This is a genomic window from Pontibacter akesuensis (assembly GCF_001611675.1).
Classification (GTDB): Bacteria; Bacteroidota; Bacteroidia; order Cytophagales; family Hymenobacteraceae; genus Pontibacter; species Pontibacter akesuensis.
Window position 1 is genome coordinate 4,148,392 of sequence record NZ_CP014766.1, and the last position, 57,671, is coordinate 4,206,062.

At 49.3% G+C, this 57,671-nt stretch carries 53 protein-coding genes (1 of these 53 running past the window's edge); 33 read left to right on the plus strand and 20 right to left on the minus strand.

Annotated features, from left to right (window positions below):
- Positions 1–240: 240 nt before the first annotated feature.
- From A0W33_RS17540 to A0W33_RS17560, 5 genes are all read left to right on the plus strand, one after another.
- Positions 241–1,626 carry a sigma-54-dependent transcriptional regulator gene (locus tag A0W33_RS17540; RefSeq protein WP_068839402.1) on the plus strand — a complete coding sequence of 462 codons (1,386 nt, stop codon included), beginning with the start codon at positions 241–243 and terminating at the stop codon, positions 1,624–1,626.
- The gene (locus tag A0W33_RS17545) at positions 1,616–2,971 is read left to right on the plus strand and encodes a sensor histidine kinase (RefSeq protein ID WP_068839403.1); all 1,356 of its coding nucleotides are present in this window, start codon (positions 1,616–1,618) and stop codon (positions 2,969–2,971) included. The genes A0W33_RS17540 and A0W33_RS17545 overlap by 11 nt, the downstream gene beginning before the upstream one ends.
- A gap of 72 nt (positions 2,972–3,043) precedes the next feature.
- Positions 3,044–3,493, plus strand: coding sequence for an OsmC family protein (locus A0W33_RS17550; RefSeq protein ID WP_068839404.1), 450 nt, complete (start codon positions 3,044–3,046; stop codon positions 3,491–3,493).
- 305 nt (positions 3,494–3,798) lie between these two features.
- Positions 3,799–5,112, plus strand: a complete 1,314-nt coding sequence (locus tag A0W33_RS17555) for a type IX secretion system plug protein (protein WP_082815292.1) — start codon at positions 3,799–3,801, stop codon at positions 5,110–5,112.
- Positions 5,113–5,256: 144 nt separating this feature from the next.
- Positions 5,257–5,466, plus strand: a complete 210-nt coding sequence (locus A0W33_RS17560; protein WP_068839405.1) for an alkylphosphonate utilization protein — start codon at positions 5,257–5,259, stop codon at positions 5,464–5,466.
- 104 nt (positions 5,467–5,570) lie between these two features.
- Here A0W33_RS17560 and ychF read toward each other — a convergent pair whose 3' ends face one another.
- Positions 5,571–6,668 (minus strand): redox-regulated ATPase YchF, encoded by a 1,098-nt coding sequence (gene ychF, locus A0W33_RS17565; RefSeq protein WP_068839406.1) that lies wholly within the window; start codon positions 6,666–6,668, stop codon positions 5,571–5,573.
- Positions 6,669–6,852: 184 nt separating this feature from the next.
- Positions 6,853–7,200: a DUF3276 family protein gene (locus tag A0W33_RS17570; protein ID WP_068839407.1), complete on the minus strand. Its 348-nt coding sequence runs from the start codon at positions 7,198–7,200 to the stop codon at positions 6,853–6,855.
- Positions 7,201–7,333: 133 nt separating this feature from the next.
- Here A0W33_RS17570 and A0W33_RS17575 point away from each other — a divergent pair, with 133 nt between their 5' ends.
- Entirely contained in the window at positions 7,334–7,753 is a 420-nt protein-coding gene (locus A0W33_RS17575) for a septal ring lytic transglycosylase RlpA family protein (protein WP_068839408.1), read from the plus strand.
- A 2-nt stretch (positions 7,754–7,755) separates the two neighbouring features.
- Positions 7,756–8,667, plus strand: coding sequence for a DUF58 domain-containing protein (locus A0W33_RS17580; RefSeq protein WP_068839409.1), 912 nt, complete (start codon positions 7,756–7,758; stop codon positions 8,665–8,667).
- Between the two features lie 193 nt (positions 8,668–8,860).
- Here A0W33_RS17580 and A0W33_RS17585 read toward each other — a convergent pair whose 3' ends face one another.
- Entirely contained in the window at positions 8,861–10,450 is a 1,590-nt protein-coding gene (locus tag A0W33_RS17585) for a hypothetical protein (protein WP_068839410.1), read from the minus strand.
- Between the two features lie 115 nt (positions 10,451–10,565).
- Positions 10,566–12,212 (minus strand): glucose-6-phosphate isomerase, encoded by a 1,647-nt coding sequence (pgi, locus tag A0W33_RS17590; protein ID WP_068839411.1) that lies wholly within the window; start codon positions 12,210–12,212, stop codon positions 10,566–10,568.
- 362 nt (positions 12,213–12,574) lie between these two features.
- On the opposite strand from pgi, the gene A0W33_RS20990 reads away from it, so the two are divergent.
- The 3 genes from A0W33_RS20990 to otsB all read left to right on the plus strand — a co-directional run bounded on the left by A0W33_RS20990 (position 12,575) and on the right by otsB (position 15,054).
- On the plus strand, positions 12,575–12,745 hold the full coding sequence (locus A0W33_RS20990; protein WP_157578078.1) for a hypothetical protein: 171 nt from the start codon (positions 12,575–12,577) through the stop codon (positions 12,743–12,745).
- Between the two features lie 443 nt (positions 12,746–13,188).
- On the plus strand, positions 13,189–13,968 hold the full coding sequence (locus A0W33_RS17595) for an HAD-IA family hydrolase (protein ID WP_082815293.1): 780 nt from the start codon (positions 13,189–13,191) through the stop codon (positions 13,966–13,968).
- A 258-nt stretch (positions 13,969–14,226) separates the two neighbouring features.
- Positions 14,227–15,054: a trehalose-phosphatase gene (otsB, locus tag A0W33_RS17600; protein ID WP_068839412.1), complete on the plus strand. Its 828-nt coding sequence runs from the start codon at positions 14,227–14,229 to the stop codon at positions 15,052–15,054.
- A gap of 107 nt (positions 15,055–15,161) precedes the next feature.
- On the opposite strand, the gene fbaA is transcribed toward otsB, so the two are convergent.
- Entirely contained in the window at positions 15,162–16,241 is a 1,080-nt protein-coding gene (gene fbaA / locus A0W33_RS17605) for a class II fructose-bisphosphate aldolase (RefSeq protein WP_068839413.1), read from the minus strand.
- 413 nt (positions 16,242–16,654) lie between these two features.
- Here fbaA and A0W33_RS17610 point away from each other — a divergent pair, with 413 nt between their 5' ends.
- The gene (locus A0W33_RS17610; RefSeq protein ID WP_068839414.1) at positions 16,655–19,012 is read left to right on the plus strand and encodes an ABC transporter permease; all 2,358 of its coding nucleotides are present in this window, start codon (positions 16,655–16,657) and stop codon (positions 19,010–19,012) included.
- A 54-nt stretch (positions 19,013–19,066) separates the two neighbouring features.
- On the opposite strand, the gene A0W33_RS17615 is transcribed toward A0W33_RS17610, so the two are convergent.
- Both A0W33_RS17615 and A0W33_RS17620 read right to left on the minus strand, forming a co-directional pair.
- Complete coding sequence (locus A0W33_RS17615) at positions 19,067–20,482, minus strand: exonuclease domain-containing protein (protein WP_068840217.1); 1,416 nt, start codon at positions 20,480–20,482, stop codon at positions 19,067–19,069.
- Positions 20,483–20,613: 131 nt separating this feature from the next.
- Entirely contained in the window at positions 20,614–21,759 is a 1,146-nt protein-coding gene (locus A0W33_RS17620) for an AI-2E family transporter (protein ID WP_068839415.1), read from the minus strand.
- 343 nt (positions 21,760–22,102) lie between these two features.
- Between A0W33_RS17620 and A0W33_RS17625 the strand changes: the two genes are divergently transcribed.
- From A0W33_RS17625 to A0W33_RS17670, 10 genes are all read left to right on the plus strand, one after another.
- Positions 22,103–23,965, plus strand: a complete 1,863-nt coding sequence (locus A0W33_RS17625) for a DNA topoisomerase IV subunit B (RefSeq protein ID WP_068839416.1) — start codon at positions 22,103–22,105, stop codon at positions 23,963–23,965.
- Positions 23,958–26,708 carry a DNA gyrase/topoisomerase IV subunit A gene (locus A0W33_RS17630; protein WP_068839417.1) on the plus strand — a complete coding sequence of 917 codons (2,751 nt, stop codon included), beginning with the start codon at positions 23,958–23,960 and terminating at the stop codon, positions 26,706–26,708. The genes A0W33_RS17625 and A0W33_RS17630 overlap by 8 nt, the downstream gene beginning before the upstream one ends.
- A gap of 64 nt (positions 26,709–26,772) precedes the next feature.
- Positions 26,773–27,561 carry a tetratricopeptide repeat protein gene (locus tag A0W33_RS17635; protein ID WP_068839418.1) on the plus strand — a complete coding sequence of 263 codons (789 nt, stop codon included), beginning with the start codon at positions 26,773–26,775 and terminating at the stop codon, positions 27,559–27,561.
- A 157-nt stretch (positions 27,562–27,718) separates the two neighbouring features.
- Positions 27,719–28,789, plus strand: a complete 1,071-nt coding sequence (locus tag A0W33_RS17640) for a tetratricopeptide repeat protein (protein ID WP_082815295.1) — start codon at positions 27,719–27,721, stop codon at positions 28,787–28,789.
- 14 nt (positions 28,790–28,803) lie between these two features.
- Positions 28,804–30,741 (plus strand): threonine--tRNA ligase, encoded by a 1,938-nt coding sequence (gene thrS / locus A0W33_RS17645; protein ID WP_068839420.1) that lies wholly within the window; start codon positions 28,804–28,806, stop codon positions 30,739–30,741.
- Positions 30,742–30,860: 119 nt separating this feature from the next.
- Entirely contained in the window at positions 30,861–31,382 is a 522-nt protein-coding gene (gene infC / locus A0W33_RS17650; RefSeq protein WP_074937141.1) for a translation initiation factor IF-3, read from the plus strand.
- Between the two features lie 23 nt (positions 31,383–31,405).
- Positions 31,406–31,600 (plus strand): 50S ribosomal protein L35, encoded by a 195-nt coding sequence (rpmI, locus tag A0W33_RS17655; protein ID WP_068839422.1) that lies wholly within the window; start codon positions 31,406–31,408, stop codon positions 31,598–31,600.
- 99 nt (positions 31,601–31,699) lie between these two features.
- On the plus strand, positions 31,700–32,044 hold the full coding sequence (gene rplT / locus A0W33_RS17660; protein ID WP_068839423.1) for a 50S ribosomal protein L20: 345 nt from the start codon (positions 31,700–31,702) through the stop codon (positions 32,042–32,044).
- 191 nt (positions 32,045–32,235) lie between these two features.
- Complete coding sequence (locus A0W33_RS17665; protein ID WP_068840218.1) at positions 32,236–33,249, plus strand: NADP-dependent oxidoreductase; 1,014 nt, start codon at positions 32,236–32,238, stop codon at positions 33,247–33,249.
- Positions 33,250–33,323: 74 nt separating this feature from the next.
- A complete protein-coding gene (locus A0W33_RS17670; RefSeq protein WP_068839424.1) occupies positions 33,324–34,481 on the plus strand; it encodes an iron-containing alcohol dehydrogenase in 1,158 nt (385 codons plus the stop codon).
- Between the two features lie 505 nt (positions 34,482–34,986).
- Here A0W33_RS17670 and A0W33_RS17675 read toward each other — a convergent pair.
- Positions 34,987–35,589 (minus strand): TetR/AcrR family transcriptional regulator, encoded by a 603-nt coding sequence (locus tag A0W33_RS17675; RefSeq protein WP_068839425.1) that lies wholly within the window; start codon positions 35,587–35,589, stop codon positions 34,987–34,989.
- 593 nt (positions 35,590–36,182) lie between these two features.
- Between A0W33_RS17675 and A0W33_RS17680 the strand changes: the two genes are divergently transcribed.
- On the plus strand, positions 36,183–36,428 hold the full coding sequence (locus A0W33_RS17680) for a hypothetical protein (RefSeq protein ID WP_068839426.1): 246 nt from the start codon (positions 36,183–36,185) through the stop codon (positions 36,426–36,428).
- A gap of 132 nt (positions 36,429–36,560) precedes the next feature.
- Here A0W33_RS17680 and A0W33_RS17685 read toward each other — a convergent pair whose 3' ends face one another.
- Both A0W33_RS17685 and A0W33_RS17690 read right to left on the minus strand, forming a co-directional pair.
- Positions 36,561–36,803: a hypothetical protein gene (locus tag A0W33_RS17685; protein WP_068839427.1), complete on the minus strand. Its 243-nt coding sequence runs from the start codon at positions 36,801–36,803 to the stop codon at positions 36,561–36,563.
- 51 nt (positions 36,804–36,854) lie between these two features.
- Positions 36,855–37,562, minus strand: a complete 708-nt coding sequence (locus A0W33_RS17690; RefSeq protein WP_068839428.1) for a hypothetical protein — start codon at positions 37,560–37,562, stop codon at positions 36,855–36,857.
- Between the two features lie 134 nt (positions 37,563–37,696).
- On the opposite strand from A0W33_RS17690, the gene A0W33_RS17695 reads away from it, so the two are divergent.
- The 6 genes from A0W33_RS17695 (at position 37,697) to arsB (ending at position 42,355) form a co-directional block, all read left to right on the plus strand.
- A complete protein-coding gene (locus A0W33_RS17695; protein ID WP_068839429.1) occupies positions 37,697–38,389 on the plus strand; it encodes a hypothetical protein in 693 nt (230 codons plus the stop codon).
- A 70-nt stretch (positions 38,390–38,459) separates the two neighbouring features.
- Positions 38,460–39,017, plus strand: a complete 558-nt coding sequence (locus tag A0W33_RS17700) for a hypothetical protein (protein ID WP_071890975.1) — start codon at positions 38,460–38,462, stop codon at positions 39,015–39,017.
- A gap of 421 nt (positions 39,018–39,438) precedes the next feature.
- Positions 39,439–39,780, plus strand: a complete 342-nt coding sequence (locus A0W33_RS17705) for an ArsR/SmtB family transcription factor (protein WP_068839431.1) — start codon at positions 39,439–39,441, stop codon at positions 39,778–39,780.
- A gap of 28 nt (positions 39,781–39,808) precedes the next feature.
- A complete protein-coding gene (locus A0W33_RS17710; protein WP_172798136.1) occupies positions 39,809–40,339 on the plus strand; it encodes an ArsI/CadI family heavy metal resistance metalloenzyme in 531 nt (176 codons plus the stop codon).
- Positions 40,340–40,459: 120 nt separating this feature from the next.
- Positions 40,460–41,236, plus strand: a complete 777-nt coding sequence (locus A0W33_RS17715; RefSeq protein ID WP_068839433.1) for a metallophosphoesterase family protein — start codon at positions 40,460–40,462, stop codon at positions 41,234–41,236.
- A 33-nt stretch (positions 41,237–41,269) separates the two neighbouring features.
- The gene (arsB, locus tag A0W33_RS17720) at positions 41,270–42,355 is read left to right on the plus strand and encodes an ACR3 family arsenite efflux transporter (RefSeq protein ID WP_068839434.1); all 1,086 of its coding nucleotides are present in this window, start codon (positions 41,270–41,272) and stop codon (positions 42,353–42,355) included.
- Between the two features lie 168 nt (positions 42,356–42,523).
- Here the strand turns inward: arsB and A0W33_RS17725 are convergent, their stop codons facing one another.
- The 3 genes from A0W33_RS17725 to A0W33_RS17735 form a co-directional block, all read right to left on the minus strand.
- Complete coding sequence (locus A0W33_RS17725) at positions 42,524–43,633, minus strand: lysylphosphatidylglycerol synthase transmembrane domain-containing protein (protein ID WP_068839435.1); 1,110 nt, start codon at positions 43,631–43,633, stop codon at positions 42,524–42,526.
- 448 nt (positions 43,634–44,081) lie between these two features.
- Positions 44,082–45,185, minus strand: a complete 1,104-nt coding sequence (locus A0W33_RS17730) for a mechanosensitive ion channel family protein (protein WP_068839436.1) — start codon at positions 45,183–45,185, stop codon at positions 44,082–44,084.
- 208 nt (positions 45,186–45,393) lie between these two features.
- Entirely contained in the window at positions 45,394–47,250 is a 1,857-nt protein-coding gene (locus A0W33_RS17735; RefSeq protein ID WP_068839437.1) for a glycoside hydrolase family 13 protein, read from the minus strand.
- A gap of 179 nt (positions 47,251–47,429) precedes the next feature.
- Here A0W33_RS17735 and A0W33_RS17740 point away from each other — a divergent pair, with 179 nt between their 5' ends.
- Complete coding sequence (locus tag A0W33_RS17740; protein ID WP_068839438.1) at positions 47,430–48,272, plus strand: alpha/beta fold hydrolase; 843 nt, start codon at positions 47,430–47,432, stop codon at positions 48,270–48,272.
- A 75-nt stretch (positions 48,273–48,347) separates the two neighbouring features.
- On the opposite strand, the gene A0W33_RS17745 is transcribed toward A0W33_RS17740, so the two are convergent.
- Both A0W33_RS17745 and A0W33_RS17750 read right to left on the minus strand, forming a co-directional pair.
- On the minus strand, positions 48,348–48,848 hold the full coding sequence (locus A0W33_RS17745; protein WP_068839439.1) for a DUF4920 domain-containing protein: 501 nt from the start codon (positions 48,846–48,848) through the stop codon (positions 48,348–48,350).
- A gap of 78 nt (positions 48,849–48,926) precedes the next feature.
- Entirely contained in the window at positions 48,927–49,520 is a 594-nt protein-coding gene (locus tag A0W33_RS17750) for a hypothetical protein (protein WP_139237076.1), read from the minus strand.
- 251 nt (positions 49,521–49,771) lie between these two features.
- On the opposite strand from A0W33_RS17750, the gene A0W33_RS17755 reads away from it, so the two are divergent.
- Positions 49,772–50,398 carry a cytochrome c oxidase subunit 3 gene (locus A0W33_RS17755; RefSeq protein WP_068839441.1) on the plus strand — a complete coding sequence of 209 codons (627 nt, stop codon included), beginning with the start codon at positions 49,772–49,774 and terminating at the stop codon, positions 50,396–50,398.
- Positions 50,399–50,472: 74 nt separating this feature from the next.
- Here A0W33_RS17755 and A0W33_RS17760 read toward each other — a convergent pair whose 3' ends face one another.
- On the minus strand, positions 50,473–53,022 hold the full coding sequence (locus A0W33_RS17760) for a gliding motility-associated C-terminal domain-containing protein (protein WP_068839442.1): 2,550 nt from the start codon (positions 53,020–53,022) through the stop codon (positions 50,473–50,475).
- A 108-nt stretch (positions 53,023–53,130) separates the two neighbouring features.
- A complete protein-coding gene (locus tag A0W33_RS17765) occupies positions 53,131–53,751 on the minus strand; it encodes a hypothetical protein (RefSeq protein ID WP_068839443.1) in 621 nt (206 codons plus the stop codon).
- Positions 53,752–53,947: 196 nt separating this feature from the next.
- On the opposite strand from A0W33_RS17765, the gene A0W33_RS17770 reads away from it, so the two are divergent.
- A complete protein-coding gene (locus A0W33_RS17770) occupies positions 53,948–54,415 on the plus strand; it encodes a hypothetical protein (protein ID WP_068839444.1) in 468 nt (155 codons plus the stop codon).
- A 104-nt stretch (positions 54,416–54,519) separates the two neighbouring features.
- Here A0W33_RS17770 and A0W33_RS17775 read toward each other — a convergent pair whose 3' ends face one another.
- From A0W33_RS17775 to A0W33_RS17785, 3 genes are all read right to left on the minus strand, one after another.
- Positions 54,520–54,951: a DUF2147 domain-containing protein gene (locus A0W33_RS17775; RefSeq protein ID WP_068839445.1), complete on the minus strand. Its 432-nt coding sequence runs from the start codon at positions 54,949–54,951 to the stop codon at positions 54,520–54,522.
- Between the two features lie 638 nt (positions 54,952–55,589).
- On the minus strand, positions 55,590–55,964 hold the full coding sequence (locus A0W33_RS17780) for a hypothetical protein (RefSeq protein ID WP_068839446.1): 375 nt from the start codon (positions 55,962–55,964) through the stop codon (positions 55,590–55,592).
- A 78-nt stretch (positions 55,965–56,042) separates the two neighbouring features.
- The gene (locus A0W33_RS17785) at positions 56,043–56,627 is read right to left on the minus strand and encodes a C40 family peptidase (RefSeq protein ID WP_068839447.1); all 585 of its coding nucleotides are present in this window, start codon (positions 56,625–56,627) and stop codon (positions 56,043–56,045) included.
- A 258-nt stretch (positions 56,628–56,885) separates the two neighbouring features.
- Here A0W33_RS17785 and A0W33_RS17790 point away from each other — a divergent pair, with 258 nt between their 5' ends.
- Positions 56,886–57,335 carry a ubiquitin family protein gene (locus A0W33_RS17790; RefSeq protein ID WP_068839448.1) on the plus strand — a complete coding sequence of 150 codons (450 nt, stop codon included), beginning with the start codon at positions 56,886–56,888 and terminating at the stop codon, positions 57,333–57,335.
- Between the two features lie 95 nt (positions 57,336–57,430).
- On the plus strand, positions 57,431–57,671 hold the 5' end (the start) of the coding sequence (locus tag A0W33_RS17795) for a M61 family metallopeptidase (RefSeq protein WP_068839449.1). 1,568 nt of this gene lie beyond the right edge of the window; the window shows 241 of its 1,809 coding nt (coding positions 1–241); the start codon lies at positions 57,431–57,433; its stop codon lies off the right edge, out of view.

Genomic DNA, 57,671 nt, shown 5'->3' on the forward strand with positions numbered 1-57,671 from the left:
GCCACCTTATCTGGTAGCATTCTGTCTTGCATTTGCCATTGCTGTGCCAAATCCATAAAACTGCTTTAGGTGCCACTACAGTAAGGTAGACTTTGTTTGGTTGTCCACGTGCGGACATAAAGTGTCCACGTGTGGACATAGGGAAACTTCCATATCACGCTTCTTTCGCTTATATTAGGTACAGCAATTACTGGCACACTATTTCTACACCAGTATCCGAACCGCAAATAAACCTTTCCTATGGAAGAACAAAAACTGGGACGCATCCTGGTGATCGATGATAACGAGGACGTACTGTTTTCTGCCAAAATGCTTTTGCGCAAGCACGCAAAGGAAGTGGTGATGGAGAAGAACCCAAAGAAAATTCCTTTTCTGCTGTCAAACGATCAGTTCGACCTGATTTTGCTCGACATGAATTTTAGCCAGGATATTACCAGCGGCCAGGAAGGTTTTTACTGGCTGCGCGAGGTACTTGCCTATGATCCGTCGGCGGTGGTGGTGATGATTACAGCGTATGGTGATGTGGAAATGGCGGTAAAGGCGCTGAAGGAAGGGGCCACCGATTTTGTGCTGAAGCCCTGGCAAAACGAAAAACTGCTGGCTACTTTATCGGCGGCAGCCAAATTGCGCAATTCGTACCAGGAAGTAAACCGCCTGCGGGAGGTGAACCGCACGTTAAGCACCCAACTGAACACAGGAAAAAGCATCATACTGGGCGAAAGCAAACCCATGCGGCAGCTTTTTTCGGTTATAGACAAAGTAGCAAAAACAGATGCCGATATTCTGTTGCTCGGTGAAAACGGAACCGGAAAAGAAGTAATTGCCCGCACCATACATGAGCGTTCTTCCCGGGCCGATAAGGTTTTCGTGACGGTGGACATGGGGGCCGTGACAGAATCGCTGTTCGAAAGTGAGCTGTTCGGCCATAAGAAAGGCGCTTTCACGGATGCCAAAGAGGATAGAATTGGCAGGATTGAGGCAGCGAACGGAGGAACGCTTTTCTTGGACGAGATTGGTAATCTTTCCCCGGCCATGCAGGCCAAGCTGCTTACGGTGCTGCAGCGTAGGGAAGTGATTCGCGTGGGCACCAACACGCCTCTTCCGGTAAACGTGCGGCTACTTTGCGCCACCAACATGCCCCTGAAGGAGATGGTGCAACGCAATGAGTTTCGCCAGGATTTGCTGTACCGCATCAATACGGTTGAACTCAATCTGCCGCCCCTTCGCCAGCGCCTCGACGACCTGCCGCTGTTTGCCACGCATTTCCTAGAGTTGTACGCTCACAAGTATAAGCAGCCGGTAAAGCGCCTGGGCAGCACAGGACTGAAGCGCCTGGAGCAATACTCCTGGCCGGGCAATGTGCGTGAGTTGCAGCATGCCCTCGAACGTGCCTCCATCATGAGCGACAACCGGGAACTGGAAGCCGAAGATTTCTTCTTTCTACCTGCCGAATCAGCCACCCCAGCGCCAGCCGATGCGCCGCAAAGCCTGGATCTGGACAACCTGGAGCGGGAAACGGTGCAGCGTGCCCTGCAGAAGCATGACGGCAATATTTCGAAGGCCGCCAAAGAGCTTGGCCTTTCGCGTGGGGCGCTGTACCGCAGATTAGAGAAGTATGCGCTTTAAGCACTACAAGCTACAGCTGTTGCTGCGCGTCCTGCTGTTGGCGCTTACCGTTTATTTTATTGCGCGCATCGGACTAAACCAAGCCTACTACGGTACGCTGCTGGGGCTGGGGCTGCTGTTCCTGCTGCAGGTCTGGTTGTTGATCCGGTACATGGAGCACACGTCACGTTTGTACCTTCGGTTTTTGAACTCTATTAAGTACGATGATTTTACAGAGCAATTCAGCCTTTCGGGCGACGGGAAAACGATGCATGAAATTGCGCAGCGCCTGAATGAAGTGACAAACAAGTTTCGGGAGGTGCGAACCGAGAAGGAGGCGCAGCTGCATTATTACGAAATGATCTTTCAGCACATCGGCACGGGAATCCTCACATACAAACCCGACGGAAGCATACTGCTGCTGAACAATGCCGCTAAGAAACTACTGAAGATTGGGCAGCTGGCGCACGTACAGGAGCTTGAAAGCCTCAGCCCCGAACTGGCGCTGGGCCTACAGCAACTCGAGAACGGCGATAAAGTGCTGGTGCCGTTGCGGCAGTCGGGCGAGCAGGCAACCATAGCGGTACATGTTATGGAGCTTTCCGTGTTGGGCGATAAGGTGCGGCTGGCTTCGCTGCAGAACATACAGCGGGAGCTGGAGGAGAAGGAGATGGAGGCATGGAGTAACCTGATCAAAGTACTTACCCATGAGATCATGAATTCCGTAACGCCCATTTCTTCCCTGTCAGCGAGCGCGTACGAAGAAATCAGCAGCTACACCGACACGGCCCTCGAAGAAATTACCCTGCTGCGCGAAGAGCTGCAGGAGGTGGGCCAGTGCCTGCATACCATCAGCCGCCGCTCCGAGGGGCTGATCCATTTTGTGAGCGACTTCCGCAACCTCACTACTATTTCAGTACCCAAAATTACGCAGTTCAATGTGACGGAGCTGCTGCAGGAAATCAGATTACTGCTTCGGGAACAGCTGGCGCAGAAGCAGGTGCAGCTGGAGGTGCAGTATCCGCACCAGCACATGCTGCTTAGTGCCGACCGCAGTATGGTGGAGCAGGTGCTCATCAACCTAACCAAAAATGCCATGGAGGCGGTGCAGGACCAACCAAAGCCAAAAATCAGCCTAAGCGCTTCCCTCGACCAGCGCAGCCGCATCACCATTGCCGTTTCTGATAACGGGCAGGGGATGACAGAGGAGGCGATGGAGAAGATATTCATTCCATTTTACTCGACCAAAAAGTCCGGCTCTGGCATAGGGCTTAGCTTGTCGCGCCAGATGATGCGCCTCCACAAGGGCACCATCTCGGTGCAGTCGGAATTGGGGCGGGGTACTACTTTTCTGCTGAGGTTTTAGTGGCGCAAGTATAAACACAACCTTCTGGCCGTTCTGCCTTATACTATAGCAGCATCCAAAAAAGAAAAGCAGATGAGCGGAAATGAATTAGAGGGATTAGTGTCTGTCAGCGCAAACAGTGCGACACCCATGGTAGCGCGGGTGAAAGCCGGAGGCCAGGAAATGACTATTGATGAAACAGGGGTTGCGCAGGGGGTGAAACTTGGTCCCGATCCGTACGATTACATCCTGGCTTCGCTGGGTGCCTGCACTGTTATCACTTTGCACATGTATGCGCAGCGGAAGGGCTGGCCTCTGGAAAAGGCGGAGGTAAGCCTGCGGCACGACCGCGTACACCCCAACGACTGCCTGAACTGTGCTGATGAGAATGCAAAACTGGACCGCATCACCAAAAAGCTGTGGCTGATAGGCGACCTCACACCTGAACAACGGGTTCGGTTAGAGAAAATATCGAGTAAGTGCCCCATCCAAAAAACGCTGGAAGCAGGCATCTCCGTGCAAACCGTGTTGGAAGTAAGTTAAGTTGATTCTGTTAAGTGATGCATGCCTTGCCCTGGCAAGTATAAATTCGGAAAGTGGTTTATGCTGAAACCGCTTCCAATACGTATCTGATGCGCACGCTGTGCCTGCGGCTTCTTCTATCACAAGTATAGAATCATCATACATCTACTTTAAGGGAGCGCCCAGAGCAGGGGTCTCCGTCAAGCGGCCTTCGATCAGGGCAACTTAAAGCGCCTGATGCTACTTCAGCATGTAGGCAGCAGGGGAGATTTTTGTTATATTCGTTCCGTAATCAAGAAGGCATCATTCCTTTGCCTCCCAACTCCATGTTTAAAAGAAAACTTTATACTTACCTTACCGCGACTATGCTTGCCACCGGTATGGTGGCCTGCGTACCACTTGAGCAGCAGGTGCAAAGCAGCGGCGGTTCAGCCCAAACAGCCCTGCGCTACGAGGATTACGTGTACGATGAAAGCGTCAACTCGGTGCAGGCGTATGTGGCCACAGGCTTTGACGAAGAGGTGCTGGAGCCGCCGGTGGTGCCATTGAGCCAGCGTGCACCCATCATAATTGAGTTTGATAGGCTGAACACCGGCACCTCGAGGCTTATAGCCAGGATTATTCACTGCGATGCGAACTGGACCCCCTCGACTTTGAATGATACTCAGTTTCTAAATGAGTTTAACGAGTTCTTTGTAACCGATGCCCAAATTTCGGTGAACACGCGCATTCCGTACGTGCATTATACGTTCCAGGTGCCCCGCGTCAAAATCAGTGGTAACTACCTGCTGGTGGTGCAGGAAGAAGGAGGCAGGCCATTGCTGTCGCAGCGATTCCTGGTATACCAGGAACTGGTGACGGTAGTAGGAAAGTTAGGCGCGCCGCTTGGCCCACAGGGACTGGAGACGCGGCAGCCTGTAGAGTTTAACGTGTTCTATGCGGATTATGAACTGGTGAACCCGGCCATGGATGTGAAGGCGGTGCTGCGGCAAAATTTCCGCTGGGACAATGCCAAGCGCCTGGCCCGGCCCACCTACATCCACGATGCGCAGCGGCGGTTGGAGTATGTCTTTTTCGATCCGAAGGAGCTGTTCAGGGGCTACAGTGAATTTCGTGCATTTGATACGCGCAGTCTGAACTTCAACGGCATCGGCGTGCAGCGCATCGACCTGCAGCAGAACCCGGTGGAGGTAACGCTGTTTCCGGAGGTAAACCGCGCCACCCAGGCCTACAGCCAGGATCCGGACATCAACGGGAAGCGAATTTTCGGGAACAAGCAGTACGGCAACGGCGATGTGAATGGGGATTATACCTGGGTTAACTTTGAGCTGAAGGTAGCTGACAAGGCACCCGGCGACGTTTACCTGATGGGCGAGTTAACCAACTGGCGCACCCTCGAAAACGCAAAGTTGAAGTATGACGTGGCGCGTGAAGTATACGCAGGCCGTATGCTGCTGAAGCAGGGGTATTACAACTACTACTATGCCTTGCAGACTGCAGCCGGCACCGATGCCAGCTACTTTGAGGGCAGCCATTTTGAAACAGACAATTCGTACGACATCCTTATTTATTACCGCCCGCCCGGATCGCGCGCAGATCTGCTGATAGGCTATGACAGGTTCTATTTTAACAGGAAGTAGCTTGCAGCAAGTATAAGTTTTCCGCTGCAGCTATACCTGGTTTGTAGAAACATATAGTTTCAGCCGCAGAAGGTAATTCCTTAGATCTGCTAAGCACGCAGCAAAACAAGTATAAAAAGAATTTCAGTTACCAATCAAACTACAATGGAAGTAAAAGACAGCAACGGAAACGTGCTCAGTGACGGCGATTCTGTACATGTTACCAGGGACCTTAAAGTAAAAGGCATGTCCACCACACTTAAGCGGGGCAACGTTATCAAGAATATCCGCCTGACGGGCAGCGAAGAAGAGGTAGAGTGCCGTGTTGGCAAAAGCCAGGTGGTACTGAAAACCATGTACCTGAAAAAGGCTTAACTTAAATGTGGTGTTGAAAGAGCCATGAAACGCTGTGAATGGTGCTAAAAGCAGAAAAGGCAGGTATAACACCTGCCTTTTCTGCCTTTATGCTGTAACTTGTTTTACACGTTAAAGCGGAAGTGCATGATGTCGCCGTCCTGCACCACGTATTCTTTGCCTTCTACGGCCATTTTACCGGCTTCTTTTATCTTTGCCTCAGAGCCATACTGCTGATAATCCGGCAGCTTGATCACCTCAGCACGGATGAAGCCTTTCTCAAAGTCGGAGTGGATTACACCGGCGGCCTGTGGCGCACGCCAGCCTTTTTCAATCGTCCAGGCGCGTACTTCTTTCGGTCCGGCAGTAAAGTAGGTAATCAGGTTCAGCAACTGGTATGATGCGCGAATGAGCTTGTTCAGGCCCGACTCTTTCAAGCCATATTCAGAAAGGAACATTTCCTTTTCTTCCGGGTCTGTCAGCTCAGCAATCTGCGCCTCAATGGATGCGGAAATCAGTACTACCTGCGCATTCTCGTCCTTCACGTGCTCTGCAAGCGCTTTGGAAAACTGGTTACCCTCAATCATGGAGTTTTCATCTACGTTGGCCGCGTAAATTACGGGCTTGGCAGTTAGCAGCTTCAGGTCTTCCACCGCCTCCAGGTCGTCCTCAGTTACATCCAGGCTGCGGGCGTTCAGGCCAGCCTCCAGGTGAGCTTTATACTTCTCCAGGCTCGCCAACTCCTTCTTCGCTTTCGCGTCGCCGGACTTAGCAGAGCGTACCACTTTTAGTATTTTCTTATCAACAGAATCCAGGTCTTTCAGCTGCAATTCAGTGTCGATGATTTCTTTGTCGGCAATAGGGTTTACCTTCCCATCTACGTGCACGATGTTCTCATCTTCAAAGCAGCGCACTACGTGAATCACGGCGTCCACTTCGCGGATGTTTGCCAGGAACTTGTTGCCGAGGCCTTCGCCTTTGCTGGCACCTTTCACCAGACCTGCAATATCCACAAACTCGATTACCGTAGGCAGCACGCGCTCAGGGTGCACCAGCTCCTCAAGTAGCTGCAGGCGCTCGTCCGGAACGGTGATCACACCCACGTTTGGCTCTATCGTGCAGAATGGATAATTGGCAGATTCTGCCTTGGCATTAGAAATTGCGTTGAACAGGGTGGACTTTCCAACATTCGGAAGCCCAACAATACCGCATCGTAGTCCCATGTATAATAAGTTGTAAATTTCAGGCCGCAAATATACGACAATTCGCGCAGCAATGCGAAGTTAACCCGCAGGAATTACGGGAAGAGGGCAGGGGGCGCCGGTTTCGTGTAGGGCACAAAGCAATAAGGCCCCTTGCGTATGCTGGGGGCCTTATCGTCTAATTTTTATATGTAGCAGCAGCGTTTTACTCCCACTTTAACTCACCGTCAAAACCAACTTCAGAAGTAGTTACCTCAGATGGTTCTGCTATTGGTGCTTCAAGTGCGGCCAATGCCTCTTCTGTCAAAAGTTCGGATTTAACGTGGTCTACCGTTCCCTGCAGCGCCTCCAGAAACTTCGCAAAGTCCTCTTTGTAAAGAAAGATTTTGTGTTTCTCGTATGAAAAGCTGTCGTCCTGCATTTTACGCTTACTCTCAGTGATGGTCACGTAGTAATCGTTTGAACGAGTTGATTTCACATCAAAGAAATACGTTCTCTTCCCGGCTCTCACTCTCTGGGAATAAATTTCTGCTTTTTCGTTGTTCTCTTCCACCGTTTTTAAACGTTAATTTCAACTTAATGAACCTAAAATTAACATATAGATCTGATATATAAAAACTTTGGAATTTAAAATTTACATAAAATAATTAGCACTATATTTGTAGTCGGACCAACTGTGTAATACTATGAACTTATGCTCAGTAGTATTGATCTTTATCCTTTCGTTTTTTAACAACGGCGCAGCCACCTACACCGCCAGCGGCAAAGCCTCCTTCTACGCCGACCGCATGCACGGCCAACGCACTGCCAGCGGTGAGCGCTACGACAAAAAGTTGTTTACTGCCGCCCACGCCACGCTTCCATTCAATACCAAAGTGCGGGTTACCAACCTCAAAAACGGCAAATCAGTTATCGTAAAAATCAATGACCGCATGGCCCGCAGCCGCTACAAGGTAATTGATGTATCCAGGGCTGCCGCCGTTGAACTGGACATGGTGCGTGATGGCATGGTAGAAGTGCAGCTGAAAGAGGTGGAGGAGACTCAACCTGCACAACAAGAAGCACCCGTTACCGTTTCAGAAGCAGATACCAGCTCCAGCAGATAAGTATGAAAAAGCCGCTTACCCTTGCCGATGTGCAGAAGTTTGAGAACATGGAATTTCTGGCGCGGCAGCTGGTAGAGGGATTTATTACGGGCCTGCATCAATCGCCGTACCATGGTTTTTCGGTGGAGTTCTCTGAGCACCGCCTCTACAACAGCGGCGAGAGCACCCGCCATATTGATTGGAAGGTATTTGCCCGCACCGATAAGCTCTTTGTGAAGCGCTACGAGGAGGAAACCAACCTGCGCTGCCACCTGCTGCTGGATGTTTCTCCTTCTATGTACTACCCACAGGAAAATAACGGTAAAATCACCTTTTCTGCACTCTGTGCCGCGGCACTGGCTACCTTGCTTCGGCGGCAGCGCGATGCAGTTGGTTTGGTTACCTTCTCTGATAAAATAGAGATTCAAACCCCCGTACGTTCTACTGCCTCGCACCTGCATACTTTGCTGCTGTTACTGCAACAGCAGCTGGATGCCAATCCCACAGCTAAAGACACGAATGTGGCGGAGGTGGTGCACCTGATCGCCCAGCAAATCCCGAAGCGCTCGTTGGTTATTCTTTTTAGCGACATGCTAAGCCGCCACGATGAAATAGAGGATGTTTTCGCTGCGCTGCAGCACCTGAAGCACCAGAACCACGAGGTGCTTCTGTTCCATGTGATGGACCGCAAAACAGAGGAGGAGTTTGATTTTGCCGAGCGACCTTACGTGTTTGTGGATGTGGAGACAGGGCAGGAGCTAAAGCTGCAACCCTCTCAGGTGCGCGAGCATTACCGCACTGCCGTGGAGAAGTATAAAAAGGACCTTGCCCTGAAATGCGGCCAGTACAAAATCGACTTCATGCCTGTTGATATAAGAGAGCCATTTGATAAGGTGCTTTATTCATACCTGGTGAAGCGGGCAAAAGGTAGGTAAGTTTTTTATTTATCAGTTATCATTTAACAATTATCATTCTTCCCTTTCTCTGTTTATTGTGCGAGGTATGGGCAAACGATGTGTTGCTTGAAGCAAAATTCTATAATAGCTGTGCATTACTGTTCAAAGCCAAGCTAATAAATGCAGGATGTACCAGGGGGGATTATTGTTAGTTGATAATTGATTATTGTAATCAGTTTCCTTCGCGGTCGTAAGCGTGCACTCGCACGTCATCCGTAGTCATGTCGCGGGTTTCGGAGCCGAATAGAATGTCATTTCCCCTGTCTGTATCATACACCAGTGTGTAGTCTTTCAGTCCGGTTACGGTAGAAGTGTCTGTTATTTTATCCTCTCCAAGTCCGCCATAAATTTTAACAGGTATACTTTCATCCACGGCTCCAGACACTGTGAAAGTGTCTTCCCCGTCGAGCCCGTGAAGTATGATTTGCTTCGTTTCACCGCGATGAAAGGTGCGTTTGTAAAGTTGCCGCGCCGGAAGTGTGTTTGTCGCTCTTCTTTCTACCGTCACTTCCACACGGGCATTTTCCAGACGCCTTACTGTAAAGATTTCTTTCATGTCCGAGCCGACTACAGTAACCTCCGCTGCCAAAAGTTTGTACACTTCAGTGGCCGCCTTGGGCAGCAGGTCGCGCCGGCTTTTCAGGTTATGGGTAATCTCTTTTCCTGCTAATGCGTAAATGGTCGGCGGCAGGCGGCGAACGGCTTGCTCAATTTTAGTATCTGTTAGTTGCTGCTGCATCTCCCGGGCAATAGTTTGCCAGTCCTGCAGCGTCAGTTCATTTAGAAAGCGGTTGTTGATGTAGGCCCCGTTGATCATGTAAGCCTTCACATCGCTGAAGTCATCATCGAACGCGTGCAGTTTGCGGGCAAAGAGTTTGCTGTTGGCGATGGAGGGAACCAGGCCGTTCTTCATGTTAAAAAACACCTGGTCCCGGTCCTTTGGAACAGGAACGTATACTGTGTCTGCACCTTTGGCTGTCACGGCCCATTCCCACTGGCCCTTGTGCCTGTCCCAGTCGCCGATGAGCAGGTCGAGCAGGCGGGCACGCGCAAAGGCGCGCTGGTTTACATGGTGCGTGTTATAGCTGAACCTTTTGCGGAGCACATCTTCGGAATCCTGAAACGCTAACACATTTCTGAAAACCGGGGTGATGTCTGCGGGCGCCTCATACTTTTCCTGGAACAAAAACACCTTTCCCCGCACCGCTTCAGCATACGCACCAAAAGAAGTGTCGGAGGCAGGAACATAGTACAGCCTAGGGTTGGAATGGTAAACACCCACTGCCTCAGACAGGGGAGGCACCACCAGCGCGCCATAGGGGTTCGCGGCGGCCGTTTGGTCGCGCAGCACATTAGCCACAAATGTTTTGCGCCAGAACGGGCTTACCACATCCACAGGGTCTTTGTCAACGGAGCGGAAGGCATAGCGGCGGCCCGTACTATCGAGCAGATCAAAGGAGGTGGTTTGGAATCCGCCACCTTTTTCCACCACCCGCAGGCCACCGTGTAGCGAGTCTAGCTTAAAGATTGGAAGCTTGACGGGTTCAGCCCAGAGAGCCCGGTTGTGGTCGCCCCAGAAAAAACGGTGAAAGCCGCTGCGATCGTAGTGGCGCCCGGCAATAACCCAGGCACTGTCCGGACCGGCAGCGGCTTTTCCCTTTAGCTCCTGCGCGGTGGCAAGGGCATCCTCCTGAAAAAACTCATTGTCCGCGCAGCTGCTCATACTTAAGCAAACCAGCAATACCAGCAATGCGCGCATCATACTTTGGGCAGTTATAGTTTAGAGTTTCACTTGTAAAGCAGGCAGTCGGGTCTATACTTCCCGCACACTACCTATTCCATTGAAGTACCCTATACTTTTAAGCTGCCGCTTTAGTTTACTTATTGTTTCGATAGAAGGCCATCAAGCCGCTGGTGGAGCTGTCGTGTTGCTCTGTTTTACCTTGCAGCAACTCTCCCTCAATGGTGCCGGCAAGCTGCTTGCCCAGTTCCACGCCCCATTGGTCAAAGCTGTAGATGTTCCAGATCACACCCTGCACAAACGTCTTGTGTTCATACATGGCTACCAGACTGCCAAGCTCAAATGGAGTCAGCTGCTTCATCATGATAGAGGTAGTCGGCTTGTTACCGGCAAATACTTTGTGCGGCAGCAGGTTCTCCAGCTCTTCACCTGTCATTCCTTTCTGCTCCAGTTCCTGGCGCACTTCATCGGCCGTTTTGCCTTTCATCAAAGCCTCGGTCTGCGCAAAGAAGTTAGAAAGCAGCAGCGCGTGGTGGTTGCCCACAGGGTTATGGCTGATGGCAGTGGCAATAAAGTCACACGGAATAAGGACGGTGCCCTGGTGGATCAGCTGAAAAAAGGAGTGTTGGCTGTTAGTGCCCGCTGCGCCCCATACCACGGGCTGGGTCTGGTAATTAACGTTGGTGCCATTGCGGTCGGTGCTTTTGCCGTTGCTCTCCATCAGCAGTTGCTGCAGGTACTCGGGCAGCAGTCGCAGGTACTGGTCGTAGGGTAAAATAGCGTGGGTCTGGCTGCCGAAAAAATTCGTATACCAGGTACTTAGCAGGGCCATCAGCACAGGTATGTTCTGCTTCATCGGAGCCTCCCGGAAGTGCTTGTCCATAGATTCGGCGCCGCGCAGCAGCTCTTCAAATTTATCATAACCCAGGGCGCAGGCGATCGAGAAGCCAATGGCAGACCAGAGCGAGAAGCGGCCGCCCACCCAATCCCAGAAGCGGAAGGCATTTTCCTCGGCTATTCCGAATTTGGTTACGGCCTCAATGTTGGTGGAAAGTGCTACGAAATGCTTTTTGATGTGTTCCCGGTCCACGGCCTTGTTCAGGAACCAACCGCGTGCCGTCTCGGCGTTTGTGATGGTTTCTTTGGTGGTAAACGTTTTGGAGGCGATGATGAAAAGCGTTGTCTCCGGGTCCAGTTTGCGGAGGGTCTCAGCGGCATCGGTTCCGTCCACGTTGGAGATGTAGTATACTTCCAGGTCAGGCTTCTGGTATTTTTTCAGCGCCTCCACTACCATTTTCGGGCCTAAGTCGGAGCCGCCAATGCCGATGTTCACCACACTGGCAATACGCTTGCCTGTATAGCCAGTCCACTCGCCGCTATGCAGTTTGTCGCAGAATTCTCTCATCTGCTGCTGTACGGCGTGTACCTCCTGCAGCGCGTTCTCCCCGTCAACCTCCAGTTGCTCATCCGAAAAGTTACGCAGGGCCGTGTGCAGCACCGCCCGATTCTCAGTAGCGTTAATCCGCTCACCACTAAACATGCTTTCTATCGCAGCCGGTACGCCAGTTTCCTTCGCCAACTCTGTCAGCAATTGCAGCGTTTCTTCTGTTATCCTGTTCTTGGACAGGTCGTAGAGCGTATCATTTAGCTTAAAAGTGAATTTCTGGAAACGCTCAGGGTCCTGGGCAAACATGTCGCGGAGATGGAGTGACTGTACTTGATTGAAGTGGCTTTGCAGCTTTTGCCATGCGTTGGTGCCGGTCGGAGAGATGTTTTTTAACATAGTGTTGTGTCCTTTGGATGTTCAGTGCGTTTGGCCTCACCTACTGTAGTTTTATACTTCGGGTTGCAGCCAGCGGCTGTGGTTGTTTCTTTTAAACGTGGTACAAGTAAATTGGCCGATGCCTTGGAAACCAAAAATAGAAAAAGCTGACCAAACTTTAACCATTCTCTCTGGCTGGGCACGAATGCCTGCCTGTTTTGGCGTTACAGGAGAGACTTCCATCCAATCTTAGTCTACTGCGTACGTATTAGTAGCAGGGGAGGAGCGAGAGAAGGCACAATACGCAAAAATTACAAATTCCCCTCCTCCATAATAGCATCTTACAAGGCTATTTAACTTGTGGCACCCATAAATACAAAGCAATGGAAGAGAAAAAGAATGAGCAGCATACTACCGGACCCAAAGGAGCATCCGCCAAAAAAGAGGCAGCCGGTGAAAAAAAAGCATACATTACGGGCGGCAAAAACCGGGCAACCCGACCTGAGCAGGGGCCTGATATACCGCCGGAAGAACGCACAGTAGGTATTCCGTAGCCGCTCCATGTAGCACAGCTCCGGAAAAACAGCAGTAGAACAGCCTGGCCCTGCCAAAGACAAGCTCATAGTAGCCGGAGCTCTGTGAAAATTATGCGTTGGGGTGGCATCTCTAACAATTCTGCACCGCCCACAATATGCGGCTTTTGATGCTGTATTTATATCAATATCTGCCTATATTTGAGCTAAGGAACAAGAGGAACTAAATTTTGCAGCCTATGGTGGCGGAAAGGCAACTTTGTTCCTGAAATCAGGTACTGTACATTGTACGCCGGTCTTGCTATATAGAAGTCCGCTGATGCGTATATATTACTCCTTATAGCGACTGCGTTCCCCAAATCTTCCCTTATACCTAAAGGATAGATAGCACGGCTGGTAAAGTTTCGAAGATTTTGCCATGCCAGGAAAACAGGTACGAATACAAAAGACAAAACTATACTGTCATGAGTGATCTGAGTAACCTAATCAAAGAAAGAAATATTAAGGCCCTTATCCTGGATATGGATGGCGTTATCACAAACACGGCTGGCTTGCATGCTGAGGCATGGAAAAGGCTCTGCGACTCCTTTTTAAAGCAGCGCGGGCAGCAGGACGGAAAGACGTATAAGCCATTCGACCTCCAGGAAGACTACCGCAACTTTGTGCACGATGTGCCCCGTTTGGATGCGATGCGTAACTTCATGGAGTCGCGCGGGATAGAGGTGCCGGAGGGCAGACCCGAAGACGATGCCGATAAGAACACCATCGTTGGGCTGGGCGAGCGCAAGGACTTTTACTTTCATGAGCTGCTGAAGCAAAACGGTGTGTTTGTGTTTGACCCTGCAGTACAGTGGGTGAAGGAGCAGCAGCAGGCAAGCATGAAAACCGCTATTGTTTCCGGTAGCCGAAATTGCCTTACCATCCTGCAGCGTGCAGGCCTGGACAGGCTGTTTGAGGTACGCGTAGACAAAGTGGTAGCCAGCCAACTTAAGCTCAACAGCAAACCCGCCCCGGATATTTATGTGGAGGCGGCGCGCCAATTGGGGGTTAGCCCAGCGGAAACCGCCGTGTTCGAAGACTCCACTGCCGGTATAGCTGGAGCCAAGGCCGGTGGGTTCGGGCTTGTGGTTGGCGTTGACCATAGCTTTAAGAAGGAGCAACTGGAAATGGATGGGGCTGACATTGTAATAAAAGGCTTCTCAGCCGAAGTGAAAGCTAAAAACGCATCCAGTATAAGCTTGTAAAGTATAACCATCCTGCCACTAAGGTATGGAAATAAAAAAAAGTAAAACAGCAAACGCCTCTTCAGTTTAAGAGGCGTTTGCTGTTTTCAGGCCGGTAGCTCTGCCGTCTTGCAGTTCAGGTGGAGCACTTGGGTTAAGGAGTATAACTGTTGGCACAAAAGAAGAGTATGTGCCTCTAAAGAAGTTTAGTCTAATTTCGGTGTTTTAGCCACCGGAAATTTTTAGAGGCAAAGCCCGCTAAGCATAAAGCAATTACTAATGGAAAACAACACCCACCGTAACATCAAACAGACAAACCCAAACGAATTACCGTCAGCGCTACCGGATGTACAGCAATTGATCGGCAATAAAAAGCCCGCTGTCTTCCTGGACTATGACGGCTGCCTAAGCCCTATCGTGAAGGACCCCGACAAGGCTATACTTACAGAGGCAATGCGGTCCACGCTCAGGCGCCTGGCCGATGTGTGCAGCGTGGCCGTGGTAAGTGGTCGCGACCGGGCAGACGTGAAAGGGCTGGTGCAACTGGAGAACCTGTACTACGCTGGCTCACACGGCTTTGATATTTCAGGACCAGGCAACCTGCACACGGAACCCGGCGGAGCCGCAGCAGCCATACCCGCACTGGATGTAGCCCAGGAGGAACTGAAGGAGCAGTTGCAGAACATAGAAGGAGCATTTGTGGAGCGTAAGCGCTACGCAATTGCCGTGCATTACCGCAATGTGCCGGAGGAGCAGGTTAGCGAGGTGCTGGAGGTCGTGCAGGAAGTTCTTGCGAAGCACCAGGAGCTTAAACCGGGACCGGGCAAAAAAATCATGGAGCTTAAGCCAAACCTCGACTGGCACAAAGGCAAAGCCGTGTTGTGGCTGATGGACAAACTGGAGCTGAACCAGCCGGATATTGTGCCGCTCTACATCGGGGATGATCTCACCGACGAGGATGCCTTTGCCACTTTACAAGGCCAGGGCGTGGGCATTATGGTAGGGGAGCACGATGCGCTGACTGCGGCAGAATATCGTTTGGAGGATGTAACGGAGGTGCAGGTTTTTTTAGAGGCACTCACCAAAGCTGTAAAACAGCAGGCATAACAAGCGACAAGTATAGGCGGAGGCTTTATACTTGTGCTGAACAAAATGAACGGCAGAAAAAAAGGCAGCGATCACTCGCTGCCTTTCCTGTTTTACCCAAGTATGGATTAAGCGTTTCGGTTGATGCAATTCAAATCCTCGAAAGCCTCTTTCAGACGGGTGATGAACGTGTCCTCACCTTTACGCAGCCACACACGCGGGTCGTAATACTTCTTGTTCGGCGCATCTTCGCCCTCAGGGTTGCCGATCTGCGACTGCAGATAATCCTTCTTGTCGGTTACGTAGTTTCGTACACCTTCCAGGAAAGCCCACTGCATATCCGTATCGATGTTCATTTTGATGGCGCCGTACTCGATCGCCTCAGTGATTTTCTCCTTTTCAGAGCCTGAGCCGCCATGGAAAACAAAGTTTACCGGGTTCGGCTGCGTGTTATACTTCTCCTGGATAAACTGCTGTGAGTTCTTCAGGATTTCAGGGCGAAGCTCCACGTTTCCTGGCTTGTACACCCCGTGCACGTTACCGAAGGCAGCGGCAATGGTAAAGCGGCTGCTGATCTTGTTCAGCTCCTCGTACGCGTAGGCTACTTCCTCAGGCTGAGTATAAAGACGGGCGCTGTCCACATCAGAGTTGTCTACGCCGTCTTCCTCGCCACCTGTTACACCAAGCTCGATTTCAACCGTCATGCCTAGCTTGTCCATACGCTTCAGGTAGCTCACGCAGGTTTCCACGTTCTCCTGGATTTCCTCTTCAGAAAGGTCCAGCATGTGCGAGCTGTATAGTGGCTTGCCGTGCTCCTTGAAGTACTGCTCACCAGCATCCAGCAAACCGTCAATCCATGGCAGCAATTTCTTGGCAGCGTGGTCGGTGTGCAGGATTACGGGTACTCCGTAAGCCTCAGCCATAATGTGCACGTGGTGTGCACCTGAAATAGCGCCTGCAATGGCAGACTTCTGCTGGTCGTTCGACAGGCCTTTGCCCGCGTAGAATTGCGCGCCGCTATTCGAAAATTGAATGATAACTGGAGAGTTTACTTCTCTTGCCGTTTCCAGCACAGCGTTGATAGAGTTTGTGCCGATAACGTTTACGGCAGGAAGGGCGAAGTTATTTTCGTTCGCATACTTGAAGAGTTCAGTCACCTCGTCTCCGTAAAGCACACCGGCTCTGAATCTTGTTTTTGTTTCGCTCACAGGTTTATCTTTTAGTTTTTTATGGGTTATTTAGGTTAATCTATAGTCTTTTCTGATGATTTTTCTGTTGGAATGAAGCAATTATCGAAAGTAAATTTACTATATATTTAGAATTAAAGAAACAGCCTGCTTTGATTCTGTTTTACAGGAAACACCGGCTGATTCTAGTTGTCTATACGGGCCATTGCACACTTTGGCGGACGCGTTCTAAAAAAACTATATACTGTTTTATGCTTCGTGGCGAAGCGTATGGAATCGTACGATTTAGTGTCTGATATCGGACACTAAACAATGCTGAAGCAGACAGAATGATAAGATTAGGCATGTATTAGATAATGGTACACTTATTGGAAACACAGCTAATGAATTTTATCACTCGCCTCCTGATCTATACTTGCCAAACAAAATAAACTATGTTTCAGCACAGCCTTCTGCTTATCTACAGAAACTTTAAACGGTTTAGAAGTACCTTCCTTATAAACCTGATCGGGCTCTCGACCGGCTTAGCCTGCACTGTGCTTATATTTCTGTGGGTAAACGATGAGCTTCGGAAAGATAAGTTCCATGAAAACGACAGGCAGTTATTTCAGGTGATGACAAACCACCATAACAGGGAAGGCGTGGTAACCTGGAAGGTAAGCCCCGGCAACCTGGGAGAGGCCCTGGCAGCAGAAATGCCAGAAGTAACGTATGCCGTCAGTTCATCAGACATCCCGGATAAATTTACTCTTTCTAACGAGGAGAAACATATTCGTGCAGCCGGTCAGTTTGTAAGCAAAGACTTTTTTAACACGTTCTCCTATGCGCTCCTGCAAGGCGACAAGAACCAGGTGCTGGCCTCAAAGAATGCCATCGTCATATCAGAGGAACTGGCCCTGAAGCTGTTCAACACCACAGAGAATTTGGTTGGTAAAACGATTAACTGGCAAATTCTGCATTTCCATAAGCCGGTCGTTATCGCAGGAGTTTTTAAAACTATACCTTCAGGTTCCTCCGAGCAGTTCGACTTTCTCCTGTCTTTCGAAGAATTCAGAGACATGCTCGGAGACGGGTTGCACTGGGATAACCACAATGCCAGAACATACCTGGTCTTAAGAGAAGGCACCGATGCCCAAAAGTTTAACCAGAAAATCGGGAGCTTCCTGAAAAGCAAAGCGCCAAACACCAATGTCACCTTGTTTGCCACTCCTTTCTCGGATTTATACTTGTATGGAAACTATGAGAATGGAGTACAGACAGGGGGCAGGATAGTGTATGTCCGGCTTTTTTCGCTAATCGCCCTTTTCATACTGCTCATCGCCTGCATTAACTTCATGAACCTTTCCACCGCCAAGGCATCGAGAAGAATAAAGGAAGTGGGCATCAAGAAAGCCATGGGAGCGAGCAGGCAATCGCTTGTGCTGCAGTACCTGGGAGAATCGCTGTTGATGTCGCTGGCCTCGCTTATTGTAGCGCTGATGCTGGTGGAGCTTTCGCTGGCACCCTTTAGCGCGCTTACCGGAAAACAACTCACGCTGCATTATGAGCCGCAGTTCGTCTTGGTTATACTTGGCATTACCTTGCTTACAGGGTTTTTGGCGGGCAGCTACCCGGCGCTTTACCTTTCTGGGTTCACGCCGGCAGCGGTTTTAAGGGGAAAACTAGACACGCTGGCGGGGGAACTGTGGGCACGAAAGGGGCTTGTGGTGTTTCAGTTTACGTTGTCCGTGATCCTCATTGTGTCTGTACTCGTGGTGTATAAGCAGAATCATTACGCACAAACCAAGAACCTGGGCTACAGCAAGGACAACGTCATCTATTTTGACGCAGAGGGGCAGGTGCAGGATAAACTGGAAACCTTTCTGGCCGAGGTGAAAAAAATACCGGGCGTGGTAAACGCATCCAGCGGTGGGAGCATCATCAGCGATTATAGTTCTACTACCGGGCTTGCCTGGCGAGGGAAGGGCAACGAAAATATCGCCTTTCAGAATGTGGTGGTCAACTACGGCATGATAGAAGTTTTGGGAATACAACTGAAAGAAGGCCGCACCTTCTCAAGGCGCTTCGCCGCAGACACAGCAAAGATCATCTTTAATGAGGCGGCTGTAAAAACCATGGCGATGAAAAACCCCGTGGGTGAAGTGGTAAACCTGTGGGGGGAGAACAGAAAAATCATAGGTGTAGTGAAAGACTTCCACTTCCAGTCACTCCATGAAGGAATAAAACCGATGTTTTTCCGACTGCAGCCACAAACTGCAATCAAGGTGATGCTGAAGATCGAAGCCGGTCGGGAAAGGGAAACGATAGCGCAGTTGCAGCAGCTTTACAAAGCCTACAACCCGGGTTTTATACTTGATTACCGGTTTCTGAATGAAGACTATCAGGAATTATATGCTGCAGAACAGCGGGTGGCAGTACTATCGCGGTACTTTGCCGGGTTGGCGGTGCTCATTTCCTGCCTTGGCTTGTTTGGCCTGGCCGCCTTCACCGCTGAAAGGAGATTAAAGGAAATAGGTATCCGCAAAGTGTTGGGTGCGAGCGAAGCCAGCATTGTGTTCCTGCTGTCCGTCGACTTCACCAAACTGGTGCTTGCAGCCATCCTGATTGCCCTGCCACTCAGTTACCTTATAGCAGATTACTGGCTCCATAACTTTGCCTACCGGATTGAATTAGCGTGGTGGTACTTTGCAGGCGCAGGCCTGCTGGCGTTGGTAATTTCCTGGTTTACGGTGGGCATGCAGGCAGTAAAAGCCTCCAGAATAAGCCCATCCCAGTGCCTCAAAGACGTTTGAGCTCCTTCAAACAATAATAAGCTCTGCTAAAGTACGATCCTACCGGGCGCTGCTTTATGCAAAAATAATCACCTTATCCTTGTGCTTGCTGCGCATGTGGTTGCGGATGATCTGCTGGATGTCCTTGTTGTCGTTGTAGCGCTGAATGGCTCCTTTGAAATCGTCGAGGCTGTGCGCCGAAAATGTTTCATCCACAAAGCCGAAGCCCAGGTAGGTGCCGTGCTCGACCACCACCACAGATTTCTCACCCGGCTCACGCCCTTTACCAATCAGCACAAAGCTGTTATGCTCGTAAGTAAAGGAATCGATCGCCTCGTCCACACGTTTGTTATACTCCTCCGGGCTTTCCTTGCCGATGCAGGCGCCATTGCATTGGTGCACCTGGAAATCAAAGCAGGCGCCGTTGGTTTTGTACAGGTCGCACAGTTTTTGGCAGAGGTTATACTTGGCCACCTTGTGAAACAGGAACCCCTTCGCTTTAAAGTGATTAGACAGTGCGATGATCGGGGTTAGGCTCTCGTTATCAGCTCTGTTGATGGTGCCATAGCTGAGGCGCTTATAGCCGTTGGCATCCTCGTGCATAAAGATGCCGGTGTTGAACACACTGCGCCGTTGCTGCCGGTTGTACTGCGGCTTCATGCGCTTTATCTCAGCTGATTCGAACAGTAGCGCCACCAGTTCGTTGCCCATCAGCTCATAAGTGATGTCGGCAATGCTGTTCTTAAAGTCAAGCGATTTGCGGCTCTTGTAGTCGATGTTAAAGTGCTGGATGATGCGCTTTTTGATATTGATGCTCTTGCCCACGTAAATCACCTCACCCGCCTCGTTGTGAAAATAATATACTCCCGGCACCATCGGCAGCGCATCCACCTGCTCTTTTTTGATGGCCGGCGGCAGCAGCGATGTTGCAATTTCTTTCTTCAGCACCAGCGTGGTATTGTCGGCAGCCATGTTCATGTTGCCATCCACCACAGGGCGGTTTATCTTGATGAGCTTGTCGAACAGCAGTGCCGTTGCCTCGGCGTCGCCAATGGCGCGGTGGCGCTGGGTTAGCGGAATATCGATGCTGTGGCACAGTTTGCCGAGGCTGTAGGAGGGAAGCCCCGGTATCAGCGATCGGCTCAGCCGCACAGTGCAAAGCGTTTTGCGCTGAAATGTGAAGCCCAGGTCGCCAAACTCCTTTTTCAGGAAAGAGTAATCAAAACGCACGTTGTGCGCCACAAACACCTTTCCCTCAGTAAACTCCACAATCTCCTTGGCGACCTCGTAAAATTTGGGCGCCTCGGTCACCATGTCGTCTTTTATACCTGTCAGTTGGGTGATAAAATAGGGAATGGGGCGCTCGGGGTTTACTAGGGTATGGTACTTGTCCACTATTTTCTCCCCGTCATGGATGAAGATGGCAATCTCGGTAATCTTATCCTGATGCGGTTGGCCCCCGGTGGTTTCAATGTCTACTATTGCGTACAAGTGGCTCTGGTTTAGTTGCTCGTTCTGCGCGCTGGCAGCGTCTGCTGCAGCCCTCTCCTCTAAACCAATTTTATTAGTAAACCGTTTCAAATTACCTGCTCTCCTTTTTTTCTGCGATTCGTATTAGCAAGTTACTCTTCCGTGTCCTTTTTCCCCCGCGCCACACCGTTCCATATTTCCCGGAAAAACTGGTGCACCCGGCCCTCTTTCTTGAGGTGCCTTGGCTTCACATCGTCAATGTCTGATAGCAGGAAACCGAGCGGCTCGAGGGGCTCATAGGAGTCGAAAATAACCTTCAGCATGGCAATAACCGGAATGGCCATGATCATGCCGGCGGCTCCCCAAATCTGCCCTCCGAGCAACAAGGCAAGTATGGCCGCGAACGGATTTATACTTACCTTGGAGCCCACCACGTAGGGCGTGATGAAGTTGCCCTCCAGGAACTGCACTACCACAAATACCCCAATCACCAGCAAGGCATCAAACAGGTGGCCCGTGGTCGCAAGTGTCAGCAGGGCAGGGAGCAACGACCCGATCAGAATGCCGATATAGGGAATGATGGTCAGAATAGAGGCAAACACGCCAAAGAAGATGGCATACTTCACACCCAGTAAAAGCAGGCCGGCCGAGTTGAGCATGGCCACAATCACAATTACGATCATCAGCCCGGAAATATAGCTTTGCACCACCTGCTGTATGTTTGTCAGTGTCTGAATCATGCCGCCGCGCTTGTCTTTTGCCACCAGTTTGAACAGGAAGCGCTCCAGGTGGTCGCGGTAGTAGAGCAGGCAGAAAACATAAATCGGAATAACGGTGAAGGCAGCCAGCAAACCAGTGGTCATGGATATGGTGCTGCCCATGACATTGGTGGCCAGGTTCTGCAGGCTGGAGATGGAGTTTTGAATTAGCTCAGTGCGGTTAGAGGGCTCTATACCAAAGCGTTCTTTCAGAAACACCTGCACGCGCTCTATCAACCTTTCTATGTTGCCGCTGATCGTGTCCAGCTCTGTCGTCAGGTCCATCAGTTGCGACATCAGGAACCAGATCACCAGCCCGAGCACCACCACAATTAGGATAATGCTAGTGAGAATAGCCAAGGGCCGTGGCACCTTGAATTTCTCGAGGTCACGGTTCAGGGGCAGTAGCAGCAGCGCAAAAAGCAGCGAGAAAGCCAGCGGTACAAGTATGGATTGAAACAACTGCAGGAAGTAAACCAGCAGGATGACGCCGAGCAGCAAAACAACGATTTTAAAATATCCTGGTAACTTTATTTCCATTTAGACGGCGGCTGATGCCAAATTATAGTTGTGAAACTTACAGCAACAACCAAAATTAAGCAAATGTAATGGTACAAGTATAGTTTTAAATTTATATTATAGTTGCTAAAAATATTAGCTTAAATAGTAGGTAAAAACTATGGTTTCACTGAACTTGCTAGCTTTAAATATGGTTTAAAATAATGCGAGAGCAGATAGTGCAGCAAGATTAACTAAAATATTTAGTAATTTTACTACGCATTCCCTATCTTAGTACAAAGCAGGCGCGAATGTTTGCTACTTGTCTTTTATAATTTCTATATTTCGGATTGATATCCCTTAAAACTACACTTACGCTTACAGTATGGCAGAGTTAGAGCACAATTACAACGAAGACAGTATTCGTTCGCTGGAGCCGCGCGAGCACATTAGGCTTCGCCCGGGCATGTACATTGGCAAGCTTGGCGACGGTTCTGCAGCGGATGACGGTATTTACATTCTGGTGAAAGAGGTAATCGATAACTCCATCGATGAGCACGTGATGGGGTACGGTAAAACCATAGAAATTAAGGTGTCGGACCACAAGGTGCAGGTGCGCGACTATGGCCGCGGCATTCCGCTCGGTAAGGTGATTGACTGTGTAAGCAAGATCAACACCGGTGGTAAGTATGACAGCAAGGCTTTCCAGAAGTCGGTAGGTCTGAATGGGGTGGGTACCAAGGCGGTGAACGCGTTATCAAGCCAATTCCGCATACAGTCTGTGCGTGATGGCAAAATGAAAGCGGCTGAGTTTGAAAGAGGCGTGCTAACACAGGATTTTGAGCTGCAGGACTCCAGCCAGCGCAACGGAACGCTCACGATCTTCACACCCGACGATACCATCTTCAAGAATTTCCAGTTCAACCCAGATTACCTGGAGAACCAGCTGTGGAATTATGTGTATCTGAATGCCGGCCTCACCATAAACTTTAACGGCAAGAAGTTTTATTCAGAGAACGGTCTGCTCGATTTGCTGCGCGATAAAGCCGATGAAGAAAGCCTGCGCTACCCGATCATCCACTTAAAAGGAGAGGACATTGAACTGGCGCTTTCGCACGGCAACGACTACGGCGAAGAATATTACTCGTTTGTGAACGGCCAGTACACCACCATGGGTGGTACGCACCTGGCGGCTTTCCGCGAGGCGGTGGTGAAAACCATGCGCGATTTTTTCAGAAAAGACTTTGACGCGGCCGATATTCGCGGCTCTATTATAGGAGCGATTTCCATTCGTGTGCAGGAGCCAGTCTTCGAATCACAAACCAAGACGAAGCTGGGCTCCATTGAAATGGGCCCTGACGGGCCTGCCGTGCGTGCCTTCATCAACGATTTCGTGAAGGAGCACCTGGACAATTATCTGCATAAGAACCCCGCTACTGCCGAAGCCCTGCTGAAGCGCATCATGCAAAGTGAGCGTGAGCGCAAGGACATGGCCGGTGTGAAAAAGCTGGCGAACCAGCGTGCCAAAAAAGCGAACCTGCACAACCGCAAGCTCCGCGACTGCCGCCTGCACTTCAACGAGGATAAGGGAGAAAAGTCCCTGCTGTCCACGCTATTCATCACGGAGGGGGACTCGGCAAGTGGATCGATTACCAAGTCGCGCAACGTGGACAGCGAAGCGGTGTTTAGTTTGCGCGGTAAGCCACTAAACTGCTTCGGCCTGAAGAAAAAGGTGGTGTACGAAAACGAGGAGTTCAACCTCCTGCAGCATGCCCTGAACATAGAGGAGGGCCTGGAGGGGCTACGCTACAACCGCGTGGTCATCGCAACGGATGCTGACGTGGACGGCATGCACATCCGGTTGCTGCTGCTGACGTTCTTCCTGCAGTTTTTCCCGGACCTGGTGCGTAACGGCCATGTGTTTATCTTGGAGACGCCGCTGTTCCGCGTGCGCAATAAAAAGGAGACCATCTACTGCTACAACGAAAATGAGAAGCAGGAAGCGATACAGAAGCTGGGCAAGCGCCCTGAGATTACCCGCTTTAAGGGTTTGGGTGAGATCTCACCGGATGAGTTTGGTAAGTTTATTGGCGACAACATCAAGCTGAAGCCAGTAATCCTGCACAAGGATACGACCATCCAAAAGATGCTGAGCTACTACATGGGCAAGAACACGCCTGACCGGCAGCAGTTCATCATCGAGAACCTGAAGATTGAGAAAGACATAGTTGAAGAATTATATGCATAACGAAGAGTTGAATAACGAAGAAGTAGAAAGAGAAGGCGAACTGGAAGTGGAGTTTACTGATGGGGAGGGGGAAACCATCCACAACGTAACGCCTGTGTCCGGCCTGTACGAAAACTGGTTCCTCGATTATGCTTCCTATGTGATTCTGGAGCGAGCGGTGCCAGCCATTGAGGACGGACTGAAGCCGGTGCAGCGCCGCATCCTGCATGCCATGCGCGAGATGGACGACGGCCGCTTTAACAAGGTGGCTAACGTGATCGGGCAGACCATGCAGTACCACCCGCACGGCGACGCCTCTATTGGCGATGCCATGGTGAACCTAGGCCAGAAAGACCTGCTGATCGAAACCCAGGGTAACTGGGGGGATGCCCGCACCGGCGACAGCGCTGCGGCTTCCCGTTACATTGAGGCGCGCCTTTCGAAGTTTGCGCTGGATGTGGTGTTTAACCCACAGACCACACAGTGGCAGCTAAGCTACGACGGACGTAAAAACGAGCCGATTACCCTTCCGGTGAAGTTCCCGCTGTTGCTCGCGCAGGGTGTGGAAGGTATTGCCGTTGGCTTGTCTACCAAGATAATGCCGCACAACTTCAAGGAGCTGATCAAAGGTTCTATCGATGTGCTGAAAGGCCGCAGCACCAACCTGCTGCCCGATTTCCTGACCGGTGGTCAGGTGGATGTGACCAACTACAACGGCGGCCAGCGCGGCGGCAGAATCCGTGTGCGTGCCACCATCGAGAAGGTGGACAAGACGATGCTCATCATCCGTGACGTGCCTTACGGCATCACCACAACGGGTTTGATGGAGTCGATCGTAAAGGCCAGCGAGAACAATAAGATCAAGATCAAGAAGGTGGTGGATAATACCGCCGCCAACGTGGAGATACAGGTGCACCTGCCACCTGGCGTATCGCCTGACCTGACCATGGATGCGCTTTACGCCTTCACGGACTGCGAAGTGGCCATCTCCCCGAACGCCTGTGTGATTATCAACGATAAGCCACACTTCCTGGACGTGAACGAGCTGCTGCGCATTTCTACCTTAAAAACGGTAGACCTGCTTAAGCGCGAGCTGGAGATTCGCAAGGCGGAACTGGAGGACAAGTGGCACTATTCATCCCTGGAGAAAATATTCATCGAGAACCGCATTTACCGCGACATTGAGGAGTGCGAGACGTGGGAGGCGGTACTTAACGCGATAGATACGGGTCTGGACCCTTACAAGCACCTGCTGCGCCGCAACGTGACGGAGGAGGATATTGTGCGCCTGACTGAGATCAAGATCAAGCGCATCTCCAAGTTTGACTCCTTTAAAGCGGATGAGTATATCAACAAGCTGGAGGAGGAGATGGCTGAGGTAGACGATAACCTGGCCAACCTGATCCGCTACTCCATTTCATACTTCGAAGGATTGCTGAAGAAGTATGGGCAGGGCAAAGACCGCCGCACTCAGATCAAGACATTTGATGTGATTAATGCGCAGAACGTGGCTATTGCAAACCAAAAGCTGTACATGAACGCCAAGGATGGCTTTATCGGCACCGGCCTGCGCAAAGATGAGTTCGTGTGTGATTGCTCGGACATGGACGATATCATTGTGTTCCGAAAGGATGGCAAGTTTACCGTGACGAAAGTGGCGGAGAAGACCTTTGTAGGCAAAGACATCATCATGGCCGGCGTTTACAACAAGAACGACGAGCACATGGTGTATAATATGATCTACCTGGATGGCAAATCCGGCGTGTCTTATGCCAAGCGCTTTGCTGTGAAGTCCATCACACGTGAAAAGGAGTACGACCTTACAAAAGGAGAGAAAGGCTCTAAGGTACATTACCTCACCGCCAATCCGAACTCTGAGTCAGAAGTGGTGAACATAACGCTGGCCCCAAATGCGCCGGCACGCATCAAGTCGTTTGACTATGACTTTGCCGAGTTGATGATCAAGGGCAAGGGCTCGAACGGTAACATCGTGACGAAGTACCCGGTGAAGAAGGTGGTGCAGAAGAGCCTGGGCGAGTCTACCCTGGGTGGTCGTGAGATCTACTATGACGAGGTGATCGGAAGGCTGAATACCGAAGGGCGCGGCCGTTACCTGGGTTCTTTCAACACAGAGGATTCCATACTTGCCATTTATGAGGACGGCACCTATGAGCTGACATCATTTGACCTGGCGAACCACTACACAGTAGAGAAGCTGAAAGTGCTGCAGAAGTTTGATCCAGAACTGGTGGTTTCCACTATATACTACGAAGGGGAAAACAAGCTGTACTACGTGAAGCGTTTCAAAATAGAAACCACTACGATCGGCAAACGCTTCGCTTTCATTCCAGAAACGAAGAACTCTAAACTGGAAGCCGTGTCGACACATCCGGAACCGCTGGCAACGATCAAGTTCAAGCGAAGCCTGCGTGGCGAGCGTGAGACGGAGAAGCTGCTGCTTAATGAGTTTATTGATGTGAAGGGCTGGAAAGCGCTCGGTAACAAGCTGAACTACTTTAAGATTTATGAGGTGGAGGTGCCAAAGCTACAGGCAGCGGAGCAGCCGGGCGAGGACAAGCCAAAGGCGAAGAAGGCGGCCCGGAAGGAGCCGGTTACGCTGCCTTCGCAGCTGAAGGAACTAGCTGAGGAAGCAGCCAAAGCCAGCGGCAGCCAACATTCTGACGCCGAAAACGTAGTGGCTACTATAGGCGATAGCGATGAAAAAGAAGCGCTGAGGCGCAAAAAGCAACTGGATTTGTTCTAGAAACTCTTTATAGCGCTTGCTAAAGTCTATCATTCCTTGTAGATTGTTGGGTAGGTGAGACCAAATGAAGAGACTTTGTACATACATACTTGTTAGTTTTATACTTTGTGCGGGTGCACCTGTTGCTGCTATGGCAAACGGTGGGGCTGCATCGGGTAAAGAACTAATGCAGCGTGCAGAGGAACTTCTGAACAGCTATCAGGACAGCGAGGCGCTGCAACTTTATGAGCAGGTGCTGGCGGAGTCACCTAAAAATTACGAAGCCCTGTGCAAAGCGAGCTTTCTACATTGCCGTATCGGAGAGCGTTACCCGGATGAAACAAGCCGAATGAGGCATTTTTTGAAAGCAAAGGAGTATGCCATGGTGGCGTACGAACTGCAGCCAACAGATGCCGAAGCCAATTATGTCATGGCTTTGTCTTTGGGTAGTGAAGCGATGGCGTCCAGCGCCAGAATCCGCTTGCAGGGCATAAACCAGATCAAGTCCTTCGTGGATGCCGCTTTGGTTGACAACCCGAAGCATGCAGGAGCCTGGCACATTTTGGGGCGCTGGTATTTCAAGATGGCAAACCTGAATTTTGCAGAGAAGGCAGCTTCGAGCATGTTCTTTGGCGGGATTTGTGGCGAGGCTACGAACGAAAAAGCGGCGCATGCCATTGAGCAAGCCATTTTGTATAACCCGCGTAACATTCGGTATTACTATGATCTGGCTTTTGTGTATGAAGAAATGAAAAATACGAGTGCCTGTATCAGCACCTTGCGAAAGGCGCTGACCGTAACCTCTGAAACGAAGGAGGAACTGGAATTAAGCAGGCGATGCAATATCATGCTGCAGGGAAAGCTAAAAAGCTAATCTGCACATTTTACCACCGGAAAGCCTGCCTCTAAAACGAAGCAGGCTTTTTTGTTTGCCCTCGGGCAGCAGGAGAGTGTACCTATTTGGGCAAATTATCTTAATTTAGCGCTGGCAAGTATAAACGGGCTTAGGCGCAGTAAATAAACCGTGGAGGATGCGTAATTTCAGATTGTTACTGTTGGCTGTAGCTGTTGCGGTAGGCTCCTGTACGGAGGATGAGGGTGACCGGGAGCAGATGGTAAACCTGCAGGAGGTGAAAGATGACCCTGCCGTTCAGCTAACAAACCTGAATGCAGCCATTGAACGTTCGCGACGGGATGGAAGTCTGTATGCCCGCCGGGCCGTGGCGCTGCTGCGCACAGGAAAGCTGGAACAGGCATTGGAAGATGCAGAGCAGGCCGTACAGTTTACCAAGAACGACCCCTACGCCATGTTTGTAAAGGCGCAGGCCCTACGGGCGCTCGGAAGGCAGGAGGAGGCATTGCCACTGGCGCTGCAGGCTGAGCGAAACGCTTACCAGACCTCTTCGCTCTATGTGCTGTTAGGGGAACTATACTTACAGCGGAAGGAGTATGAGCAGGCCAGGCGTTACCTCCAGAAGGCGCAGGAATTGGCCCCGACCGATGAGTTTGCGTTTTATTACAAAGGCCGGGTGCAGGAGGCAACGGGAGATACCGCTAATGCCATGAATAATTACCGGCTGGCACTTCAGCAGTCGTCGGGGTTTATGGAGCCGCAGCGGGAGTTGGCGGCTATACTTGTAAGCAGGGGAGACTATGCTGAGGCAAAGCCATACTTATTTAAAGCACAAAGGCTTGCCGCAAAAGATTATAAGCTTTTATATAACCAGGGCTTGGTATACGAGGCAGAGCAAAAGCAGGACAGCGCCATGTGGGCCTTCAACAAAGCACTAAGTATAAACGACACACTCTCTGGGGCACATTACAGGTTAGGCTTCTACCAGCACAAGCTTGGGAACAACGAAGAAGCATTGGCGCACCTGTTAAAAGCCTATAGCAAGTATAAAAACAAGCCGGAGTATCTGACCAAGCTGGCCAGCGCCTACGAACGTACCGGACGGACGAGGGATGCCTTGACCACCTACCAACGTTTGGTGGCTGTAGAGCCCCGTTATACTTACGGATACCAGGCTATTGCCCGATTGAAATATAGATTAGCAAAACCAACACCTGATAGTGCAGCCGTACGCCTACAGGAATATTAGAAAGATAAACCACTATGATCAACATCACACTGCCAGATGGCTCTGTGCGCCAGTACCAGGAAGGCGTAACAAGCTTTGAGATTGCCCAGAGCATAAGCGAGGGCCTAGCCCGTAATGTGCTTGCCGCCAAAGTTAACGGCTCCGTTTGGGACTCTAATCGGCCTATAACCGAGGATGCCCAGGTGCAGCTGCTCACCTGGAACGATGACGAAGGGAAAAACGCGTTCTGGCATTCTTCTGCTCACTTACTGGCCGAGGCACTCGAAGACCTGTATCCGGACGTGAAGTTTGGTATTGGCCCTCCGGTGGAGAATGGCTTTTACTACGATGTGGACCTAGGGGAGCACCACCTGTCGCAGGAAGATATTGCCAAATTGGAGCAGAAAATGCTGGAGCTGGCACGGCAGAAGAATGAGTTCAAACGCAGCGAGGTGTCCAAGGCAGAAGCCATCGATTACTTCACGAAGAAAGGCGACGAGTATAAACTCGACCTGATAAAGGACCTGGAGGATGGTTCCATCACTTTTTATGAGCAAGGCAAGTTCGTAGACCTTTGCCGCGGACCGCACATCCCAAATACAAGTTTTATCAAGGCTGCCAAGATTATGAACATTGCCGGCGCTTATTGGCGTGGTGATGAAAACAACAAGCAGCTGACGCGAATTTACGGCGTAACCTTCCCGAAGCAGAAAGACCTGACTGAGCACCTGGAGCGCCTCGAAGAAGCCAAGAAGCGCGACCACCGCAAGCTTGGTAAGGAACTGGAGCTGTTTGCCTTCTCCGAGAAGGTTGGCATGGGCTTGCCGCTTTGGTTGCCGAAAGGCACCTTGCTGCGCGAGCGCCTGGAGCAGTTCATGCGGAAAGCCCAAATGCGTGCGGGCTACCAGCCGGTGGTGACGCCACACATTGGCAGCAAGGAACTGTACGTAACCTCAGGCCATTACGAGAAGTACGGGGCAGATTCCTTCCAACCTATCAAAACGCCAAACGAGGGCGAGGAGTTCTTCCTGAAGCCGATGAACTGCCCGCACCACTGCGAGATCTACAAAGTGCGCCCGCGCTCTTACAAGGAGCTGCCGGTGCGTCTGGCTGAGTTTGGTACGGTGTACCGCTACGAGCAAAGCGGCGAGCTGCATGGCTTGACGCGCGTGCGAGGCTTTACACAGGATGATGCTCACATTTTCTGTCGCCCGGATCAGGTGAAGGAAGAGTTTACCAAGGTAATCGACCTGGTGCTGTACGTGTTTAAGGCACTTGGCTTTGAAGATTACACAGCCCAGATCTCCCTGCGCGACCCGGAAAACAAAGCCAAGTACATTGGCGGCGATGAGGCATGGGATAAAGCTGAGACTGCCATTATAGAGGCTGCTGCAGAGAAAGGCCTGCGCACTGTAACCGAATTGGGAGAGGCTGCGTTTTACGGACCTAAGCTGGACTTTATGGTGAAGGATGCCCTTGGCCGCAAGTGGCAGCTCGGAACCATTCAGGTGGATTATCAGTTGCCTGAGCGCTTCCAGTTGGAGTATATCGGCGCAGACAACGCCAAGCACCGTCCGGTAATGATTCACCGGGCACCATTTGGTTCGCTTGAGCGTTTCGTGGCGGTGCTGATTGAGCACTGTGGCGGCAATTTCCCGCTGTGGCTAAGCCCTGAGCAATATGCCATACTTCCTATTTCAGAGAAGTACCACGATTTTGCCCAGCAGGTGTACGAAGCGCTGCAACTGGAGGATATCCGTGGCTCAGTAGACAACCGTGATGAAAAGATCGGCCGCAAGATTCGTGATGCAGAGGTGCGTAAAGTGCCTTACATGCTGATTGTGGGGGAGAAGGAGCAGGAAAACGGGGCTGTTTCCGTGCGAAAGCACGGCGAGGGAGACCTTGGCTCAATGACTGTGGAGGAATTTAAAACCCTCTTTCAAGGCAAAGTCGCCGAAATGCTGAACAAATAAGGAAAGTAATTTTCTTTTTGATATAAAAAGTGCGATATTCGCAACTTAATTGTAGAATTTAAACTAAGGAGGCACAAACTATAGCTACTACTAACAGGCGCTACATCCCACGCGGAAAGGTGGAAGAGCCATACAAAGTCAACGAAAAAATAACTGCCCGAGAAATCAGGCTGGTAGGTGACAATGTTGAGCAAGGGGTATACTCAACCAGAGATGCTCAAAAAATAGCCAATGAGCAAAATCTTGACCTCGTTGAGATTTCGCCAACTGCTACTCCACCAGTTTGCCGTGTCATCGACTACTCGAAGTTTAAATACGAGCAGAAGAAGAAGACCAGGGAGTTAAAGGCCAAACAGCAAAAGGTAGTGATCAAGGAGATTCGCTTTGGTCCTAACACCGATGACCATGACTTTGAGTTCAAGCTCAAGCATGCCAAAGGTTTCCTTGAAAGTGGCTATAAGATTAAGTCTTATGTGCACTTTGTGGGTAGATCAATCGTGTTTAAAGAACGCGGTGAGATCCTTTTGCTGAAGTTTGCCCAGGCACTGGAGGATTTAGCGAAGGTTGAGCAATTGCCCAAGCTGGAAGGGAAACGCATGTTCCTGATCCTGTCACCAAAGAATGCTCCTGTAAAGAAGTAATTTGTTTAATTAATTTAATACTCATGCCAAAAGTAAAAACCAAATCTGGTGCAAAGAAGCGTTTTTCTTTGACAGGTACTGGCAAAATCAAGCGCAAGCACGCTTACAAAAGCCACATCCTTACAAAGAAGACCACAAAGCAGAAGCGTAATTTGACGCACATTGGCCTAGTTAGCAAAGCTGACGAAAGCAACGTTAAATTCATGCTTAAAATCTAATTCTGCGATAGAATTAGGAAAGGTTAATTATTAGTACGAACCCGGTGCCTGGTCTTTAAAAGATTATTTAGAATCACCAGTTGCCAAAACTCTTAAGAAATGCCAAGATCAGTCAATGTCGTAGCAGCACGACACAGAAGAAAGAAAATAATGAAAATGGCCAAAGGTTACTTTGGCCGTCGCAAGAACGTTTGGACTGTTGCGAAAAATGCGGTAGAAAAAGGCTTAGTTTACGCCTACCGTGATAGAAAAGCCAAGAAGAGAGACTTCAGAGCCCTGTGGATTCAGCGTATTAACGCCGGTGCACGTGAGCATGGACTGTCTTACTCTGCCTTGATGGGTGCCCTGAAGAAGGCTAACATCGACCTGAACCGCAAAGTACTTGCTGACCTGGCGATGAACCACCCAGAGGCTTTCAAAAGCATCGTTGATAAGGTAAAGTAGTTTACCTTTAAATATAGTACAGAAGGGCTTAGCAACTGCTAAGCCCTTTTTTGTTTAAGGCGATTTTCAGAGAGACTTTTATTTCTTCTTTTTTGACGCTGTACAGCAGCACGTTGTAAGCATATGTGGCAGATACGTTAAACAAAATCTTCAGCAGCTGGTTTTGCAGGTATTCAATGCAAATCAGTTACATGAAAAATAAAACCATATTACTGGCGAGCCGGCCGAAAGGCTTGCCCACTAAAGAGAACTTTCGTTTCGAGGAATCAGAAGTGCCCGCACTGCAGGACGGAGAGGTGCTGCTAAAAGCGCTATATGTCTCTGTGGACCCATACATGCGTGGGCGCATGAGCGATGCCAAATCATATGTGCCGCCTTTCGAGGTGGGGCAGCCGGTTTCCGGGGGCGTTGTGGCCGAAGTGGAGGAAAGTAAAAACAACAGCCTGGCGAAAGGAGCCGTGGTGCTGGGCAATTTGCCGTGGCAGCAGTATAGCGTACACAACGGCCATGGCTTAACCAGAATAAATCCGGACGTGGCTCCGCTTAGTTATCATCTTGGCATTTTAGGAATGCCCGGACTCACAGCATACTTTGGCCTGCTCACCATCTGTGATCCCAAAGCAGGAGAAACAGTCGTGGTGTCCGGTGCAGCCGGCGCGGTTGGGACCGTAGTGGGGCAGCTCGCCAAACTTAAAGGCTGCCGCGTAGTGGGCGTGGCCGGATCTGACGAAAAAGTAGCTTACCTGAAAGAGCAACTTGGCTTTGATGAAGCCATTAACTACAAAACGACAGCCAACATAAACGAAGCCATTGCCAGTGCCTGCCCCGATGGAGTTGACGTATACTTCGACAACGTTGGCGGAGAGATTTCTGATGCCGTGTACTTCTGCATCAACAAGCACGCCCGCATTTCCGTTTGCGGCCAGATCTCCTACTACAACAATACCAGACCGGCCACAGGACTGCGCGTAGAGCCTATCCTGCTCACTAAAAGCGCCCTCATGAAAGGCTTTATCGTGAGTGATTATGCGAGTGAGTTCGAGCAGGCCGCCAGAGAGCTTGCAGGTTGGGTAAAAAACGGAAAACTGCAGTACCAGGAGACAATCACTGTGGGTTTTGATCAGATTCCGCAGGCGTTTCTGGGGCTATTTGCAGGAGAGAACACCGGAAAGCAACTGGTAATGGTAGCTGAACGCTCAGCTTAGCAAGTATAACAGTATAAGCCAAAGGCAAGTATAGCAGAAACAGCAAGCATCGCTTTAATAAATTACTTTTAAGAATGAATAGTTTCACATTTTATAACCCGGTAAAAATCCTTTTCGGGAAAGGCCAGATTAGCAGTATTAGCAAAGAGATACCGGCTGGTGCGCGCATCATGCTCACCTACGGCGGGGGCAGTATCAAGAAGAACGGCGTGTATGAGCAGGTAATGGAGGCACTGCGGGGGTTTGAGGTGCTCGAGTTCAGCGGCATCGAACCAAACCCGCACTACGAAACGCTGATGCAGGCGGTGGACATTGCCAAGCGCCATCAAATAGACTTCTTCTTAGCTGTAGGCGGTGGTTCTGTGATAGATGGCACCAAGTTCATTGTGGCTGCAATGGAGTATGAGGGAGTAGACCCATGGGATATACTTGCAAAGCGCGAGCCGGTGAAGAAAGCGGCTCCCTTTGGCACCGTGCTTACTTTGCCTGCCACAGGGTCTGAAATGAACTCCGGTTCTGTGATTACACGTGTCTCAACCAAGGAAAAACTATCATTCGGTGGCGCCTATACCTTTCCAAAGTTCTCGGTACTGGACCCGGAGACAACGTTTACGCTGCCTTTGCGCCAGATCAGCAACGGCATTGTAGATGCTTTCACGCACGTGTTAGAGCAATACCTGACATACCCTGTAAATGCACCGCTGCAGGATCGCTTTGCAGAAGCAATTCTGCTCACACTGAAAGAGGAGGGGCCCAAGGCAATCCAGAACCCGAAAGATTACGATACCATGGCAAACTTCATGTGGTGCGCCACGATGGCACTGAACGGTGTGATTCGGACCGGGGTGCCTACGGATTGGGCCACCCACTACATTGCGCATGAACTCACGGCGCTGCACGGCATTGACCATGCACGTACGCTGGCTATTGTGTTTCCTTCGCTGATGCGGTACAAAAGTGAGACAAAAAAGGAGAAGCTGTTGCAGTACGGAAGACGCGTATGGGGTGTAGACGCAGGCACAGAGGATGAATGCATCGAAGCCACTATTCAGGCTACCATCGCTTTTTTTGAATCGCTGGACATTCCGACCAGGTTATCTGATTACGAAGTTGGGCAGGACACCATTGACCATATTGTTAAGCGCTTTGAGGAGCGCGGTGTGAAGAACCTGGGAGAGCGCGCAGACATTCAAATTCCGGACGTGAAGGAAATCCTAACTATGAGTTTATAATAGTTACGGCACAATAGGCCTTGCAAAGTTAATGCAAGGCCTTTTTATGAGTTGAATTAGCGCTAGAACAAACGAAAGTTTATCTGAATATAGCAGCAGGAATATTCGTAATAAATACGGAAGTTAAATAAGTAGAATTCTGCCAACCATGCGTTAACTTTATCGTTAAGTACAGAAGGCTATCTTGATGGCTTTAAGCACAATAAACGCACGATTTACTATGGACGATTTAGTTAGAACAGGAAAATGGATTATGTCGGGTTTGTTTGAGTTAATCCGATGAGTTATCGATTCACACGTACAGCTTTCCTTTAGCTGTGATCACACTATTGAAACTTGACCTTAAGAATAAGTATGAAAGGCCCCGTAACCAAAGTTATGGGGCCTTTTTTTGTAGCATAACTTATACTTTAAGACAGGCTTCGCTAATACTTGGCGTTGTCTGCCGCGCAGCTAGCGAAGCAAACTATAAAGGTTATATCTGTCATAAATTAGTTTTAATGCATTAGGCAAGAATGCCCTTAAAAATAATATTCACCAAACCATCAAACACGCTACCCGGGTCTCCAGGCAGTTCAGACATTAGCTCCCGCGGCACTTGTTGCGTGAAATCTGGATTCAGAATAGTTTCCAAGGCACTTGCATAAAGCAACACAGCCATTGCTCTGTTGGCATCCGCTCTGATATAACCTTTAATCATCCCTTCGTCAAGCAAAGCACTAAACCGCAGGAAAGCTGCGTCTGCCTTGTGCTGCTGTAACTGCTGCCATCCCGAAGGGGCATTTAGCTTAATGTCCCGCACAAACTCAGGATTAATATCGTGGAGCTTCATACCCACATAGCTGAATATCTGCTTTACCTTCTCCGGAAACGCTATGGCGGTGTCCTTTAAAATCCGCTCTACTTCCCGCTGAATCTCATGCCCATGCTGTCGGATTACTACATTAAGCAGTTCCTCCTTACTCGTAAAGTACTGGTACAGTGTTTTTTTGCTCATGCCGAGCCGCTTCGCTAGTTCAGCCATCAACACTTTGCTGTAGCCATAGGTAAAAAACATGCTTTTTGCCTCTGCAATTATTCTGATGCGTGGATTTTCAGTAGCCTCCATGGAGATAGATAGGGGTCAGGTTGAAGTATAACAGCTCCACAAATATACCGATATTGTTAAAAAGCCTATCCAGATATCACCCGATGCTGTAAACAATTAAAAACTTTGCAGGCTTTCAAACAATCATCAGGGTATGGCAACAGTACTGATAAGCCCACCTAACAATTAGTACTTTCTGCAGCAACGGATGCAGCTTTTTACAGTAGTAGAAGTGTTGTCATTGCATTTCTGCAGGGAGCATGTTTGGCAGGTAGAAATTTTTAAGGATTAAACTGCGTTTCCCGCTTTAGCCATAAAGCATCATAAACTCTCTGTTTTCTAATCAAAGTGCTAAATTGCTCCTGAATGCACTTCTAATGTTATCACAACGGATTAAAGACGGCAGGTCTAAAGCTATACATGTGGAACTATCGGTATTATATTATTGTAAAATTTATTATTCAGATACTTGTTAATTTGAGAGGCATAATTTAACTTGCATAAGCAGTTACAGCTAAGGCAGGTAACAAAGAACATCAGGTTTTACAAGTTAGTTGGTCAAAAAATACAAATCATATTTTAAGGCCTGTACCCTAAATTAAGCTTTTAGCCAAATGATCGACATCTTCAATCTCGTAGCACTCTCTGGAATTTTTAACATTTTGTTTTTCTGGTATGCTTCTACCAAAATGAAATCAAAACCAGATCCGGTAAAAACTCTGATTGTCTCATTTGTTTTCTCTATTCCGCTTAGTTTCCTGCTGATTGGTGTTTATACAACCATGCTGGTGTATGCAGCAAAGAGTGGTGCAAGCGAAGATGCCATGTGGGAGTACATGGAGCAGGAAGAACTGCAATAAGCATGATTAAATTCAACAGCATATAATTAAAGCCACCTTATAAGGTGGCTTTTCTATTTTATGACAAGTATAAAAGGGGCTGCTGGCATATTGCCAGCAGCCCCTTTTATACTTATACTTGAAAGGAGTAGTTTAATGGCTACCAGCACTGCTGCCGATGTCATTTCCTCCATCCTCTACATCAGCGCTGCCACGGCTGCCGCTTTTCTGTGTGGGGGCACCGCCAACCTTACCTTTTATTATATCTTCATTGTCCACTATCTCGGGTTCACCAGTCGGGCGAATGTTTGGAACACTGTTACCCTTGTTAATGGTGTTGTTCACGTTCTCATCCTTCAACATTCCCTTGTCTTTATCTTTATCGTTCTTGCTCATGTTCGTTAATTAATGGTTTAGGTAAAATATTTGAAAACTGCGACAGTCTCTTTATCTGTCGTAACGGTCATTGTCGTTCCAGTTACGCCTGTCGTTCCTGTTTTGACGATACTGCTGCTCCCGATCAGGGTGGCGGCTGGTGTAGTCGCCATGATAGCTCTTCCGCTCACCGGTTAGCGGGTTGTATTGCCGGTTCCAATCCGGATCATAATTGCTGGTGCCGTCGTATCCGTAGCTGAGTGAGCCGGCCTCATTGCCATAGTTGGCCCCCCCTCCGTTGCCATAAGAGTCTTGCCTGTAGTCTGAGTTAAAATTTCCAGTGCCATACGCATCGCGGCGCTCAATTCTGTCGTGCACGCTGCGGTGCTGCTGGTTGTTGTCGCCGCCATACCTGTTTCCATAGCCGCTGCCGCCTCTGTTGTATTGGTCATCTCTGCCTGAACTTGAATAGCCACCGCGGGAGGCACCGCCCTGGTCGCGGTAGCGGCTGTTCATGTTGTAGTTGTCATGATCGTAGCCGCGGTCGTGGTGCGTGCGGTAAGTATTGTTGTCCCTGAACCGCTCTTCGCCCCGGTTGTTGCCGCGCTCTGTGCTGCCATAGCCATTCCAGGTAGTTTCGTTGCGGTGGTCGCTGGAGGTATCGAGGCGGTAAGCGCCACGGTACGAATCCTCGTCTCTGCTGCGCCTCTCATTGCGCTCAGGAATCATGCTTCTTTCGTTTCTATCGTTGTCTCGGTTATTCCAATTGTTTCTTTCCATAGTGGTTGTGTTTAATGTTTTCTATACTTTTTAAACGGATGCCGGCCGCACAGGTTTACCAGCAGGCTTAACCCAAGAGCGGGTGTGTTCCGTAAGAAGTATAATAATTGTGATCATCATTAACCTAAAAAGCTATGAACAACGAAAGAAGAGATAACTATAGAAGAAGAGATGAGTACCAGCCTGACAGCGATGCCCGTTGGCTGCATGGCCATCACCAGGGGCAAAACTCCGACCGAGGAAACTATACTGTGGATTCCCATTTTAACCGGGGCTATGGCAATAATGCAAACAGTGCCTATGGCGATCCCGCTAGCTTCAACAGCAATGCAGACCAAAGCCAGATGTATCCACAGGGACGCTTTCAGGCAGGCGGAGCGCAATACAGTGGCCCCGATTATACTCAGGGCAACAACAGCGACAATCCCTACGGCATGACCTACGTGCCGAGAGACGATTATAATTCCAGCCGCCATTATGATGCGCGCGCCGATTATTCGAACAACGACTATGACAGTCCAAACCGTAAGAGCGGCTCAGACTACCGTTACGGAATGGCAGATGAGCGCTTTGGGCACGATGTCCGCCGCGGAAGCAACGATGGCAACTGGGATAGAAGCTCCCGGGGCGACTATGAGTCATACCGCCGCTACGAGCAGGGAAACCGCATGTACGACGATGATTACACAACCGGTTTCGCCGGGCGTAACTACTCTCGAAACGAGGTGCACTATGGTGAAGGAGCCCATTACAGTGAGATGGATAACTGGCAGAGCAACAGCAATCAGGATTATGAACGCTACATGCGAGAGCGCGACAGGCGCTAGTACTTCCATTTAACTTATTTTTAATAACCGCAGCATCGATGCACAGAAGGTGCTGCCCAAACTTAAAACCATGAGATACGACAGAGATAACTATAGCGATAGAGACAGGAACTACAGCCGTGAGGACAGAAGGGAGCGGAATGACCACCCGCGAAACTATTACAAAGCTGAGTATGGCCGTGATGCCGAAGGCTACCCACGCTACGAGCCCAACAGGAACAATGAATACAGGCAGGAGGGAAGGCACGTGGGAAACATGAACGATTCCTACAACCAGATGTATGATACATCAAACTACTCTAATCAGCCGCGTCCGGTAGAGTACGGCTTGCACCATGCCACAGACGACGATCTGGACCGGGTTGACTACTTCCCTTATGCGGAAGGCCCTTATGCAGGCAGGGAAAGGCACTACAGCTACAAAAAAGGCTACAATGCCAATTATGATAACCCTGAGGAGGGGGATCGATACCGCGATTTCGACAGCCGGGGCAACCACGGATTCCGTCACGACCCGGGTTATGGCGTGGAAGGTAATATGCACGAATTTGGAAACGACCACTTCGGAGACCGGGACCGCACGAGCAATAACAGGAACTACGGCTACTTTGGTGGCTATAACAGATAAAGCTGATGCACCTGAAACAATTTTGAGGAACAGGTGTAAAAGGAATCATATTTCCATCTGAAAAAGGCCGCGGCGTTAGCTGCGGCTTTTTTTATTTCTGTGGGTTTACTAGATCTGAGTGTGCAGAGCAGCTTTGGGAGGTTTGAAGTATGCACTTAATCTTCTGCTTCAGATAACACAGTGGCAAATGAAATACATTTATTAAGGACTTTACAATCAATTCAGTAGAATTTATAATATCTAGTAATGCATTAAGCTAACTACACTCAGGAAAGGCTATGGAAAAATTATACTAAGGCGCTGAACAACCAGGTCTTTGTGTCAGCTAAACATATTAAGACAGGCAATAAGAATACAGGCAGTGGAGTTGACATTCAGATAGATATGTCGTATGTTTACGTCATACAACATAGCCCTATTCATGACATTCACAAAAGCCACCGCATTTACCCAGGAACAGCAGGAGGTAGCACGAATTGCCAAAGTTCTGTCGCACCCGGCTCGTGTTGCCATTCTGCAGCACCTGGCAGAAACAAAGACGTGTATCTCTGGTGATATATCGAATGCGCTGCCTTTAAGCCGCACTACGGTTTCGCAGCACTTACAGGAGTTAAAGAACGCAGGACTTATCAAGGGGGAGATCAATGGCCTGACAGTGTGTTACTGCATTGATCAGGAGCAATACGACAAAGCCAGGCAGCTGCTCGAGGCAATGCTGCACAACATCAAAAGCACCTGCTGCGCCGATGGCTGCGGCTGCTAACATAAATAATTCAACCTTATACTTCACTATGGACAATCAAATATTTCCTCGTATGCACGTGAGCCTTTATGTGGCTGATCTAAATAAATCTGTCGCCTTTTATACTTCTTTCTTTGGTCAGGAACCGGCAAAGGTGAAGCCGAACTATGCCAAGTATGTCCTGTCCAGTCCGTCCCTCATTATTTCCTTTGTAGAAAACCCTGAGCGCGTGCAGCAGCACTTTGGCCACTTGGGCTTTCAGGTGGAGACGAAGGCAGAACTGGAGCAGCGGCTTGCTGTTGCCCGGCAATTGGATTTGGTGGCGAAAGAGGAGACAGGCACCGCCTGCTGCTATGCCGTGCAGGACAAGTTTTGGGTTAATGATCCGGACGGCGTGCAGTGGGAGGTGTACTATTTTCATGAGGATGCCGATTTCAATGATCCGCGCTACGAAGCAGCGGATGCCAGCGCTTGTTGCATGCCTCCGGTACAGGAGCAAAAGCCACTGGTGCAACTGGCTGATATCAGCATAATGAGTAGTAGCGAAGCATGTAGCACACCCGGTAGCGGCTGTTGCTAAGCAGTTGCATTCCTTTGGATAGTTACGGGGTTGTGTAGTTGGTTGATTATTAAATTGCTATCAGTCTTATGTTGTAGTTATACTTTATATATCCCTCATCATTTATTCAATTTTATCCACATGAAGATTGCCTTTTTCAGCGATGTACATGCGAATCTGCCGGCACTGGAGGCAGTGCTGCAGGACATAGGGGAGCAACAAGTGGAGGCCGTTTATTGCCTCGGCGACTTAGTCGGCTATAATGTATGGGCAAACGAGGTGGTAAACCTGATCCGGCAGCAGCGCATCCCAACTATTGCTGGTAATTACGACGAAGGTGTAGGCCTAAACAGTGATGACTGTGGCTGTGCCTACAAAACAGCGCAAGACAAGGAGCGGGGTGGTCAGTCCATCACTTACACAAATCAGATCATTTCTGATGACAACCGGCGCTACCTGCGCCACCTGCCGCGCCACATTCGGCTGGAGTATGCATTACAGCCGGGGGAGCGGCTAAGCATTTTGCTGGTACATGGAAGCCCTCGCAAAATAAACGAATACCTTTTTGAGGACAGGCCGGATAAAAGCCTCTTGCGCCTGCTAACGGATGCCGGAGCAGATATTATGCTCTTCGGGCACACACACAAGCCCTTCCACCGCCAGCTGGCTTATGAGGAGAACGGGAGCACCAAGTATAAGCATGCCATCAACTTGGGTTCTGTGGGCAAGCCCAAAGATGGTGACACCCGCGCGTGCTATGTGCTGCTGGAGTTGCATGAGAACAGTCGTGCTGCCGATGCGACAAGCATAGATGTAAAGTTCAGGCGCGCTTCCTACAACGTGGAAGCAGCGGCCTGCGCAGTAGAAGAAAGTCTGCTGCCTAATGAGTTTGCCGACATGCTCCGCAAAGCGTACTAAGAACCCTTGTCTCAGAACCAGTAATCAGAAAATATGACCAACTGTAACCCAACTTACAAGCGTAGCCGCCTTTCGTTCCTAGATCGCTTCCTGACGCTTTGGATCTTCTTGGCTATGGGCATTGGAGTAGCGCTCGGTTATGTGTTTCCTGAAGTGGAGGGCGTGATCAACAGCTTTCAGGTGGGGACCACAAACTTACCTATTGCCTTCGGTTTAATTTTGATGATGTACCCGCCGCTGGCCAAAGTGCGCTACGAGCAGTTGGGAAAAGTATTCCGGAATATAAAAGTGCTTTTGCTGTCGTTGGTGGTGAACTGGGTGGTGGGGCCGGTGCTGATGTTTTTGCTGGCAGTGCTCTTTCTGCACGATCACCCGGAGTATATGGTGGGCCTGATTCTGATCGGGTTGGCGCGCTGTATTGCCATGGTGATGGTATGGAATGAATTGGCAGAAGGCGACCGGGAGTACGCTGCCGGATTGGTAGCCATTAATAGCATATTTCAGGTGCTCTTTTACAGCCTGTTTGCATATGTCTTCATAACAGTGCTGCCTCCATACCTGGGCATTGCAGGCGTAGTGATCAGCGTCAGTATGGGGGAGGTGGCTGAAAGTGTAGCCATTTATTTAGGAATTCCTTTTGCGGCTGGGCTGTTGTCGCGCCTTGTGCTGCGCCCTTTGTTGGGCGATGCATGGTACGAGCGTAAATTCATTCCGGCTATCAGTCCTATTACACTCTTTGCGCTGCTTTTTACAATTGTGGTGATGTTCAGCCTGAAAGGGAATACAATCGTAAGTATACCTTTCGATGTGCTGCTGCTGGCGGTGCCGCTTTGCATCTATTTTGCAGTTATGTTTCTTGTAAGCTTTATGGCTGGCAAAATGGTAGGTGCGGATTATGCGCAAAATGCGGCAGTTTCCTTTACGGCGGCAGGTAATAATTTTGAACTAGCCATTGCTGTGTCCATAGGTGTGTTTGGCATCAGCTCAGGACAGGCCTTTGTGGGTGTAGTGGGACCGCTTGTGGAGGTGCCAGCACTCATCCTGTTGGTGAAGGTGGCACAGTGGCTGCGGGAGCGCTTCTATACCTCTGAAACGGACAGGGCCTTAGTTAGCAGATAAACCTTATAAGGTTTAAAGTAGCTTTCACGTGCCTAAAAGCTGACCCACACAAAATATATCACAGCCAAACCACAGCGTCCTTAGGTAGTAAGAAAATTATGCTTATACCTAGCTCTCATAAAGAGCTGTAGGTGAAGTTCACCCCTTGCTTATTTTTATAGAACGCTGTTATACAATAGCCTGTGGCGAAAGTGGTTGAGGGTTTGTTGAGGCTTCCTGTGATAAAGCTGGGGCTTCTTCCTTGCTGAATACGCGCGCAACCCAGCGCGGAAATTCCACCGCTCCAATCACCAGGTACAGGTAGTACGTGAGCAGGCGGTACAGCAGTATCACGATGGTTATAAAGCCCCCTCCGATGAACACGCCGAAGAAGGCGGGGAAGGCTATCTCGGCAAAGCCAGCGCCCCCAGGCGTAACAGACACAAAAAGCGCGATCTTGTAGATCAGGTTACGTGAAAAAATTACTAGGTGGTCCTGAAGGTTAAGGTGCGCAAAAGCGGCTATAAGGCAACCAATGATGGCGTAGCGTGCCGTCCATACAAAAATAGTGGAGACGCTGGCATGGATCCAGTAGATGGGCTTCTTCGTGAGCATGTGCTGCGAAGCGATCAGAAGTTCGTTGGCATGGCGAAACAAGGGTTCGCTCCAGCGGTGAAAAGGTTTCTGTCGGCCCAGCCACAACAGCAGGCGCTTTACGGCTTTTGGGTTGATGAACAAAGCGTAAAACATGGTACAGGCATACAGGGCGATCATCAGATAGGAGAGGAAGAACGCAATGCTGATCGTCTCGCGGAGGGTTTCGTTCAAGCTAACCATCTCTGGAAAAACCTGCCCGCTGGTAAAGAACAGCACCAGCGGCACCGCCAGCACAAAATACAGGTTATCCAGCATTGCCGTCACCATTACCTGCGCGATAGATTTGCCAAGCGTTATCTTTTCCTTAAAAAGGATGTATGCCGCGATCGTGGAGCCACCCACAACTGAAGGCAAGGCACAGGAGGCAAACTCCCACAGCATAATCACATTGAAGCTCTGTTTCCAGCTAAGCGCTTTATCGGTAACGAAGCGAATGCGGTAGATATACCCTAAGTCGCGCGCACAAAGAACCAACAGCGCCATCATCATCCAGAACGGACTTGCCTTCACAAGTGTCTGTAGTTGGCCTGGCTCATAGCTTTGGTACAGCATGTATGAGATTACACCCAAGCCCAGCAGCACGGGCAACACCAGGCGGCGGGCCGAGAATTTCTGCTGAAGTTGTTTCTGTGTTAGAGCCATAGCTGGGTAGATTTCAAAAATTAAGCCACAACGCAAGTTAATGTGGTAAGCCTGGGCCTGATTTTACTCAAAAGTTTTGTAGCGCGTATTTTTTGCCTGAAGTGGATTTACCCGCTTGCTTTAGTTGACACTACAGGAATAAAAGTAAGGGTATGCTCCCGCGATAGAAGGGCAAAGGCTAAGAAATCCCTAACAAATATAATTTTTTGCTATACTTGTAAGGTAAAAAATTAAGACATACCCGATTTTATGCCTTAATTTGATTATTGAAAAAAGTTAGACATATAGCTAAAACCCATTGTGCAGCAATGGGTTTTTCTTTTATCAACTATCAAGAATTTATGTGGAGGCTTTTCAAAAGTAGATAGAAGGGTGTCGCATTTGACATACTTGCAGCAACAGCCACTGCCATCAAAACAGGCACAGTGGCTGTTGCTGCAAGTATAGATTAGTTGTTGAAGGACCGTTTAGGAACAGATTCAGCCTCCTCCTGCTTTTCCTGCCCGTTTTGTACCATAAATAATGTTTGGGTAGGGTAGGCGAATTCGATGCCGTTTTGTTTGAACGCTTTGAAGATGGCCAGGTTTATACTTTGCTGGGTATCCATGTACACGGCGTAATCAGATGCCAGCACGTAGTATACCACCTCAAAGTTAAGGCTTGAGTCGCCGTAAGAGGCAAAGTGCGCCCGATCGAAGCGCGCCTGCTCCTGCGCCTCCACAATACTGCGCAGCAGGCCCGGAATTTCCTCTAACTGCTCCAGTGGGGTTTGGTAGATGATGCCGATCTTGAAGGAAATACGGCGCTGCTCCATCCGCTTGTAATTATGGATACGGGAATTTGTCAGATCGGAGTTGGAGAATATCAGCTGCTCTCCTGTAAGGCTTTTTACACGTGAGGTTTTAATGCCGATCTTGTCTACCACACCCGATTTGTCATCGATCGTGATAAAGTCACCGACCTCAAACGGCCTGTCAAAGAAAATAACGAAGTAGTTGAAAAGGTCGCCCAGAATGTTCTGTGCCGCCAGTGCCACGGCAATACCGCCAATGCCCAAACCCGCAACGACAGTGGTAACATCATATCCCAGGTTGTCGAGCAGCGTCAGCAGACCAATACCCCAGATAATGATGTTGACGATGAGCATGATGCCTCCTAGTTGCTTCACTTTCTCATCGCCGTTCTCCTGCCCGTGAATGTAAGCACGCAGCATCAGCAGGATTGTAGAGGAAACCATTCGGATTACCAGGATAGTCACAGCCACCGTTGTGGCAACCAGGATGATGTTGTTAACGCGGCCAGGAAGTTTCAGGTAGTCGAGGCCAAGGTAAACGACGCTTATGTAAAGCGCCGGTATTCCAAAACGGTATATGCTCTCTACCAGAAAATTGTCAATTCTGGTGTTTGTGCGCTGGGTGAGGCGGGCAATCCGGGTAAGTATGGAGTTTTTGAAAAAGCCGATCAGCACGAAGCCGAGCAGGACAAAGCCCAGTACGATCAGATAAGCTTGGACGGTGTTGTAGTAGTATACATTATCAAGAATTTCATTCATGAACCTGTGTTTTATTTTCTGGTATGTTCGATTTAGTAGCTGATTATACTTTTAAAGATGGAATTTAAAAGGAGGTAGAGACTGAGCATTACGCCTGATTTTATACGTCCCTTGCCTTAAAATTACTATAGAAATGGACGCAAAGCTAAATTATGCCCCTGTAATTGCAAAAACGGCACCTGCTTCTGGGAGCAGGTGCCGTTGCTATTTACTTTAACTCAAGTATGAGCGGCGACTTTTCGGGTAGTTCCAGCTCCGGTTTCTCAAGGTTAAAAACTTTCTCTGTCAGCACGTCAGTTCCTTGCTTAATTCCCTGCAACTGTGGGCTGAATTTTGCGAGTTCCAGGTTGTAAGGCGCTTCGTTTTTGTTCAGAATCACCATCATGCGCTTTCCATTTAGCTCCCTAAAGTAGACGTACACGCCTTTATAGGGTGCGTAGTGGGTAAGCTTACCTTTGTGAATCACGTCAGCGCCTTTGCGCCAGTTCAGGAGCTTTTTGGTCCACTGTTGCATTTCGGTTTGCGCAGGCTCCAGTCCCTTACCGGTAAAGGCGTTTGTTTTGTCTCCGGCCCAGCCACCAGGGAAATCAGTACGAATGATGCCATGGTCTCCTTTTTCAGTGTTGTGCATCAGAATCTCGGTGCCATAGTATAACTGCGGGATGCCACGGGTGGTTAGAACATAGGCTAAAGCCAGCTTCGTCAGGGCTGCATCCTGGTTCAGTTGCGTGTAGATGCGGTCCATGTCGTGGTTATCCGGGAACACCACCAGGTTAGTAGGGTCAGCGTAAACAAAGTCGTTTGCCAGCGTTGCGTAAAGCCCCAGCCAGCCCGTGTCCCATCCGCCTTCATCTGCATTCAGGGAGACCGAGAGCGCGCTCTGAATCGGGAAATCCATCAGGCTTGGCAGGTAAGAAGTATAGCCATTCGGGTTTTGCTTGCCGCGTTGCCAGTAGGCTACGATGGAGGGGTTTGTAGACCACTCTTCGCCCACCATGTTGAAGTTGGGATACTCTTCCATCACCCGGCGGGTCCACTCGCTCATGAAAGCGGGATCAGGGTAAGAATACGTATCCATTCGGATGCCACCTAAATCTGCATACTCCACCCACCAGATGGTATTCTGGATAAGGTAGTTGGCCATCAGCTTGTTTTCCTGGTTCAGGTCAGGCATGCTTTCTACAAACCAGCCCTCGGTGTGCATGCGGTAGTCATAGGCAGAGGCGTGCGGGTCCTGTATGGCTTCGCGCCGGTGGTTGGTGGTTTTGAAGGCATCCTGAAAGTTGAGCCAATCCTCAGTCGGTAGATCGTCCATCCACCAATGCTCTGAGCCGCAGTGGTTCAGGATCATGTCCATTACCAGCTTTATGCCACGGGCTTTGGCCTCCTTCGATAGGTGCACATACTCCTCGTTAGACCCGAAGCGGGGATCAACTTTGTAAAAGTCTGTGGTGGAATAGCCATGGTAGGAGTAGGAGGGTTGATCATTTTCCAGCACAGGGTTCAGCCAAAGCGCCGTAAAGCCCATCTCATCTATGTAACTGAGGTTGTTAAGCAGCCCTTTTATGTCCCCGCCGTGGCGGCCCCCGCGGTCCGTGCGGTTCAGCTTATCAACCATTCCTTTCATGGTATCGTTTTTCGGGTTGCCGTTGGCAAAGCGGTCCGGCGTTACCAGGTACAGCACATCCGAGTTGGTGAAACCTTCGCGCGAAGCGGAGTTGGCATCCCGTTGCTTTAACTCATAAGCATACCGTTGCACTACCTTATTGCCCTGCTTTAGTTGCAGGTTAAACTTACCCGGCTTGGCGTTCAGCAGGTTCAGATTCACGAAAAGGTAATTAGGGCTTTTAACTTTTATCACGTCTGTTATCTCCACTCCGGGGTGATTCAAGACGGGCTGCAGGCTGCCAATGTTGTTACCGTGGAGCAGCAGTTGCAGCTGCGTGTTTTTCATACCCGCCCACCAGAATGCGGGCTCCACACGCAGTTGCCCTTGCTGTGCAGCAGCAGCAAACGTGAGCAGTGAGAAGAAGAGGGAAAGGAGAAGTAACTTTTTTCGGTGCATAGGGCGTAGTTAAGTATAAAATGAATAGTACAAAGGCGCCGCGGCGCTATTAAATGTAATAGGCTTCCTGCGGCATTTTTATCCCTTTGCATCGCATGATATTTCAGCTAATACGGGTAAGGCGGGGAATTTTACCCATTCTTACAGATGAAGATAAATTGCCTTAAAAGGTGAAAGCCATGAAAGTAGAAAGCCGGTTTGTACGGGTGAGTGGCCTGCGCTTCCATGTAGTGGAAGTTGGGCCGGATACGGGGGAACCTGTGGTTTTGCTGCACGGATTCCCCGACGCCTGGTTTTCGTGGCAGGCGCAGTTTGATGCCTTGCGTGTAGCAGGTTTCAGAGCTATTGCCCCGGACCAGCGCGGCTATAACTTAAGCGATAAACCGAAAGGCATTCAAAACTACACAGTGGATAAGCTGGCGGCTGACGTGCTACGGCTTGCAGACGCACTGCGGCTGAACCATTTTAGCCTGGTCGGGCATGACTTTGGGGCAATGGTATGCTGGAAACTGGCGCTGGAGCACCCGGAAAGGGTAAAGCGCATGGTAATCTCTAACGTGCCGCACCCGATGGTGATGCACAATTTCTTGCGGTCAAGCCTCAGGCAGATGCAGAAAAGCAGTTATATAGGCTTTTTTCAGCTGCCTCTCTTACCGGAAAAGGTGTTAAGGCTCGGCAACTGGCAACTACTCCGCCAACAACTCTCTAGCGGGCTTACAAAGGCGCAGGTACAGCAGTACCTACAGGCTTGGGAGCAACCGGGAGCCATCAACAGCATGCTAAACTGGTACAGGGCGTTTCGTTATAATCCGGGAAGTCCAGAAAACAACCTGGTGCACGTGCCGACGCGAATAATATGGGGCAAGAAAGATCCTTACCTGCTCCACGAAATGGCTGAAGCAAGTATGAAGTACGTTATGCTTGGAGACCTCCGTATGTTAACGGAAGCGGGACATTGGGTGCAACATGATGCGCCAGACAAGTATAACTCCTTGCTGCTTGAGCACCTCATCAAGCCATAAAAGCTGGAAATTAATTGTAAGCAGAGTAGCGCCTTTATCAAACCAGAGTATGAGGCCTTTGGATGGTAGTTTCTCTTACTTTAAAATCACCCCATCGGCTACAAAGCGCAGTTCCTCTTTTGGGGCTGTGATGGCAGCAATTTCGGAGGCTGATTTACCTGCATCTTCGGCAAAGTGGCGTTGGTCTTCAACTGAAACCATCTCGCGCTTGGCCGTACCGGTAAATATTACCTGCCGCCCCTCTAAATTCTCAACGGGAAGAAAGAAGCCGTAATCGCGGAAGGTAACCTTCATCTGCCTGTTGTCCGCCAGCTTTACATCCATCCAGCAGCCCTTTGCCTGGCAACTCTCCACTACTTCGGCTGCCACAGTTGCCTGCAGCGAATCCTTTCCTGCCACTGCTTCGGCTAAGGCCGCAGCCGGAAGCACTTCCGCCTCGGAGACAGTAGTACCATAGGTGGTGCCTTTTGCAGCAGGTTGCTGTGCCACTGCCTCAGGGGCTGTCGTGTCGGGCTTCGATTTATTGCACGCGAATAAACTAGCGGCGATAAGCAGGGGAAAAGCAATTTTCTTCATGAAGAATAAAATGTATAAGCAGAGCAAAAATAAATATTGCTTTCACATTACCAATAAGTTTCAGGTTAATGTTGCTTTTTATCTTGTTTGCAGGTCAACCCATTGGGCGTTCTCAATGGAAATCAAAATTCTACCCGTAAGCAAAGGCAGGTACTCCACTGGGATTGATCCCTGAAAATTGTCCAGCATCAGGTCAAAATTCGTTGAGAAGTAGATAGTGTTTTCCTTGCGGTTGATTGCTACCGGAATTCGTGTCTCGTTATTTACTCCCTGCAGTTGGATGGAGGCAGTGTAATCCTGTACAGAGGCAGCCGCCCGCACTAATTCCAAGGTTTGGTCCGGCATATGGATGTTGATGAGAAGTTGTGGGTACTTGGCACCGAACAGCGTGTGGTACGCCATGGCGGGCGGAACAGAGTCGTTGAGTGGGAGCAGGCTGGCAACAGGCAAAATAAGCTCGAGTTGCTGTGAGTTCTTATTATGGCGAACCAGTAACTGCTGCGAGCCATACTCATAGCGCGACAGCGGTCCCTCCAGCGCCACCATGATGCTGTTGCTTCCAGTATACGCCCCCCTGTCTGTCTGCGCAAATGCCGTGGAGCCCGTAACCCCTAAGCATAGCAGGAGAAGAAAACAAGAATAGGCATAAATGGATTTTAAGACGTTGTTCATGTTCTTCTTTAACGCAGATTCACAGCGAAGGGTAGGCATGGGGCGGCAAATATTACTTGTTGCTGAAAAGCCCTGGCAGGTGCAACAATAGCAGCGCTTGAACTGTTGTATGGTGAGTGGCAAAAAAGGCCAAATTAACAGGTTAATTGCAAAACTATAACGTACAGGCTTAGGTATAAATACAAGATACTGAGGCTAAGTGTAGTGAGGGCGGATGGCATGCACAAGCCCACAGGTAAAAGGAGCAGAGGATGGACCAGGATAAGAAAAACAAAGTTAATTCAGCGCAACGGTCAGCTTTCAGGCAGATTGAGAAGATGCACCCTATCAAGATGCTGCTGTACCTGAGTATGCTGGGTATAGGTGTCTTATTTTTTATATTGACAGTTGCCTTCGCCCGTACAGGCGGTTTCTCTGGAGAGCAATTTGAGTTACCGAAATTCTTTAGCGTCAGCACCATCCTTTTACTTTTCAGCAGTTATACCATGTCTAAGGTACCGGGCTTTTACAAGCGCGAAAAACTGAAGAAAATGTCCCGTTATTTGGGGTTCACACTATTCTTAAGCGTTTTGTTTGTGGGGGCACAATTGCTGGGGTGGAATGAGATGTCACGCTCCGGTATTTATTTTACGGGTAAGGCATCAGGCACGTACCTCTACCTTATCTCTGCCCTGCACATTTTGCACCTGATAGGAGGCGTTATTTTCCTCTCGTTTATGCTGTTTAAAACGATCTATGTAAACTCTGATGGGGTACGCAGCCTTATCTTCATCCGCGACCCCTTCCGCCACCTGCAACTCTCGATGCTGAACAGCTATTGGCATTTCATGGATTTCCTTTGGCTCGGCTTATACCTGGCTTTCCTGTTTATCGCCTAGAAAAAAACTCTCAAGTATAAAGCAGAAGCCCGTGCATCATTTAATGCACGGGCTTCTGCTTTATACTTGGCAAACTACCGAACCAACGTGACGCTTCCCTTATAGGAGGTGGTGCCGTAGTCAATCAGGTAAAAGTAAACACCGTCGTTTACGCCTTTTCCATCCCATTTAAAATCGCTGGAGATGCTGCTGTATACTTCTTTGCCCCAGCGGTTAAAAACCCGGATGCTTGTGAATGTGGCAGAACAGAATTCTGATGGCAGCTCAGGCACCTCGAAGTAATCGTTTAAGCCATCGTTATTCGGCGTGAATATATTGGCTGGAATATAATCCGCTACTTTCGGAGCTTCCACTTTAAAGTCCATGGTGATCTGCTGAGGATTAGGGTCGCAGGCATCTTCCTGGAGTATAAAGTTTACCCGAAGCATTTCCTGCTCTGTGGCCGGGCAGTTGGCCAACCACGTAAATTTACCATTCGCCTTGCCTGTTCCATTTATACTTGTAAACACCATTCCGTAATCTGCCAGGTTGAACCCATCGCCAACAGCTGTGATGATAAGGTTATTTGCGTCAATGTCCAATCCTTCAAAATTCGCCTCAAAGGCTTCGTTCAACTTCAGCGCAAAGGTGTTTACGTTCTTATCTGAGGCCAGAGTAGGTGCGTTATTAGGAGCTTTGATGACAAACTCAAGTGTCAGGGTCTGGTTAGCAGCCGCGTCACAGGCATCTTCCTGCAAGTTGAAATCAACCTTCAGGTTTCCTTTCCCGACAGCTTCGCAAGTTGGAGTCCAGGTGAAGACGCTTGCCACTTCGCCAACACCGTTCGTAACCGGGAAGTCCATGCCATAGGCTGCAAGTTCAAAGCCCTGGCCAGCGGCTGACAGCGATAGCCTGTCGAGGTCTATGTCCCTTCCGAAAATGCTGGCATCAAAGGGCTTGCCCACCTCCAGTTCAATTACTTTTGTAACCTGGTCGGTGCCAATAGTAGGCTTGTTGTTGTTGGATATGGTTCGTACTTCAATCGACTCTGTGCGCACCTTCTCTTTCCCACAGACAGTTGAGCGTACTTCAAAGTCCAGCAGGTAAGATTCCTGTTTAAGGGTTTCGCAGGTGACGTTCCATACGAAAGGAGAGGAAACCCGCCCTTCGGCAGTCTTGTTCGTAAACTGAATTCCCTCTGCTCCGACAGTGAAGTTTTTCGGCAGCAGGCTCAGGGAGACTATATCGTTGTCAGGATCTATTCCCAAAACATCAAAATTAAGCTGGTCTCCCTCGCGCACCTCGAATACCCGCCGGTTAGTGGAAAGCGAAAGTGTGGGAGGGGCATCGGGTAGGGGTTCCACTATAAAGCTTACCCGCACCGTATCCTGCCTGGGAAGGCTGCAACCGTCGTCCTTCACGATGAGGTCCATGAGGTATACTTTGCCCTCGGTGTCGAAGCATTCGTTAAAACACAAGGTGGCTCTTAACGTGTCGGATGCTGCACCTTGGTTTATGGTGCCGCTTGTGAGGCCCTGGAAAGAATAGTCTGAGCTAGAGAAATTAACAGGGCGGGCACGCAGTTCGATGTACTCACTCCTGTCCGGGTCAGTGAAAAGGACGCTAAGGCAGCGGCTCGCATCGGTTGAGTTGATGCGCAGGATGTCGCCTTCCCTGTAAAAGCCTTTCTTGCTTTGCTCTTTCGCCAGCACCTTTGGCGAGTCGTTTGTCGGGCAATCGAGTACCAGTACCTGGAAGTCACGGCGAATCTCACCTATTTTCACTTTGTTGCGATACTCCTGTACCCGCACACCGAAAACAAAAAGACCTTTCTGTGCGGGTCGCATGGTAAGCAGACCCGTCTTTACATCTATACTGATGGGTGGCGAACCATTTATCTGATTGCTTACACCATAGCCCGGTAACCAGCGGATTGGAGCGTAAGGAGCCGGGTTTGGCTGCTGCGTGTAAATCGGAGGGTAAACCTGTGTGTTATAGTATGCAGGCTGGGTCGACTGAATGTAACCGTTGAGCGGAGTCACCATGTCGTATACCAGGGAATCACCGTCCGGGTCAGTGGCATCCAACTCCACATAAAATAGCTCGCCCACACAGGCATAATCGCTTAAAGGGGGAAGCAGCGTAGGAGAGGAGTTTTCGTAGAACTCGCCGTTTCTGGTAACCGGAGGGAACTCCATGTAAAAGGTCTGGGCGGCTCCCTCAGGATTTTCAATGTTGTTGATGGTACGGTTACGGCAGCACCTTTCCCACACTACGTAATATCCCTCCGGCTCATTATAGATAGAGGGAGCCAGGTAAATTTCTTTGTCATACACCAGTTTATCAGTTCGCAGCTCACCAACGGTACAGTCAATATTAGTGTAGGGAACCCTGGTCACCTTGTTCAGGAACATATCCTGTCTGGAAATCAGGCGGTTGGTGGCTTTGCTAAAGATGTTGACAGACACGTAATTGTCACGGGCACCCGCGCTGCCGTTTACCACGTCGAAATACAGGTTAAGGGTAAGTTTATAGTTATACCCTGTTGTGTGCTGCATCTCAAACTCGCCGCCCACAATGTGTGTCGCTCTGGCGCTGAGGGCAACGCAGCACATAAAAATTAGGAGGAGTAAGAAGTGCTTCATAGGCTAGGGCTGCTGAGTGGGAATATTCTGAGCTAAATCTAGCTTAAAAACAGCAGATTTAAAACTAAAAGGCTCCGTATGCGACCCTATTTATACTTCCTGATGAAATTATTTCTTTGATTGATGCGAATTACGGTTATGCCACTGCTCCCAAGGCTGTAGTACTTTCTCCAGCAGCTCTTCAAAAGGGAGTGGAGTTGAGAAATAGGCGTCGTTGTAGCTGTTTGCCACAAACCGGATGTACCCCGGGTGCTTGTTGACTTTAATGTAGTCGATCAGCACATTGCCGTAAAGCTGGTTGCAAACGCTGGTGCCGGGAATATCAGATGCTGGGGGAGTAAGCAGGTGCTTTTCCACCTGTTCTGTATAGCGCTCGTGCCGTACCTCCAACTTGTCGCAGCTATGCAGGGTATAGCCACATTGCAGCACGCGGTCTTTCAGCAGATCAAACAAAAAGCTGAAGTTATCGGCGCCAATACTGGGGTCATAGAAAAAGACAGCCCCACGTAGGTTTTCCTGCTGAATCAACTGTACCCGTTGCGGGGCAGGCAGCGAGGCTTTCTGGTAGTGGTAGGCCTTGAACAACGGCCCTGTCCATTGCAGGTATTCCTGCGCCTCTACCCACACCGCATAGTCAGCCGCATACTTGCCTGAACGGCTAAGTTGGCTGCAGGTAGGGGCTTTCCCGGTTAAACCCAACAAACGTTGAAAAAAATCGTTAAATGGCATCTGATAATTTACCCTTAAAACACTTGTCGCAGTAAATAGTTTATTCTATACTTTCAGCCATTTAGCTGATCTGACCCTAAAATTACTAAACAATCATAAACCCGGAAAACAAGTTGACAAATGCCAGCGGCGTGCTGTGTTGTGGGGCTGCTACTGCTGCCGATGTGGCCATGGCTGGCTTAATGATCGAAGAACTATGGAAATGCTGACTCAAGAACTAGAAACCAAGAAGCGGCTGCTTCAGGAGTGCACCAAAATTCTTAGTGCACAGATGCAGGCAGCCAAAGATGCGATGGACGAGGCCCAACGCAGCGCAAATGAGCACCAGGGGGCAATGGAAGATAAGTTTGAATCGTTCCGGGAAAACTGCCAAATACAGCGCGACATGTATGCACGGCAATTGGATGAACTGATTACCACACAAAGCATCTTGCGCCGTGTAAATGCTACCAAGCTTAACCATGAGGTATCATTAGGGGCCGTTGTTTTTACTGAGTCACAGAAATTTTTTATTGGAGTGAGCCTGGGGGAGATCAAATTGGATGGGGAGTCCTATTTCGCCATATCCGGGAAGTCTCCTTTGTTCAAGGCCATGGAAGGAAAAGCGGCCGGAGAAAGTTTTTCTTTCAGAGAAAAAAACATTAAGATTTCACAGATTTTCTAAAAACCAAAACAAAAAAGCCGCTTATGCGGTTGAAGCATATGTAAAGGGTTATTAAAAAAGGGTTAGCCAGTTTGGCTAACCCTTTTTCTTTGCGGCTATTCTTACTATTTCACGCGCGTCCAGGTTTGGGAGCGGCCAATAAGCGATATGCCTATATATCCTTTCACTTCCATTTTGTCTTTGCCGAGCATCTTCATATAGGCAGAGTACGTTTTGCCGCTCTCCGGATCGTAAATCGTGCCATCGTCCCACTTATTGCCGCCTTCATATTCAAAGCCCTTCAAAAACTCCAGCCCGACAAGCGGCCGGCTCTGCAATTTTTTTTCCGGGTTGTTTTCATCCAGCTTGGGCTTTCCGTTGCGCAAAGGCTCCTTCAGGGTTACAAGCTTACCACAGAGTTTATCGCCGCACTGGTAGATTTCAAACCGCGCTTTGCCTTCCTCGTTCGTCCAGATGCCAAGAGGCGACAATTTCTGAGCCCATGCGCTGGAAGCGAACAGCATGAGCACTACAAGTGTTAAGAGATGCTTTTTCATGTGATGGAAATGGTTAGTTGTTTTTAAGCAATGTAATATAAAGAATATATTTCAATGGCTTGCAATATCTGTTCCAGCTTATGTTTTTTTAGAATTTCGCTAAAAATTATTTAGTATCAGTACAATTACCAGGGCAGGGGTGGAGGCTGATTTCCTATGGATTTAAGATTCAGCTGATTATGCTGAATACCTTTTGTGATTGGTGTAGTGGAGCCTGGAGTAGGAATTAGTGCAAAAATAAACAGCCAAACCTTGTGAACTTTTAGCCGTTCTTTTATCTTTATAGAACAAGTATAGTGGCGAGTGCCACGGGCTTTGTGCCAAAACCTAAGTATAACTGGTTCGCAGCACAAGGTTTATGTAGGATCAAAGAGAAAGGAGGTGCCATGTCTAATCCATCGGTCGTCTTAGTAAGCCTAGGTAATAATGTTCACTCTAACGGTGAACTGGCTTAGTAAGCAGTACTAGCTACTGCTTGCGCAGATAGCATCGTTACCTCTGGTCTTTTTGAGATGGTAAACTGAAAAACAGGGCGCCGCTTACTGAGATATTGAGGATTTTTTGGGAACACCTGGTGTACTTTGACGGGCTACACCAGGTGTTCTTTTTTTATATTTGTCCATAGGAGTGAACAGCCCTTAAAGATCATCTTTGTAGATGGTATTATTAGGCGTGCGTCTCTCCTTCAGGAAAGATGCCACATAAAGAGCCACTGCCACAAAGCAGCTTAAAGCCATCAACAACAGCAGGATATTGTGCCTGTTCCACGCAAACAAAGCCGGATCAATCCGCCATACTACCAAAAAACCAGTGAGCAGCGTCAGGGACGTTACCGTGTGCATCACAAAACGATTGTGTTTTCGCAAATGATAGGTGCAGGACAGGAGCAATAAGCCAATAAAAGGAGCGATGAGGGCAGTGGGGGGCTTCGCGGCGTTTGAAAAATACCCGATTAAGCCAGCTATAATCAGTACCGAAGCATTTATAGTGTTGACGATGTAAGGATGCACCATAGCGTTGTGGTTTTGTATCAAGGCAAATAATGCCTGCTATGGGTTTGTACGGGAAAATGCCAAAGAGTTATTAAAACGCTACAGCACGCGCCTTACATCCAAAAAGCGGATGTCATACCGGGTGCCCTCCACCTGGCTTATCTTCACGCCACCGTTAGATGATGAATGTATGAATTCAATTGTATCGCCCGGTTGGGAAATAACGATGCCAACATGCCCTGGCTCGCGCACCTCTGGGTTGGTTCCGGTAAAAATAACCAGGTCTCCAGGGCGGGACATCTCACGGGGCACATGCTGCCCCTGTTCTGCCTGCATGCGCGAAGAATGAGGAATCTGTATGTTGTGCTCGGCGAAAACAAAAGTTGTAAAACCGGAACAATCAAATCCATCGCGGCTCATGCCGGTATAAATGTAAGGAGTCCCCATCAACGTCATGGCATAGGAAATCAATTGGTCTTGCAGCGGGTCCTTCGAATCCATATAAACCGGCGAATAATCATCTGCTACACTCTCTACTTCAGTTGATTCCATTTCATACGTAGGCTGTGCAGAAATTTCACTGTTCTCTGGTTGCTCAGCCTTGGCAAAATGCTGAGGCTGAAGTATAAAAAGGAAGCAAAGCGGTACAAGCGACGACAACATCAATATCACAGATTTTTTCATAGCTCTTCGTTTAGGTTCAGGTATAAGTATAAGAAAACACCGTGCCAGCAACTGGTACTTGGTGCAAAAAGTGCAAAGCCGACGATTAACATCTGCTTTATTTCATGTACTTGAGTGTTAGAACAAAAAATAACCCCCAAAAAGTTTACCTGTCATTTTGAATGGTTCAGCTACTTGAACAGGCCTTTGACTAAGTATATTGAAAAAACGCAACGTTTTAAGGAAGGAGACTATTTATTTATATGAAAAAGTATATTTTTGTATAAGATTATTATAAAAAAGAAGGTAGCAATGTTTAGCACGGATGGGATGATACTGAATCATGATTTTGAGCATGGAAGGCTGGAGTTAACGTTTTCAGGTAAAATGGAGTTGGAGGAATTTCAATCTAGTTGCCTTCGCGCCTTAGATTATGCTTCCAATGCCTATGTTTGGAGCTGGCTTGTTGACCTCCAGGACACACCCTTGCTTGACGATGCGCAGGAAACATGGCTTGCTACAGAGCTTTTGCCCGTACTAATGGTGCGGATGGGAGCAGGCATCCTGCTGGCTGTTGTTATTTCGGAAGAAAGCTACCAGGAGCTGTTCCTTAATGTGGGGGAGCAGGGATTGCAAAGCTGCAATTCTTTTATCAGTATCCGTACATTCTGTGATGTGCAGAAGGCGAGGGAGTGGCTGGGGAATCAGAGGATATCAAACGCCTCCTAGTGCACTTGCTGGGCCCTGCAAGCGCTAGTGATTTTGAAAAGCACCGGAAAAATTGTAAAATGGCGTTGCTTTTATCAAATTCACTAACCTAAAACATGCTCAGACACAACCAATTCAAGATTTCACTTCTTCTCACCCTTTTTCTAACTTTCGGATCTGCCGCCGCTGCCCTTGCAGCAGAGTTACGCTATACCCTCTCCATGCCCGAACCGCACACGCACTACTTTGAAGTAGAGGCAGAGCTAAGCGGAGCAAAAAAGAAGTATGTCGATTTTACCATGCCCGTATGGGCACCAGGGTCTTACCTTATCCGTGAATTTCCGAAAAACGTAGAAA

Bases quoted from the DNA above. Each gene is read 5' to 3' on its own strand.
- A0W33_RS17680 (WP_068839426.1), top strand. From the start codon at position 36,183: ATGATCGACATCTTCAATCTCGTAGCACTCTCTGGAATTTTTAACATT.
- A0W33_RS17550 (WP_068839404.1), top strand. From the start codon at position 3,044: ATGAGCGGAAATGAATTAGAGGGATTAGTGTCTGTCAGCGCAAACAGT.
- A0W33_RS17665 (WP_068840218.1), top strand. From the start codon at position 32,236: ATGAAAAATAAAACCATATTACTGGCGAGCCGGCCGAAAGGCTTGCCC.
- arsB (WP_068839434.1), top strand. From the start codon at position 41,270: ATGACCAACTGTAACCCAACTTACAAGCGTAGCCGCCTTTCGTTCCTA.
- A0W33_RS17760 (WP_068839442.1), bottom strand. From the start codon at position 53,022: ATGAAGCACTTCTTACTCCTCCTAATTTTTATGTGCTGCGTTGCCCTC.
- A0W33_RS17585 (WP_068839410.1), bottom strand. From the start codon at position 10,450: ATGATGCGCGCATTGCTGGTATTGCTGGTTTGCTTAAGTATGAGCAGC.
- A0W33_RS17705 (WP_068839431.1), top strand. From the start codon at position 39,439: ATGACATTCACAAAAGCCACCGCATTTACCCAGGAACAGCAGGAGGTA.
- A0W33_RS17620 (WP_068839415.1), bottom strand. From the start codon at position 21,759: ATGGAAATAAAGTTACCAGGATATTTTAAAATCGTTGTTTTGCTGCTC.
- A0W33_RS17725 (WP_068839435.1), bottom strand. From the start codon at position 43,633: ATGGCTCTAACACAGAAACAACTTCAGCAGAAATTCTCGGCCCGCCGC.
- A0W33_RS17770 (WP_068839444.1), top strand. From the start codon at position 53,948: ATGGAAATGCTGACTCAAGAACTAGAAACCAAGAAGCGGCTGCTTCAG.
- A0W33_RS17580 (WP_068839409.1), top strand. From the start codon at position 7,756: ATGAAAAAGCCGCTTACCCTTGCCGATGTGCAGAAGTTTGAGAACATG.
- A0W33_RS17785 (WP_068839447.1), bottom strand. From the start codon at position 56,627: ATGAAAAAATCTGTGATATTGATGTTGTCGTCGCTTGTACCGCTTTGC.
- A0W33_RS17740 (WP_068839438.1), top strand. From the start codon at position 47,430: ATGAAAGTAGAAAGCCGGTTTGTACGGGTGAGTGGCCTGCGCTTCCAT.
- A0W33_RS17715 (WP_068839433.1), top strand. From the start codon at position 40,460: ATGAAGATTGCCTTTTTCAGCGATGTACATGCGAATCTGCCGGCACTG.
- A0W33_RS17545 (WP_068839403.1), top strand. From the start codon at position 1,616: ATGCGCTTTAAGCACTACAAGCTACAGCTGTTGCTGCGCGTCCTGCTG.
- otsB (WP_068839412.1), top strand. From the start codon at position 14,227: ATGGAAAACAACACCCACCGTAACATCAAACAGACAAACCCAAACGAA.
- A0W33_RS17700 (WP_071890975.1), top strand. From the start codon at position 38,460: ATGAGATACGACAGAGATAACTATAGCGATAGAGACAGGAACTACAGC.
- A0W33_RS17630 (WP_068839417.1), top strand. From the start codon at position 23,958: ATGCATAACGAAGAGTTGAATAACGAAGAAGTAGAAAGAGAAGGCGAA.
- A0W33_RS17735 (WP_068839437.1), bottom strand. From the start codon at position 47,250: ATGCACCGAAAAAAGTTACTTCTCCTTTCCCTCTTCTTCTCACTGCTC.
- pgi (WP_068839411.1), bottom strand. From the start codon at position 12,212: ATGTTAAAAAACATCTCTCCGACCGGCACCAACGCATGGCAAAAGCTG.
- A0W33_RS17780 (WP_068839446.1), bottom strand. From the start codon at position 55,964: ATGGTGCATCCTTACATCGTCAACACTATAAATGCTTCGGTACTGATT.
- rplT (WP_068839423.1), top strand. From the start codon at position 31,700: ATGCCAAGATCAGTCAATGTCGTAGCAGCACGACACAGAAGAAAGAAA.
- A0W33_RS17540 (WP_068839402.1), top strand. From the start codon at position 241: ATGGAAGAACAAAAACTGGGACGCATCCTGGTGATCGATGATAACGAG.
- A0W33_RS17710 (WP_172798136.1), top strand. From the start codon at position 39,809: ATGGACAATCAAATATTTCCTCGTATGCACGTGAGCCTTTATGTGGCT.
- A0W33_RS17765 (WP_068839443.1), bottom strand. From the start codon at position 53,751: ATGCCATTTAACGATTTTTTTCAACGTTTGTTGGGTTTAACCGGGAAA.
- A0W33_RS17690 (WP_068839428.1), bottom strand. From the start codon at position 37,562: ATGGAAAGAAACAATTGGAATAACCGAGACAACGATAGAAACGAAAGA.
- A0W33_RS17560 (WP_068839405.1), top strand. From the start codon at position 5,257: ATGGAAGTAAAAGACAGCAACGGAAACGTGCTCAGTGACGGCGATTCT.
- A0W33_RS17775 (WP_068839445.1), bottom strand. From the start codon at position 54,951: ATGAAAAAGCATCTCTTAACACTTGTAGTGCTCATGCTGTTCGCTTCC.
- rpmI (WP_068839422.1), top strand. From the start codon at position 31,406: ATGCCAAAAGTAAAAACCAAATCTGGTGCAAAGAAGCGTTTTTCTTTG.
- A0W33_RS17555 (WP_082815292.1), top strand. From the start codon at position 3,799: ATGTTTAAAAGAAAACTTTATACTTACCTTACCGCGACTATGCTTGCC.
- A0W33_RS20990 (WP_157578078.1), top strand. From the start codon at position 12,575: ATGGAAGAGAAAAAGAATGAGCAGCATACTACCGGACCCAAAGGAGCA.
- A0W33_RS17635 (WP_068839418.1), top strand. From the start codon at position 26,773: ATGAAGAGACTTTGTACATACATACTTGTTAGTTTTATACTTTGTGCG.
- A0W33_RS17670 (WP_068839424.1), top strand. From the start codon at position 33,324: ATGAATAGTTTCACATTTTATAACCCGGTAAAAATCCTTTTCGGGAAA.
- A0W33_RS17730 (WP_068839436.1), bottom strand. From the start codon at position 45,185: ATGAATGAAATTCTTGATAATGTATACTACTACAACACCGTCCAAGCT.
- A0W33_RS17640 (WP_082815295.1), top strand. From the start codon at position 27,719: ATGCGTAATTTCAGATTGTTACTGTTGGCTGTAGCTGTTGCGGTAGGC.
- A0W33_RS17610 (WP_068839414.1), top strand. From the start codon at position 16,655: ATGTTTCAGCACAGCCTTCTGCTTATCTACAGAAACTTTAAACGGTTT.
- A0W33_RS17685 (WP_068839427.1), bottom strand. From the start codon at position 36,803: ATGAGCAAGAACGATAAAGATAAAGACAAGGGAATGTTGAAGGATGAG.
- A0W33_RS17595 (WP_082815293.1), top strand. From the start codon at position 13,189: ATGAGTGATCTGAGTAACCTAATCAAAGAAAGAAATATTAAGGCCCTT.
- A0W33_RS17675 (WP_068839425.1), bottom strand. From the start codon at position 35,589: ATGGAGGCTACTGAAAATCCACGCATCAGAATAATTGCAGAGGCAAAA.
- A0W33_RS17745 (WP_068839439.1), bottom strand. From the start codon at position 48,848: ATGAAGAAAATTGCTTTTCCCCTGCTTATCGCCGCTAGTTTATTCGCG.
- A0W33_RS17575 (WP_068839408.1), top strand. From the start codon at position 7,334: ATGAACTTATGCTCAGTAGTATTGATCTTTATCCTTTCGTTTTTTAAC.
- A0W33_RS17750 (WP_139237076.1), bottom strand. From the start codon at position 49,520: ATGAACAACGTCTTAAAATCCATTTATGCCTATTCTTGTTTTCTTCTC.
- A0W33_RS17625 (WP_068839416.1), top strand. From the start codon at position 22,103: ATGGCAGAGTTAGAGCACAATTACAACGAAGACAGTATTCGTTCGCTG.
- thrS (WP_068839420.1), top strand. From the start codon at position 28,804: ATGATCAACATCACACTGCCAGATGGCTCTGTGCGCCAGTACCAGGAA.
- A0W33_RS17695 (WP_068839429.1), top strand. From the start codon at position 37,697: ATGAACAACGAAAGAAGAGATAACTATAGAAGAAGAGATGAGTACCAG.
- A0W33_RS17755 (WP_068839441.1), top strand. From the start codon at position 49,772: ATGGACCAGGATAAGAAAAACAAAGTTAATTCAGCGCAACGGTCAGCT.
- ychF (WP_068839406.1), bottom strand. From the start codon at position 6,668: ATGGGACTACGATGCGGTATTGTTGGGCTTCCGAATGTTGGAAAGTCC.